Source organism: Flavobacterium sp. UBA7663, from assembly GCF_002483315.1.
Lineage (GTDB): Bacteria > Bacteroidota > Bacteroidia > Flavobacteriales > Flavobacteriaceae > Flavobacterium.
In genome coordinates, this window is sequence record NZ_DLHR01000028.1 from 173015 (window position 1) to 230685 (window position 57671).

Below are 57671 nucleotides of genomic sequence, written 5' to 3' on the forward strand. Positions count from 1 at the left end.
ATTGATTAAAACACTAACTTTTCCCGTTTCAAAAACACCTTTTTCAGTAGCTAAAGTACTTTCGATTTTATCTTTTTTGTTTTTAGTTTTAACGATTAGTTCTTTGTTTTTTAGGAATTCATCAGCGATTTTTACTGCCGAATCTAAATAACCACCTCCATTATCTCTAACATCAATAATAATATGACTGGCTCCCTCGTTTTTCAATTGGGTTAAACCCGATAAAAATTCGTCATAGGTTTTTTCTGCAAAGCGATTTATTTTGATGTAACCTGTAGTTTTATCCACCATTTGAGCTACATCAACACTCTTAATTGGAATAATGTCGCGGGTAACGTTAACTGCAAATTTTTTCTTTTCGGATTTTCGATAAACGGTTAATTTTACATTAGACCCTTGCTCGCCTTTTAAGATGGAAAACAATGTATCGGTTTCTAATTTTTTGTTATACAACTGCAATTTATCGGCGAAAAGAATTCTGTCGCCTGCCTTTAAACCTGCTTTTTCAGAAGGTCCATTTGGAATAGGTTTTATGATAGCTACCGAATCGTTATACATGTAGAAATTTACACCAATTCCAACGAAATCACCACGCATGCTTTGCTCTACGGCTTCCAATTCACTTTTAGGAATATAAACCGAATGTGGGTCCAATTTCTCAAGAATTCCGTTAACTGTTAAATCCACGATAGAATCAGTATTTAAACTGTCAACATATTCTTTTTCGATGAAATCGATAAGTTTATTGAGTTTGTTTTTATTGGCATTCTTGCTTAAAAAAGCATTTTCGGTAGAAGGATTGAGTTTACTTCCCAATAACAAACCCACCGCAACAGCTACTGCGATTACTATTGGAAAATATACCTTATTCATTTTCATTTTAGCTCAAATCTTCAATTAATTCAACCTCAACACCTGCTTTTCTTAAGAAATCTACACCTGAAGTATCTTTATATTCTTGATGATACACTACTCTTTTGATGCCTGATTGATGAATTAGTTTGCTACAATCTTTGCAAGGTGAAAGCGTAATATATAAAGTTGCATCTTCGCAAGATTGTGTAGAACGCGCTACTTTTAAAATCGCATTAGCCTCTGCATGAAGCACATACCATTTCGTTAGATTATCTTCGTCTTCGCAACAATTTTCAAATCCCGATGGTGTTCCGTTGTAACCATCTGAAATAATCATTTTATTTTTAACAATAATTGCTCCTACTTTTTTTCGTTGGCAATAAGACAAATTACCCCATTCTTTGGCAATTCGCAAATAAGCTTTATCGTATTTTTCCTTTTTTTCTTTCTTCATTATCGGTTCCAAATTTCGCTTTCAATAATCATTGGCAAAACTACGCCAATTATAAATGCTGACATAACTAAAGCCCAATCTCTTTTTGAAAAACGGAAAAAAGTTTGCACCACATACGAAATAATTAAAACTACTAACACTACAATAATTTGTGCCGCTTCAATTCCTAATGCGAATTCTAACAACGGCAGCAATTTATCAGAAGCATTTCCTGGCAAAATCGTTTTGAAGTAATTAGAAAACCCAAGTCCGTGAATGATTCCGAAAAACAAAGTAACGATAGCCACAAAAGTGATACTTTCATTTTTAGAGGATTTTCCAGCGGTAAAGAGATGAAAAATAGCGGTTATTAAAATGGTAATTGGAATTAAAAATTCAACCAAACTGGCTTTAATTTGAACCACTCCATAAACCGACAATAGCAAAGCTAAGGTGTGTCCAATTGTAAAAAGCGACACTAAAACAAAAACGTTTTTCCAATCTTTAAAGGCATACGGAATTACCAAAGCCATTAAAAATAAAACGTGGTCGTATGCATTAATATCTAACACATGTTTAAGACCAATATTAAAATACATCCAAAATTCTGACATAACTACAATTTATTTGGGGATTTTCAAACTTACGATTTATTTTTAAATCAAAACAAATTCTATATCACAAAACCTTGTGAAATTGTTTCAAAAAAATAGATTTTTTGTGTAATTTTGCATAAAATTAAAACAATCAACATGTCAATTTCAGATTTATTCGATAGCGGTTTTAGAAATAGAAACAAAGGTCATTTTTCAGCCATTGTAAGAGTGGCGTTATCTGATGGAACTATTACTCCTGAAGAAAAAAAATTCTTAGATAAATTAGCTATTAAATTAGAAATTTCTCAAGCAGAATATGAGGAAATTTTAGAAAATCCATTAAAATACCCAGTTAATCCACCGTTAATGCATGCGCACCGTTTAGAGCGTTTATATGATTTAGCAAGAATGGTATATGCTGATGATGTTTTAGGAGAAAAACAACAAGATTTATTAACACGTTTTGCTTTAGCTTTAGGCTTTACAGCAGGAAACGTAGGTTATATCGTAGATAAAGCTTTAAAATTAGTAGATATGAATGTGGATTTAGACACGTTCACTTACGAAATGCAACACATGAATAGATAATTCAAACTGTTTTAAAATATAAAAGCACAAATTCTAATGAGTTTGTGCTTTTTTTATTTTGTTATACTAAGAATCTACTTCGCTTTCGCCATAAATTCCTCTGCTTTTTCTACCATGTTTTTGCTTCCGCAGAAGAACGGAACGCGTTGGTGTAATTCGGTTGGTTGAATTTCCATAATTCTACCAAAACCATCCGAAGCTTTTCCTCCTGCTTGTTCAGCAATAAAAGCCATTGGATTACATTCGTACAACAAACGTAATTTACCATTTGGTGTTTTTGAAGTAGTTGGATATAAGTAAATTCCGCCTTTAATCATGTTTCTATGGAAATCGGAAACTAAACTTCCTATATATCTTGATGTATAAGGTCTGTCGCCTTCTTCTAACTGGCAATATTTAATGTAATCTTTCACTCCTTGTGGAAAATGAACGTAATTTCCTTCGTTAATCGAATAAATTTTTCCGTCCTCCGAATATTTCATATTTGGGTGCGACAAATAGAATGTTCCGATTGCTGGATTTAATGTAAATCCGTTTACGCCATCGCCTGTTGTGTACACCAACATAGTTGAAGTTCCATAAATTACATAACCTGCCGCTACTTGATTTACGCCTGGCTGTAAGAAATCTTCAATAGTTACTGGAGTTCCAACCGGTGTAATTCTTCTGAAAACTGAAAAAATCGTTCCCACTGAAACATTTACATCAATATTAGAAGAACCATCTAACGGATCCATCAAAACGACATATTTGTTATTGTGTGAATTATCCGAACCAGCCACAGTGATGAAATCATCATTTTCTTCCGAACCAATTCCGCATACAATTTCACGATTAATTAAAGTTTGAATAAAAACTTCATTGGCGTAAACGTCTAATTTTTGTTGGTCTTCTCCTTGAATGTTTTGTTCTCCGGCAGCACCAACAATATCCACTAATCCGGCTTTGTTTACCTTATAGTTTACTACTTTGGCTGCCAAACGAATTGAGTTAATAATACGAGATAATTCTCCTGTTGAGTACTGAAACGAATTTTGATGTTCAATAATGAATTCGCCTAACGTTCTATTTCTTTCTTCCATTTCGAAAACGATGTAGTTGTGTTTAAGGCACAAATATCGGTAAATTTGTGAAATCAGAGAATTAATTTGAAAAGATGTTTAAGTTAATTTTACTTTTGTAAAAAATTACGAAAAATGATTATCAGAAAAGCCACAAAAAACGACATGCCATCCGTTTTAGAATTGATTCAAGAATTAGCTACTTTTGAAAAAGAACCTGATGCTGTTGTCGTTACTGTTGCTGATTTAATTCGCGATGGTTTTTCAGAAAATCCGCTTTTTCAGTGTTTTGTTGCCGAAGTTGATGGCGACCCGAGCCAAAGCGAACAGGCGAAGCAAATTATCGGAATGGCTTTATACTATTATCGTTATTCGACTTGGAAAGGAAAAACCATCCATTTAGAAGATTTAATTGTAAAAGAAAACAAACGCGGAACAGGTGCTGGCTTTGCGCTTTACAAAGAAATCATCAAACAAGGAAAAGCAGAAAATGTCCGCAGAATCGAATGGAATGTTTTAGACTGGAACACACCAGCTATTGATTTCTATGAAAAATCAGGCGCTAAAGTTTTAGGCGATTGGCGTGTGGTACACATGGACGACAAAGGAATAGAACGATTTTTGATTGAAGATTAACGATTTAAGATTTTTGAAGTAAATACTAATTGACACATTGGCTAATTGCCATATTGACTAATTGAACTCATGAAAATATTCAAATTTGGAGGCGCATCGGTTAAAGATGCCGAAGGCGTAAAAAACGTATTACATGTTTTAAACACAGTAGGACACGAAGATGTTTTATTGGTAATTTCCGCTATGGGAAAAACCACAAATGCATTAGAAGTGGTAATCAAAAATTACTTTGATAAATCGAAGGAATTACACGCATCGCTTCAAGAAGTTCGAAAGTACCACAACCAAATTTTATTAGACTTATTTGAAGACGAAGATCACGATGTGTTTTTTGATGTAAACGCTCATTTTGATGATTTAGAATATTTTATTCGCAGTAACAAATCGCCAAATTATAGTTTTGTTTACGATCAAGTGGTGAGTATTGGAGAATTAGTTTCCACTACGATTGTAAGTCATTATTTCAATTATAGTGGCTTAAAAAACAATTGGATTGATGTTCGCCCATTAATTAAAACCGACAACAATTACCGCGATGCGCAAGTAGATTGGGAAACCACTCAAAAGTTAATTTCAAAAGGTGTTAAAAAGAAAACCCTAAATATCACACAAGGATTTTTAGGTTCGGATGAGAATAATTTTACGACTACTTTAGGTCGTGAAGGTTCGGATTACACGGCTGCGATTTTTGCGTATTGTTTAGGTGCCGAAAGCGTTACCATTTGGAAAGACGTTCCTGGAGTTTTAAATGCCGATCCAAGATATTTTGAAAATGCGGTTTTGTTGAACCAAATTTCATACAGAGAAGCTATTGAGTTAGCTTTTTATGGAGCTTCGGTAATTCATCCAAAAACGTTACAACCTTTACAGAAAAAGGAAATTCCGTTGTTTGTAAAATCGTTTATCAATCCAACATTACCAGGAACTAGTGTTTCAAAAGGAGCTGATTTAGAACCACACACGCCTTGTTTTATTGTGAAGAAAAACCAATTATTGTTATCGTTATCGTCTATTGATTTCGATTTCATTATGGAAAATCACATTAGTGAAATCTTTGCTTTGTTTGCGAAATTCAAAGTAAAAGTGAATTTAATTCAAAACACGGCAATTAGTTTTTCAGTTTGTATCGAAGACAAGTACAACAACTTTGAAGAGTTACGAAAAGTATTAGCAAAGAAATTCAAAGTTTCCTATAACGAAAATGTATCACTTTACACCATCAGACATTTTGATGAAAATGCTTCAAAAGTAGTAGAAACAAACAAAACAATATTGTTGCGTCAGATTTCGAGAGAAACGATGCAGGTGATTACTAAGGAGTAGTTTTAAAATAAATTACCGCTGATTCGCAGATTATTATTTAAAAAAATCAGCGAATCAGCGGTTCAAACAAAATCATTCCTTTTTTCCAACAATAAATACTACTTTTGAAGATTCGGAGTTATAGTATTTATGCAAAAAATTGTTTTTTTAGCGGGATTTCTGTTGTGTTTTTTGAGCGGTTTTGCTCAAGAGACATTACAATCCTATCCGACTAAAAAAATTGCGTTTTCTAAAGACACGATTTCAATAGAAAAATTCAGTTTAAACAATTCCTTTTTCGAAATTAAAGACAAAAACGGAAAAATCATTGATACGAGCTTTTACAAAGTAAATTTCCAAAAAGGAACTTTGGTTTTCACCAAAGAAATCAATACTTCTGATTCTTTAGTAGTTCGCTATTCTAAATTTCCAGAGTTTTTAACCAAAACGTATTCTATTTATGATGACGATAAAGTGGTTTCAAACGAAGCTGGAAAATTAGTCGTTTTCAAAAAAGACAAAAACACCAAATTCAAGCCTTTCGACGGATTGAATACTTCGGGAAGTATTACACGTGGCGTAACCGTTGGAAACAATCAAAACACGGTGGTGAATTCGAATTTAGATTTGCAAATCACAGGAAAAATTTCGGATAAAGTCAGTTTGCGTGCTTCCATTCAAGACAGCAATATTCCGTTGCAGGAAGGTGGTTATTCGCAAAAATTGGATGAGTTTGATCAAATTTTCATCGAATTATTTTCGGATAAATGGAACATTCGTGCGGGTGATTTATTTTTGGAAAACAGAAAATCAGCTTTCCTTAATTTCAATAAAAAAGTACAAGGATTATCTACTCGTTTTACCTTTGGAACACCTGATAAAAAAACCGAAGTAGTTGCTTCTGGCGCTTTGGTACGTGGACAATATGCGCGAAGTAGTTTTGTTGGTCAAGAAGGAAATCAAGGACCGTATAAATTGCGTGGAAATAATAACGAATTATACGTTTTAGTAATTTCTGGTTCGGAACGGGTTTATGTGAACGGAATTTTGAAAACGCGTGGAGAAAACAACGATTATATCATCGATTACAATGCTGGAGAAATCATTTTTACTTCTTTATTTCCGATTACTTCCGAAATGCGAATCAATGTAGAATATCAATACACCGATAGAAATTTTACCCGATTTATAACATATGGCGGAATTTCGCACGAGCGAGAAAATTGGCAAATTGGTGGTTATGTCTATTCAGAAAGTGATGTAAAAAATCAGCCGTTGCAACAAAATTTATCTTCGGAACAAATTGATATTTTACAAAACGCTGGTGATGATATTTCGCAAATGAATAGTCCTTCAGCGTATTTGGATTCTTATTCCGAAAATAAAATTTTGTACAAAAAAGTGATTATTGGAGCTGATGAAGTGTTTGAATATTCGAATAATCCAACAGACGAATTGTACAATGTGCGATTTTCTTTGGTAGGAAATTTTCAAGGAAATTATGTTTTGGTCAACAATCAAGCCATTGGAAAAATTTATGAATATGTAACGCCAATCGGAGGAATTCCGCAAGGAAATTATGAACCAATTGTCCGTTTGATTGCGCCTACAAAAATTCAAATGGCAACGATTTTAGGAAAATACAATCCGAGTGAGAAAACACTTTTAGATTTTGAAGTAGCATTAAGTAACAGCGACCAAAATTTATATTCGAATTTAGACGACAATAACAATAAAGGTTTTGCTGGGAAATTCAACGGAAAACAACGCCTTTTTGATGGAAAAACTAAGATTGATGCGTTTGCGAATTATCAGTTGGTGCAAGAAAATTTCAAAACGATTGAACGTTTGTACAATATTGAATTTAACAGAGATTGGAATATTACTTCGACTTTATTAGGTAATCAAAGTTTTTTGACTTCGGGATTGGATTTTAATTTCAATAACAAAGGAAAAGCGATATATCAGTTTGAAAATTTAGCTTTTGGCGATGCTTTTTCGGGAAATAAACATACTTTTTCAGGAAGATATGCTACCAAAAATTGGATGATTTGGAGTAATTCAAGCATAATGAAAAGCGATTCCGAACTTTCAAATTCGTCTTTTTCTCGAAGCGAAAATCGATCGTCGTATAAATTGGGTAAAAATTGGGTTGGTGCCACAGTGAATTTAGAAGACAATTCGGAAAAACTGAAAGCAACCAATACATTTTCGGCGTTAAGCCAACGTTTTTTAGAATATGGCGCTTTTGTAGGAAGAGGTGATTCAACAAAGGTTTTTGTGGAATTGGGATTTTTACAACGCCAAAATGATAGTTTGCAAAACAACCGAATTGAACGTGTAAATCATTCGAATTCGTATTACTTAAAATCTCAATTAATTAAAACCGAAAAAAGCAATTTGAGCGTGTTTTTGAATTATCGTACTTTGAAATATGAAGATTCAAACTTAAAAGACGAACCATCGTTGAATTCACGAATTTTGTATTCCGATAGATTTTTTGGACAATTGATTCAAACTACAACCGCCTATGAAACCAGTTCGGGAACGATAGCACAACAAGAATTTACCTATTTACAAGTAGAACCTGGACAAGGTGTTTACATGTGGAACGATTATAATGGTAATGGAATTCAGGAATTGCAAGAATTTGAAATTGCTCCGTATTCTGATTTAGCAATTTATGTTCGAGTGTTTTTACCAAATCAGGTTTTTGTACGAACGCATCAAAATAAATTCTCACAGGCGTTGAATTTTAATTTTAACCAATGGCAAAATGAAAGTGGTTTTAAGAAATTTGCTTCGCACTTTTACAATCAAACTTCGTTTTTAATAGAACGTAAAATTAGAAGAGATGGTTCTAATTTCGATTTGAATCCGTTTTCAAAAAATGATGATGAGTTGATTGGTTTGAATACGAATTTTAGAAATAGTTTGTTTTTTAATCGCGGAAAACAATATCATTCCACCACTTATTCTTTCTTAATTAATGAAAGTCAAAATTTACTTTCTGTAGGGAGTATTTCGGCTAAAAATCAATCACATCAATTGCAATATCAGCATTTGGTAAAGAAAAGTTGGTTGTTTAATTTTTCAGGAAGCACTACTAAAACTGAATCTACTTCTGAGAATTATCCAAATCGAAATTTTGAGATTGAAAGTTATCAATTAGAACCGAAAATTGGCTATTTGTTTTCCAAAAACGCGAGTTGGGATATTTTTTATGAATTTCAACAAAAAGAAAATCAAATTGGCGCTTTTGAAACGTTAAAACAAACACGTTTAGGAACATCGTTTACCTTCAACAGCGAAAAAGGATTTAGCATGAATGGCGAGTTTTCAATGTACAAGAATACATATGAAGGAAACGCCTTATCAGCAGTAGGCTTTCAAATGTTAGAAGGTTTACAGCCTGGCAAAAATCAAACATGGAGACTGCTTTTACAGAAAAATTTGACCCAATATTTAGATATTAATATTAATTATCAAGGTAGAAATAGCGAAACCAGTAAAACGATTCACACAGGAAACATCCAATTAAGAGCGTTTTTTTAGTTAATATTTAGATTAATTCTACATTTCTACTTAATTTTACAAGCTTATTTCAATTTTTTACAATGAAGAATCTTCTAATAAAATTATTTTTTATTTTATTTATAAACTTTGGTTTTAGTCAGTTAAGTAGTAAACACTGGTTACCGCCTTTGCATTGTAGAGATGCTTCTTCTGTGGCTGACCACTATTTATACTTGTCCACTCAGGAAACAACTCCTTTTCAAGTTACAGTTACAGATGGCGCTGGAAACCCTTTTGGAGCAAGCCCATATACTATTTCAGCTACTACTCCCTTAACAATAGATATTGGATTTGGACAAAACACAAAAATGTTTGTTGGACAAGAAAATGTAAACATTGTTTTAAGTGATAGCGGAATTATTTTGGAAGGACCCAAGGATTTTTATGTAAGTTTTAGAGTTAGGTCGCAAAACCACGCCGAAATGTTAGTTTCAAAAGGAAGACCAGGAATAGGAACAAGTTTTAGATTAGGACACATCATAAACGAAAGCTTTGATCCACGAAAATCATTTGTTACAAGTGTGATGGCAACAGAAGACAATACCAACATAACTTTGTCTGATTATGACCCAAATGTTATTTTTACCACAAGTACGGGTTTTATAAATGCCGCTTCTCAAAGTTTCTTATTAAATGCCGGACAAAGTATTATTTTTACAGGTTATAGCGATACTTTTGAAAATTTAGATGGTGCTATTGGAGCTTTAATAAGTTCTGACAAACCTGTAGCAGTTAATAGCGGTAATGCTTTAGGTGGAATTGAATCAAGTAGAGCTGATTTTGCTCTTGATCAAATTGTTTCGTCCTCGCAAATAGGAAATGAATATATATTTATTGAAGGAAACGGGCTTGCTTCTATGGAATTACCCTTAATTGTAGCTAATGAGGATAATACCGAAATATTTGTCAATGGTTCTGCAACTCCAAATGCTACTATAAATGCTGGTGATTATTATTTAGTTGATAATTCCTTTTACCAAGGCACAACAAATAGAAATATTTATGTTAGAACTTCAAAAAACGTATACGCTTATCAATTACTAGGTGGCGGAAATGATACAGCCACAGCAGGATTAAATTTTATTCCACCCTTGAGTTGTTTCTTTCAAAATTCGGTAAACATTCCTGACGTGAATGTGATTGGATCAACTTCTTATAATGCCGACTTAATGGTCTTAACTTACGCTTCGGCAACAATTACTATAAATGGCGCAACTATTTCAAATACAGAAGCACAAACTGTACAAGGAAACACTGATTGGGTAACATACAGAATATCTGGGGTTAGTGGAAATGTTAATATTGAATCAACTGGACCTTTAGCTGTTGGGGTTTTTGGATATTTCAACAATGTGGCTGGTTTTGCAGGATATTATTCAGGTTTTGGAAGCAACCCAGAAGATACAGATGTTGCAGTTTGCTCTAATGAAACTGTTAATCTTTTTGAATCTATAACAGGTAACCCTGGCGAAAATGGTACTTGGACCGTTCCAACCGGTGGTGCGCCATTAAATAATGATGTTTTTGACCCAACAATCAATATTCCGGGTGAGTATATTTATCAATTTACAAAAGACTGCAACTCATCACCTACAACAATTCCTGTAAAAGTTAATGTTACCATTCAACAAGCGCCAAATGCGGGAACAAGTTTAAATTATTCAACATGCGTAAACGCTAATTCATTTGACTTATTTACTCTATTAGGCACTACCACAACCACTGGAGGAACTTGGTCTTCTGCTCTTTCTTCTGGAACGAGCGTTTTTAATCCAGCTTTAGATTCATCAGGTGTTTATACATACACAATACCTCAAAGTGGTGCATGTCCAGAGGTTTCTGCAAGTGTTACAATAACAAATAATCCAATTCCAACCGCACCAGTGATTTCTGATTTTAGCTTGTGTGATAACAACCTTGACGGGGATGACACAAATGGATTTGTTACTTTTGATTTAACTCAAAAAAATACTGAAATTACAACTCTTATCCCTGGATACAATATTACTTATCATGCCGATTTAACAGAAGCAATAGCCGGAAGTAACAGCATAACTTCGACATATGCAACGAATAGAATTATTTATGTAAGATTAACAAATACAACTAACGGATGTTACTTTACTGCTACATTTAATCTAGTTGTTAATCCCAAACCTATTATAAATGCTATTGTTACTTTAAAACAGTGTGATACCGATACAGACGCAAACACAACATTCAATTTAACACAAGCTAATGTTTTAATTTCTACAGATAGCAATTTAACCTTTTCATACCACAATAGTTTAGCGGGAGCTAATAATAACAACGACATCGTTGCTAATGAAATTGCGTTCAATGCAGCTAACGGAAGTACGGTTTGGGCAAGAATAACAAATTCAAATGGTTGTTTTAGAACTTCAAGAGTTAATTTAGTTGTTTCAGCTACAACAGTTCCTCAAACCTATAGATATACAATTGATGATGTTTGCGACGATTATTTAAGTGCAACAGATCCTGATGGAGATGGAATAGGATATTTTAATTTAACCGAAATTGAACCTGCTTTAACAAACCAATTTCCTGCAGGTCAATCGTATACTTTTACTTATTATTTAAATCAAAATGATGCCGAAACGGAGCAAAATGCAATAATTGATATTACAAATTTTAGAAATACAGTTGCTAGCAATCAACTTATTTGGGTTCGAATTGAAAGTAATTTATTCGAATGTGCTGGATTAGGTCCATTTTTAGAATTAATTGTTAACCCATTACCCGATACTAATTTAGGTGATGATTTTGTTATTTGTATTGATCCAGTAACTGGAATTGGCTCTCAAACTATAAATGCAACACCAATTACACCTGGAAATTATAGTTACGCTTGGACTCCAGCTAACCCAAGTGGAAACATACCAACTTACAACATTACCACGCCTGGAACTTACGAAGTAACCGTAACTAATTTAGACACCACATGTAGTTTTACAGATTCTGTTGAAGCTACTTTTTCTTCTGAACCAGCAAGTGTTACTGCCGAACTATTAACGCCAGCTTTTTCCACTGGTTTAGCTACAATTCAAGCATTAGCAATTGGAGGATTTGGTATTTATGAATATAGCTTAAATGCTCTGGATTGGCAACCAAGTCCTGTTTTTAGTAATTTACCAAATGGATCTTACACCATTTATGTAAGAGATATTCAAGGTTGTGGCTTACTATTAACTAACACGATTCAAACCATTACTTATCCTAACTATTTTACTCCAAACGGAGATGGTTATAATGACAGATGGAATATTAATTTACCAGAAGATTATCATGGCTTAATTTCAATTTATGATCGTTATGGTAAATTGATGAAACAAATGAGTCCAGACAGCTTAGGTTGGGACGGAACATTCAACGGAGAATTATTGCCTTCTACTGACTACTGGTTTAAAGTTGAATATGACGAGGACAACATAAGAAAAGAATTCAAATCGCATTTTAGTTTAAAAAGATAATTGCAAATGGGAACTATAGAAACCATAATTAATGGAAATATTGCTACTTTACTATTTTTTCATCCATCAAGCAATTCATTTCCGAGTACATTATTACAACAATTAACTAATGAAATTAATGCTTTAAGTAAAAATGATTCCGTTTCTATAATTGTTTTAAAAAGTGCAGGAACAGGTGCCTTTTGTGCAGGAGCCTCATTTGACGAATTACTTTCTGTAAGCAATTATGAAGAAGGGAGTCGCTTCTTTTCTGGATTTGCTAATGTAATCAATGCTATGAGAAAATGTCCTAAATTAATCATTGGAAGAATTCATGGTAAAGCCGTTGGAGGTGGAGTTGGATTAGCTTCTGCCTGTGATTATTCATTTGCAACGATAAAAAGTGAAGTCAAACTTTCTGAAATTGCTATTGGAATTGGACCTTTTGTAATAGAACCAGCTGTTTCAAGAAAAATTGGGAAAATGGCCATGTCAGAAATGACTCTTAACCCAACCGCTTGGAAAAGTTCAAAATGGGCATTTGAAAAAGGATTATTTTCTGAAGTATTCGAAACCATTGAAGATTTAGACATAAGACTTGAAGAATATACTAAAGAACTTTCATCTTACAATCCTGATGCCTTATTAGAAATGAAGAAAGTGCTTTGGGAAGGAACAAGTCATTGGGAAAGTTTACTTTATGAAAGAGCTGCAATTTCCGGAAGGCTAGTATTATCAGATTTTACTAAAAACGCATTAGAAAAATTTAAAAAATGAGAAGTTTAATCATTTTCCTTCAACAAGTTAATGTTGAGCAAAAATTAAAAAACGCTCCAGATAGTCAATATCAAATTGGAGTACTAATTGGTTCATTCGTACCTTTTATTGTATTAATTGGAATTGCCTACGCACTTTATTACAGAGCAAAAAAGAAAGAAAAAATTTAAATTAAGTAAGATGTCAAACATAAGAATTACCAAACAGTTTAGCTTTGAAACAGGCCATGCCCTTTATGGTTATGATGGAAAGTGTAAAAATGTACATGGGCATAGCTATAAACTATCCGTTACTGTAATTGGAAAACCCATAAAAGACACTTCAAATGTAAAATATGGAATGGTGATTGACTTTGGTGATTTAAAAAAAATCGTGAAGGAACAAATTGTAGACGTCTTTGACCATGCTACTGTTTTTAATAAAAACACCCCTCATGTTGAATTAGCACACGAATTAAAATCAAGAGGCCATGATGTGATTTTAGTTGATTACCAACCCACAAGTGAAAATATGGTAATTGATTTTTCTAATAAAATTAAAAATCTTTTACCTAACAATATAAAACTGCATTCCCTTAGATTACAAGAAACTGAAACTTCTTTTGCTGAATGGTTTGCTTCTGATAATGAATAAGGAAAATCTATGAAAATCTATTTCGCATCCGATCAACACTTTGGGGCTCCAACTCCCGAATTAAGTTTTCCTAGAGAACAAAAATTTATTCAATGGCTTGATATTGTTAAGCAAGATGCCGATGCAATCTTTTTATTAGGTGATTTGTTCGACTTTTGGTTCGAATACAAAACCGTTGTTCCAAAAGGCTTTGTAAGAGTTTTAGGGAAATTGGCTGAAATTAAAGATTCAGGTATTCCAATCTATTTTTTTGTAGGAAATCATGATTTATGGATGAATGATTATTTCCAAAAAGAGCTAAATATTCCCGTTTATCATGATAATCAAGAATTTACTTTTAACAATAAAACGTTTTTAATTGGTCATGGGGATGGAAAAGGCCCTGGCGACATGGGTTACAAACGAATGAAAAAAGTCTTTACCAATCCGTTTTCAAAATGGTTGTTTCGTTGGTTACACCCTGATATTGGTGTGAAATTAGCCCAATATCTATCTGTTAAAAACAAACTGATTTCAGGCGCAGAAGATGTAAAATACTTAGGTGAAGAAAACGAATGGTTAGTTCAATATTGCAAAAGAAAAATAGAAAGCAAACACTATGACTTTTTTGTTTTTGGTCACCGTCATTTACCATTGGAAATTGATTTGACTGAAAATTCGAAATACGTAAACTTAGGCGATTGGATTGGCTATTTTACCTATGGCGTTTTTGATGGCGAAAAAATGGAATTGAAAGAATTCAAAAATTAATTTTCCGTATTTTTCTCCAATGCTTCAACTTCTTTTTCTAAATCTAATTTTCTAAAAGAAGGCGAAATCAAAGCGGTTACAATGACGGTTCCAATAGTCATACAACCACCAAAAACCACAGCCCGAACAACTCCAAATAATTTAGCTGTTACACCACTTTCAAAAGCACCTAATTCATTTGAAGAACCTACAAAAATTGAATTCACAGAAGAAACTCTACCGCGCATATTATCAGGCGTGTGTAATTGTAAGATCGTATTTCTAATGACAACCGATACACCATCAGCAACGCCACTTAAAAACAAAGCCAATACCGAAATCCAAAATATTTCGGATAATCCAAACACAATAATACATACTCCAAATATGAAAATGGCGGATAACAGCTTCACTCCTGCATTTTTATTCAGCGAAAAATAAGCCGCAATCAACATCGTTAAGATTGAACCGACGGCTGGAGCTGCCCGCAAAACACCAAAGCCTTCTGAACCTACTTTTAAAATATCTTGCGCAAAAATGGGCAACAAAGCTACTGCTCCACCAAATAAAACAGCAAACATATCCAATGAAATGGCACCTAAAATGGTCTTATTGGTAAATACGAATTTCACACCTTCTTTTAAACTTTGAAAAATTGGTTCCCCTATTTTTGGATTCAAAATTGGCTTTTTCGAAATTTGGGTCAACCAAAGCAACGCAAATAATGTACAGGCAAATACCAAACACATCGACCAATGCACACCAATTATTCCAATAGAAATTCCAGCTAATGCAGGCCCAAACATTGCGCCCATTTGCCAAGTAGAACTGCTCCAAGTTGCAGCGTTTGGATAATTTTTCTTAGGAACAATTAATGATAACAATGAAAAAACAGTTGGTCCAATAAACGCACGAACAATTCCGCCAAGGAAAACTAGGGCATAAATAATCCACAAAATGGTTGATTTTGAAAGCGCAGAAACAACACTTGGAATTGTAACTAAAAATAACCCTAAACTAATTACCGAAAAACCAACAAGACATTTTATCAAAAGACTTTTCTTTTCGTTTTGATCTACAATATGACCCGCAAATAAAGCCATAGAAACCGCTGGAATAATTTCCATTAAACCAATAATTCCTAACGAAAGTGGGTTTTTAGTTAAACTATATACTTCCCATTCTATAATTACAAATTGCATTGACCAAGCAAATACCATTGCAAATCGCATTCCTAAAAAAAAACGAAATTCTTTGAAACGAAGTGCTGCGTAAGGATCTTTTTTAGCCATTTGAAGAATTGATATCGCGTAATTGCAGTTGCAAAGTTACAGTATCTTTCCATTCATTTTCTTCCAATGAAAAAATAGCATCAAATTTATTTTTATGAGAAACTACATCTAATTTATTTCCCAATCCAAAACCAATAGCTCCAAAACTTTCCGAATTACCTTGCTTTACAAATGCTTTCAAATGTTCGTTATCAGTACCTAAATTTTTCGCATAACCAGAATCCGTTAGATTTTTCGCTAAAAATAATGGTGTCATATTTTCAGGTCCGAAAGGTTCAAATTGCTTCAATAAACGCATCAACTTCGGATTAATTTCAGATAATTCGATTTCGGCATCATAAGAAATCTCTGGAGTCAACAAATCGGGATGAATGGTTTCTTGCACGATTTTTTCGAAGGCATTTTTGAAGTTTTCATAATTTTCTTCCAAAAGCGTCATTCCAGCAGCATACATGTGACCACCGAATTGCTCCAGATGTTCCGCACAAGCTTCCAACGCATTATAGACGTCAAAATCTTTCACAGAACGGGCTGAAGCTGCTAATTTCTCTCCACTTTTTGTAAAAACAATGGTTGGGCGATAATAATTTTCAACCAATCGAGAAGCCACAATTCCGATAACCCCTTTGTGCCAATTTTCTTGATATACAACCGTTGAAAATCGGTTTTGTTCGTTATTTTCTTCAATTTGGAGTAAAGCTTCTTTGGTAATTTGTTTGTCTAATTCTTTTCTATCGGAATTATGTTGCTCGATTTCGGAGGCAAATTGTTCCGCTTGATCTAAATCGTATTCGGTTAATAAAGCAACCGCTTCGTTTCCGTGTTTGATTCTTCCAGCTGCATTGATTCTTGGTGCCACAATAAAAACGACATCAGTAATTGTCAAGACTTTCTTCTTTACATTTTGAATCAAAGCTTTTATTCCTGGTCGCGGATTGGAATTAATCACTTCCAATCCAAATTTTGCTAAAACCCGATTTTCACCCGTAATCGGAACGATATCAGCAGCAATGGCTGTCGCTACCAAATCTAAATACAGTACTAAATCATCAATAGTTTGGTTTCTATTTTCGGCTAAAGCCTGTATCAATTTAAACCCAACACCGCAACCACATAATTCATCATATGGATACGAGCAATCTTCGCGTTTTGGATCTAAAACTGCAACCGCATCGGGCAAAATATCGCCTGGTCGATGGTGGTCGCAAATGATAAAATCGATGTTTTTTGCTTTGGCATAATTGACATGCTCAATCGATTTGATACCACAATCCAACGCAATAATTAAGGAAATATCGTTGTCTTCGGCATAATCAATTCCCATGTAAGAAATGCCGTAACCTTCTGCATATCTATCGGGAATATAGGTCGCAACATTCGGATAAAAACTTCGTAAATAACTCGAAACTAAGGAAACAGCGGTTGTTCCATCGACATCGTAATCACCGAAAATTAAGATATTTTCGTTGTTAGCAATCGCTTTTTCAATTCGCGCCACCGCTTTGTCCATATCTTTCATGAGATACGGATTGTGTAAATCGGCTAAAGTGGGACGAAAAAAGGTTTTGGCTTGTTCGAAGGTTTCAACACCTCGCTGAACTAATAATTTTGCGATGATTTCATCGACTTGAAGGATGCTCTGAATGGCTTGTACTTTTTCTGAATTTGGCTTAGATTTTGGATTCCAACGCATAGTTTAATTACGAATTAAAAATTATGAATTATTTATTTTGGCTTATATAATTGAATGACAAAGGTATAAATATTTTTTGTTTTTTCAGTTGTCATTTCCACGTAAGGAGAAATCTCACTACAACTTATGATAAAATATTTTCACCTCAACTTTTGCAAATTGACGAAACATTTCCATCACACCACAATATTTTTCTACGGATAAATTCACGGCTTTTTCTAGCTTTTTCTCGTCTAAATTGTCTCCGTAAAAATGGTAATCGACTTTTACTGTGTGATAGGTTTTTGGATGTTCTTCGGTTAATTCACCTGAAGTTTCAATTTTGAAATCAGCTACTTCTAACTTCATTTTTTCGATTAAAGAAGCTACGTCTAAACCTGTGCAACCCGCTAAAGCTGATAACATCAACGCTTTTGGACGCAAGCCTTTTCCTTCGCCTCCATTTTCAGGACCAGCATCAATTGAAACAATATCTCCACTTGGATTAGTGGACTCAAATTGCATGTTACCTTTCCAGGTGGTGGTTACGTTGTGTGTTTCCATTGTTTTTTTGCTAAGAACAAACTAATTTAATTAATTACTATTTGCGATTCTCTTTAACAGTGATGCTGTTTTTTCATCTAAACTAGCATTAAAATGTAATCTCGTTGGATTTTTATTCGTAATCATTTTATAAAAAACACAAGCATTTAAAAAAGAACCTATTTTTGAAGGATGAAATTCATCATCATATAATTGAATCTCAGGATAATTATTACAAATATTAAAATGAATATTTGGATGATTAGAAATTATCATCTTTTGTTTTAAATTTATCTGATTTAATGCTTCATTCAAAATTCTGAGATGTTCTTTTTCATTTAAAACTTCTTCCGAACAAAACTTTTCATCCGAATTTAAATTATTAATTGGAAACTTTACATAATCAAAATCAGATTTAGGCAAACAAATACTCTTTATTGGATAATGTTGAACTTTTGGAATCCATGTATTAAAAAATATATACTTACAATTCTTATTACGATTTAGCACCTTTATTTCTACTATATCTGACTGAACTAGTTCATCAACCAACTCCTTAGAAAATAACATATCTGGTGCTTCTTGAATGATAATCAAATCCCAACTTCGAGAAGAAATTATTTTTTCAGTTTCAGTTATCTCAAAATCTTTTTTACGAATCGTGTAAATATTATCCCCATCTCTTCTGTAAATTATATTATTAAGATGACTATTTAATGTCATTCCAGGATAAGCTGCTTGTTCAATTAAATAATGTGTTGATTTCTCATTCAACATTTGTTGTACCATTTTTGGCATATCATGATAGTAAGTCAAGCTATTTCCAATAAACAATATATTTACTTTCTCAACCTGTTCGACAGGTTTTGATTTACAACTATAAAAAATAATAAATAGTATTGCTAAAATTTCTTTCATATTAACTTACTTCAAACTCTTCCCTCCCACAACCACAACAATCTCACCTTTAGCCGGCTTTACTTCAAAGTGCTTTAACACTTCTTCTGCGGTTCCTCTTACGGTTTCTTCGTGTAATTTGGATAATTCTCGAGAAACAGAAACAGGTCTGTCGGCGCCGAAATATTGTACAAATTCAGCTAAGGTTTTATTTAATTTGTGTGGCGATACATAGAAAATCATCGTGCGATATTCCTCTTGTAAAGCTAAAAATCGGGTTTGTCTTCCTTTTTTATCAGGTAAAAATCCTTCGAATACGAATTTATCATTGGGCAGACCGCTATTCACCAAAGCCGGTACAAAAGCAGTTGCTCCTGGTAAACATTCCACATCAATTCCATTTTCCACACAAGCGCGTGTAAGCAAAAATCCTGGATCGGAAATCGCTGGAGTTCCTGCATCGCTAATTAACGCAATGGTTACGCCTGCTTGTAATCGCTTCACCAAATTTTCAACGGTTTTGTGTTCGTTGTGCATGTGGTGGCTGTGCATGTGCGTAGCAATTTCGAAGTGTTTTAACAATTTTCCGCTGGTACGTGTATCTTCTGCTAAAATTAAATCGACTTCTTTCAGTACTCTAATGGCACGAAAAGTCATGTCTTCTAAATTGCCAATTGGCGTTGGAACAATATATAATTTACTCATTTAAAACTATTTATAAACACAGATTTCATGAATTAGCACAAATTTTAAAAACATATAAGTCATATAAGTTGTTTGAAGTGAGTTGCAGAAAATGAAAAGTTCATAAAAGATTGTACGAACTAAAACGCTCTGTGTATCTCTCTAAAAAGAATCTACTTCAAAAAAACTCGATGAATCTCTGTGTTATTAACTAAACTTTTTCTCGATAATTTCCATAAAACGCGCTTCAAATTCTTCGTTGCCTTCCCAATTGTTATAATCAGGTTTTACGAAATCCAAAACAAAAGATTTTGCTTCTTCAAAACTATCAAACGTATTCAATTGCGAAATTACGCGGTTGAAATCATCCGAACTTCCGCCAAATAATTTCTTCTCAAATCCGATTCTATCGTTCAAACCAAAAGAAATCGTCTTGTTTAATCTGTCATTTAATGAGCTTATTTTTGGCTCTTGACTTACTTTTTCGAAAGTTGCTTTTACTTCTTCTTCTAATACTTTTGGAGTTTCGGCAACAGGTTCTGGTTGGATTTCTTCCTTAACTTCTTCAACTGGAATTATGTCTTCAAAAATAGTTTCTGATACTTTTTTCACCTCAACAGGAACATCTTCTACTTTTACAAAATCTAATTCTTTGTAATCGTGTACTAATAAGTCTTCAAACGAAATTTGTTTCGCTGGTTCTTCTGCTTTTGGTTCCGAAACTTCGGAATCAGCAACTGGTTCTTCTTCGATTATTTCTTCCTCAATTGGCTCTTCTTCCATTGAAGTCATCAAAACTTCTTCCTCTTCTTCATCATCTTCCACAATTAATTCTGCGATTACGACTTTTTCTTCCGTAATTGTCTCTGCAATAGTTTCTTCTACTTCTGGAGTCACTTCTACTGGAACTTCCGCTACAGTTTCAACAACTTTATCCTGAATTGGTGCATTGAAAACTTCTGTTGGTTTTCCTTCTAATTTTTCAGCTAAACCTTCTTCAGAAATTTCGTTTTTTACCAATTCGAAATTCTCTTCATAAAAACGCAAAATGGTCAATTGATCGTACAAATTTTTAGCTTCTTGCTGTAATTGAACCGTTTCTGAATGGTTTTTTAACTTTAAAATTCGGTGCGCAATACTGATTAATTCAGCGGATATTCTTTTCTTCATAACTTTAGGCTGTAGCGTTTACTATATCGATTGTTTTTTACTATTTTTGTTTTGCTTACAAATGTAGCAGAAAATAATTTTTAACGTACGAAAGATACAAAATGTTTCTCGAAAATACCGTAAATCAACAAGAACAATTTGGCTGGATTGAAGTAATTTGTGGCTCTATGTTTTCGGGTAAAACCGAAGAATTGATTCGCCGACTAAAGCGCGCTCAGTTTGCTAAACAAAAAGTAGAAATCTTCAAACCGGCTGTCGACACAAGATATCACGACGAAATGGTGGTTTCGCACGATGCCAATGAAATTCGTTCTACGCCTGTGCCAATTGCTCAAAATATTCGAATTTTAGCACAAGGTTGCGATGTGGTTGGTATTGACGAAGCGCAATTTTTCGACGAAGAAATTGTTGCCGTTTGTAATGATTTAGCCAATTCAGGAATTCGAGTTATCGTTGCCGGATTGGATATGGATTTTAAAGGAAATCCTTTCGGACCGATGCCTGCACTTATGGCTACTGCCGAATATGTAACTAAAGTTCACGCTGTTTGTACTCGCACTGGAAATTTAGCGCATTATAGTTTTAGAAAATCGGATGATAAAAGACTGGTTATGCTTGGCGAAACCGAAGAATATGAACCGTTAAGTCGTGCCGCATATTTTAAAGCCATGCGAGAAAACATGGAAGTAAAAGATGTTGAAATTGTAAACAAGCAAAAAGAAGATAATCAATAATTTGAATCTTAATATCACCCATATTATTTCGTTTTGTAAAGGCGTTTTTCACGGAAATTCGACTGAGTTTACTGCAAGTCATATTTCGATAGACAGCCGTTCGTTGCAAAATGGAAGCAATACTTTGTTTTTTGCCATCAAAGGTCAAAATCACGATGCACATTTGTATTTGGAAGAGTTGATTGCAAAAGGCGTTCGTTATTTTGTAGTCGAATATATTCCGGAACATTTATACGAAAAAGCGAATTTCATTATCGTTGAAAATTCGTTGAAAGCGTTACAACAAACTTCGATTGGGTATCGAAAACAATTCAATTTCCCATTTATTGGAATTACCGGAAGCAACGGAAAAACCATCGTAAAAGAATGGTTGAATTTCTTATTGAGTCCGAATCATTTGATTGTTCGAAATCCAAAAAGTTACAATTCACAAGTAGGAGTTCCTTTATCAATTTTAGCTATTGAAGGCAACTATGATTTAGGCATTTTTGAAGCCGGAATTTCGTTGCCCAATGAAATGTCAAACCTAGAACACATCATTCAACCGAAATATGGGATTTTAACAAATATCGGTTCGATTCATGATGAAGGTTTTTCGAATCGCGAAGCCAAAATCAAAGAGAAAATTAAACTTTTCGAAAATTGTTCCGATATTTTCTTGGAAAAAAATGCTGAAATTGAAGTTTTACTTCCAGAAAACAGTCAAAAACATACTTGGAGTTTTTCAGATGAAAGCGCGAATCTTTTCGTTTCTAAGAAAAATGAAAATGGTAAAACCGAATTAACTTTTAAAAACGCAGCCAGTACTTTTAGTGTAAATATTCCGTTTTCCGATGAAAATTCGATTGAAAATGTAATTACTTGCGTGAATTTCATGTTGTTTTTAGGCGAAGAAATTACGTTTATCCAAAATCGAGTTACTGAATTATATCCAGTAGAATTAAGACTTCAAGCTAAAAAAGGTTTCAACAATTGTTTGGTCATCGATGACAGTTATTCAGTAGATTATCAATCGTTGAAAATTGCGTTGGATTTCTTAGAACAACAAAAATTACACGATAAAAAAACGATTATTTTATCCGATATTTTCACGAGTGGAATTGCTGTTGAAACGCTTTACAATCAAGTAAAACAACTGCTTTCGAAAAATAAAATCGAGCGCATTATTACCATTGGCGAAACCATTGGAAAACAATTGAACGATTTACCAAATGTGATTTCATTTGCCACTACGCAAGAATTTTTACTGCAATTCAACACGCAATCGTTTCAAAACGAAACTATTTTAGTAAAAGGTGCGCGTGGATTTAACTTCCATGAAATTGTAGTTTTGTTGGAAGAGAAAAATCACGAAACCATTTTAGAAATCAATCTCGATGCGATTAGTCACAACCTAAATTTCTATAAATCCAAACTAAAACCAGAAACCAAAATTATGATCATGGTGAAAGCATTTGGCTACGGAAATGGCGGTTACGAAATTGCAAAATTGCTCGAACATCATAAAGTCGATTACTTAGGCGTAGCTTTTGCCGATGAAGGTATCGAATTGCGAAAAGCTGGAATTACGACTCCAATTATGGTTTTAAATCCAGAAAACAGCAGTTTTAGAGCCATGATTGCTTATAATTTAGAGCCTGAAATTTATTCGATTACAGGTTTACAAGCGTTTTTGAAAATTGCACAACACCAAAATATTTCACATTATCCGATTCATATTAAATTAGACACGGGAATGCATCGTTTAGGATTTGAACCGCATTTGATTTCCGAATTGTGTTCCTTACTAAAAAACAATAATTTCGTTAAAGTGAAAAGCGTTTTTTCGCATTTATCAGCAAGTGATGATTTGGAGTTTGATGATTTCACAAGATTACAATTTCAACGTTTTGATGCGATGTATTCCGAATTAGAGAAAGTATTACCTACGAAACCGATTCGTCATATTTTAAACACGTCTGGAATTTTCAATTATGCTGAAAAACAGATGGAAATGGTGCGATTAGGTATTGGTTTGTATGGCATTGGGAATTCAGAACAAGAATTGAAAGTGTTAGAAAATGTGAGTACTTTAAAAACTATAATTTCCCAAATTAGAGAAGTAGCTCCCGAAGAAAGCATTGGTTACAGTCGAAGATTTCGAGTGGCTCAAAAAATGAAAGTCGCAACGATTCCGATTGGTTATGCCGATGGAATAAGAAGAGCTTGGGGCAATGAAAAAGGTTTTGTTACCATCAACAATCAAAAAGCTACGATTTTAGGATCGATTTGTATGGATATGATGATGGTGGATGTTACCCATATTTCATGTAAAACCGGTGACGAAGTTATTGTTTTTGGGAAAAATCCGAAAGTAACAGAAATGGCAAGTGTTATTGGCACGATACCTTATGAAATTCTGACTGGAATTTCTCAACGTGTTAAAAGAATTTTTTACAAAAATTAACATTGTGTTAAAATTTTTGTATTTTCGTTAGTATAAAAACAAAAACTAACTCTTAAAATTAAAACTATGGGAATGATTTCAGAATTTAAAGATTTTATTGCAAAAGGTAACGCAATGGACTTGGCTGTTGGAGTAATTATTGGAGCTTCATTTGGAGCAATTGTAAACTCTTTGGTTTCAGATGTAATAACTCCAGCTTTATTAAACCCAGCTTTAAAAGCAGCTCAAGTTGAAAATTTAGCTGACTTAAAAACTGATGGAGGAATTTTATACGGTAAATTTTTAGCAGCTGTTATTAGTTTCTTAGTAATTGCTTTTGTTATTTTTATCATGGTAAAAGGAATCAACAGCATGAAGAAAAAAGAAGAAGCAGCTCCAGCGGCACCAGCAGGACCATCTCAAGAGGAATTGCTTACACAAATTAGAGATTTATTGAAAAAATAGTCGATACCGCTACATTATATATTCTAACTAAACCCCGATTCGTCGGGGTATTTTTTTACATTCCCGTTACAAATTAAAACTTTTGTTATAATTTCATCAATACTTGCTAAGTCATTTGAATATTCTATATTTTTGCATCATTAAATAACACACACAATGAGAGTAGCCGTAGTTGGCGCTACCGGAATGGTAGGCGAAATAATGCTTCAAGTATTAGCAGAACGTAATTTTCCTGTAACCGAGTTAATCCCAGTTGCTTCTGAAAAATCAGTTGGGAAAGAAATCGAATGGAAAGGGAACACCTATAAAGTGGTTGGTTTACAAACCGCTGTAGATATGAAACCGGAGATTGCTTTGTTTTCGGCAGGTGGAGAAACCTCTTTAGAATGGGCTCCAAAATTTGCTGCTGCAGGAACAACCGTAATCGATAATTCTTCCGCTTGGCGTATGGATGCTAATAAGAAATTAGTAGTTCCAGAAATCAATGCAAACGTTTTAACTAAGGAAGACAAAATTATTGCGAATCCAAACTGTTCAACGATTCAAATGGTAATGGCTTTAGCGCCTTTACATGCCAAATATGACATCAAACGTATTGTAGTTTCTACTTATCAATCTATTACTGGAACTGGTGTAAAAGCCGTGCGTCAGTTAGAAAACGAATATGCAGGCATTCAAGATGAAATGGCCTATAAATATCCAATTCACAGAAATGCCATTCCTCAATGTGATAGTTTTGAAGAAAACGGTTACACCAAAGAAGAAATGAAATTGGTTCGCGAAACGCAAAAAATCTTAAACGATAACACTATTGCGGTTACTGCAACTGCGATTCGTATCCCAGTTGTTGGCGGACACAGTGAAGCTGTAAACATTCAGTTCGAAAACGATTTTGATGTAAACGAAGTACGTCAAATTTTGCAAAATACGCCTGGTGTAACGGTTCAAGATAATTTAGACACTTATTCATATCCAATGCCTATTTACGCACAAGGAAAAGACGATGTTTTCGTAGGTAGAATCCGAAGAGATGAAAGCCAACCAAACACCATCAACATGTGGATTGTTGCTGATAACTTAAGAAAAGGAGCGGCTACGAATACGATTCAAATTGCGGAATATTTGGTAGCTAATAAATTAGTATAATTTTCTATTTGTCATTTCGACCAACGGGAGAAATCTCATAAAGTGAGCAACTAATGTGATTTCTCCTATGTCGAAATGACAAAAAAAATAGAATTGTAAAACATAACCACGAACTAGCGAATTAAATCTCACAAAACTTAAAAATTCGTTAATTCGTGGTTTCTTTTTTTCATTTCTTTTAAAAAAACTATCTTTGTGATTGTGAAAAAGAAATTACTCCATATAAACATTGGTTTGATGCTCGCAGTTTTATTTGCTGTGTGCTATCAATCAGTGCATACTTTTTCGCACGAACACCATCTTAAAACAGAATGTTGTGATGATTCGCAACATTTGACTTTAAAAACTTCTGAAAAAACAGTTACCGAAAGTGAAGATTGTCCAATTTGTGATTTCAAATTTGTGGCTTTTCTTTCACCAGAAGTTTTACACTTTGACTTTATTCCTTCGTTTTACGAAATTCCGTACCAATTCAATAGTAAGGAAACTTGCATTACTTTTGATGGAAATTCGTTCTATCTTCGTGGTCCGCCCGTTTTTATTGCTTAAATAATTTCGCTTTGTTTTCTAAACAAGGCTTCTGTTGTTGTATATCAAAAGATGTACAACACTTTGCTGTATTATTTATCAAATAAAAACAAGTTAAAAAATGAAATATCTTTTCAATATACTACTGCTATTATCTTCTATAGCGGGCTTTTCTCAATTTAAAATTAGCGGTTACGTTACCGATGCTAACAATCAAAAATTATCCGGCGTTGTTGTTCATATCGAAGAAAATAATTCTGAAACCACAACCGATGAAAACGGTTTCTATCAATTTTTATCGTTTCCGAAAGGAACTAACAAAATCATTTTTCATTTATCAGGCTACGAAACCAAAACAGAAATCGTAACTAGTAATGGAGCCGAAATCAAGTTGAACGTAATTCTGACGGAAAAAGAACTACATTTAGATGAAGTTATTGTTTCCACTTTATACAACAAAATGCAATCGCAAAATGTAATGAAAGTAGAACACGCTTCGGTAAACACTTTAAAAGAAAACGGTGCTACTTCGCTTGTTGATGGAATTGCAACGATTCCAGGAGTTTCTCAAATTTCAACAGGAAATTCTATTGGAAAACCTGTTATTCGTGGTTTGAGTGGCAATCGAGTTTTGGTGTATTCGCAAGGTGTTCGGATGGAAAATCAGCAATTTGGTGAAGAACACGGCTTAGGTTTAAACGCATCTGGAATTGAAAGTGTAGAAGTAATCAAAGGACCAGCCTCGTTATTGTATGGTTCTGATGCTTTAGGAGGTGTTATCTATTTTAATCCCGAAAAATATGCGCCTTTTCAGGAAAAATCAGCCGATTTCGAACAACAATATTTCACTAATACGCAAGGAACTTCCACTACTTTCGGATTTAAAGCTTCTCCATCGAATTTTAAGTTTTTGGTTAGAGGAAATTACACGTCGCATGCCGATTATGAAGTTCCAAATGGCAATAGAATTATCAATACGCGTTTCATCGAGAAAGATTTTAAATCGGGAATTGGCTATTCCACCTCAAAATTTTCAACCGATTTTAGATATAATTACAACAACTTAAATTTGGGTTTACCCGAAGAAGATTTAGAAAATTCTGGATTCCGAAATCCACTTTATCCAAAACAAGAAGTCGATAATCATGTGTTGAGTTTGAACCAAAAAGTGTACTTTAAGAATTCTAAAATTGAAGGTGATTTCGGCTACTCGTTAAACGACCGAAAAGAATTAGAAGCACCAGATGAAATTGCGTTATCTATGAAATTGAAAACTGCGAGTTACAATGTAAAATACTTTTTCCCAAAAATGAATCGATGGGAAAGTATCATTGGATTGCAAGGAATGGACCAAACCAATACTAATTTTGGCGAAGAATTATTGATTCCTGATGCGAATGTAAAAGATTTTGGAGCTTTTGCAACTACAAATTACAGTTGGAATTCCAATGTTTTACAAGCGGGAATTCGTTATGATAACCGAAAAATCAACACCTCAACTCACGGAATTGAAGGTGAAGAAGGTTATTTTGAAGCTATCCATAAACACTTTAATAGTTTCAATGCGTCCTTAGGTTACAAAACCGATTTATCAAGTTACATTTCAACCAGAATTAATATTGCTTCTGGATTTAGAGCGCCTAATTTATCCGAATTAACTTCAAACGGTGTTCACGAAGGAAGTAATCGTTATGAAATTGGGAACAATGATTTAGAAAACGAACAAAATTTTCAAGTCGATTTAAATTTGGAATACAAATCTGAACACTTTGAATGGTTCGTAAACGGATTTTACAATCTCATAAACAATTACATTTACATTACACCAACTGGTGCTGAAATTGACGGAAATGATGTTTACAACTATGTACAAAACAATGCGTATTTATTTGGTGGAGAAGCTGGAATTCACTTTCATCCTCATCCTTATGATTGGTTGCATTTTACCAGTAGTTTTGAAAGCGTAACAGGTAAACAGGGTGACAATTATTTACCATTAATTCCAGCCAATCAATGGAAAAACAACATTAGAGCAGAATTTGAATACCGCAATTGGTTGAAAAAAGGATTTACTTCGTTATTTTTAAATTATACTTTTGCGCAAAATAATTTAGGTAAATTTGAAACCAAAACCCATGATTATTTATTAGTCAATTTTGCAATTGGTAGTACTATCAAAATGGCTAAAACGCAATTCCGCTGGAATGTAAACGCAAACAATCTTTTGGACAAAAACTATGTTAATCATTTATCGCGTTTAAAAGCTGACGGAATCAACAATATGGGGCGAAATATAATCATGAGTTTAAATTTTGATTTATAATTAACAAATCATTCCAATTCATTTGAATATCTTTGTTTTAATCAACAAATACTATATGAAAAAAACAATAACAATATCGGCTATTGTTTGTACACTTTTTATGAACGCACAAACAAAAATCAATTATCCTGAAACAAAAAAAATCGACCATGTTGACACGTATTTTGGCGAAAAAATTAACGATCCTTATCGTTGGTTAGAAGACGACAGAAGCGCAGAAACGGAAGCTTGGGTAAAAGCTCAAAACGTGGTGACGTATGGTTATTTAGAGCAAATTCCATACAGAAATCAGCTAAAAACTAGAATGGAACAATTGTGGAATTACGAGAAAATTTCGGCTCCATTCAAAGAAGGTGATTTTACCTATTACTACAAAAATAACGGACTTCAAAATCAATCGGTTTTGTACCGAAAAGATAAAGCGGGTAAAGAAGAAATCTTTTTAGATCCAAATACATTTTCAAAAGATGGGACTACTTCGTTAGGCGGATTAAATTTCAGCAAAGACGGAAGTTTAGTTGCTTATTCTATTTCAGAAGGTGGAAGCGATTGGAGAAAAGTAATTGTAATGGAAGCTAAAACTAAGAAAATCATCGGTGATACAATTGTAGATGTGAAATTCAGTGGAGTTTCTTGGTACAAAAACGAAGGTTTCTATTATTCAAGCTACGACAAACCTATTGGTAGCGAATTATCTGCAAAAACAGACCAACACAAATTGTATTATCATAAATTAAACACTTCGCAAAAAAATGATAAATTGGTTTTTGGTGGCGATATAAAAAGAAGATATGTTGGTGGTGGCGTTTCGGAAGATGAGAAATATCTATTTATTTCGGCTGCGAATTCAACTTCTGGAAACGAGTTATATTATTTAGATTTATCAAAACCTGATGCTAAAATCGTAACGTTAATTGATGATTACGAAAATGATAATGATGTTTTAGACAACAAAGGTTCTAAAATTTATTTGGTAACGAATTACAAAGCACCAAACAAGCGTGTGGTAACTTTTGATTTATCAAATCCAACCAAAGAAAACTGGAAAGATTGCATCGCTGAAACCGAAAATGTATTGTCGCCAAACACAGGTAGCGGTTATATTTTCGCAAGTTATATGAAAGATGCTGTTTCATTCATCAAACAATATGATTACAACGGAAAACTAGTTCGTGATATTCAATTGCCAGGTGTTGGAACTGCCGGTGGTTTTGGTGGAAAAGAAAAAGAAACCACTTTGTATTTTTCGTTTACCAATTACGTAACACCAGGAACCATCTACACTTTTGACCCAAAAACAGGAAAATCGGCTATATATCAAAAACCAAAAGTTGATTTTAATTCGGCAGATTACGAGTCAAAACAAGTATTTTATACTTCAAAAGATGGCACAAAAGTTCCAATGATTATAACGTATAAAAAAGGAACTAAATTAAACGGACAAAATCCAACTGTTTTATATGGTTACGGCGGATTTAATGTAAGTTTAACTCCTGCTTTTAGTATTGCTAATGCGGTTTGGTTAGAAAATGGAGGAGTTTACGCTGTTGCAAATTTACGCGGTGGTGGAGAATACGGTAAAAAATGGCACGATGCAGGAACGCAATTGAAAAAGCAAAACGTTTTTGATGATTTCATTGCCGCTGCTGAATATTTAATTAAAGAAAAGTACACTTCTTCAGATTATTTAGCGATAAAAGGTGGTTCAAATGGTGGATTATTAGTAGGTGCAGTTATGACACAACGTCCAGATTTAGTAAAAGTGGCATTACCAGCAGTTGGTGTTTTAGATATGTTACGTTACCATACGTTTACCGCTGGAGCTGGTTGGGCTTACGATTATGGAACATCGGAACAAAGCAAGGAAATGTTTGAATACATTAAAGGATATTCACCAGTTCATAATGTAAAAGTTGGTAGAAAATATCCAGCAACGATGGTAACTACAGGCGATCATGACGATCGAGTAGTTCCTGCGCATAGCTTTAAATTTGCTGCAGAATTACAGGATAAGCAAGCAGGAGACAATCCAGTTTTAATTCGAATTGATGTAAATGCGGGTCACGGAGCAGGAAAATCGGTTGCGGCTACCATTCAAGAAAATGTGGATATGCAAGTCTTTACACTTTACAATATGGGTGTTAAAGAATTAAAATAGAAAAGTTAAAAAACTGATAAAAGAGCCTTCGGGCTCTTTTTTTATGCAATAAAACTTAAAAAGATGGGTTTTCTATTTATGAGAATTCTAGTTTTTATATTAGTCATCATTATTTCGATTGGATTACCAAGTTGTAATTCAACAATAAAAAGTGTGTATCGTGATGATTTTAGAAGTGCTTCAAAAGATGAAATTGAAAAAATTCAAAAAGAGGTAAATGCAAAAAACAGTAACAAAAGTATTTTATTTCTAACGCAAATTTACAAAGGCGAAAAAATTATCATCTCGCAAAATGGAAAAAGAATTTACTCAGAATATCCCATCACTAATTTAAACAACAGAATAGCCTCGTATTTGAGTTTTAGCAACCAACAAGATTTGGTAATTAAAGATGAAAGCTCTAAAAAAGAAATCTTAATTCCAACCAAAAAGTCAAGCAAACACAAATACATCTATCTAATGAAAAAAGTAACTAAAGGGAAATTTCAGTTTATCATAACCTATAGTAATACGCTTAGACCTATTTAATATTTCTGGCTAATTGCCACATCACCATAAAATTGCATCAATACAAAAGCGCCAATTAAGCTAGAAGCAACGCCTTCAAAAAATAATACCCCGCAATATTGAATAATATTTATTTTACCAACAAAAAAGAATGTATCCGATAATGTTGTTAAATAACTTTCTCCTCCTTTTATATAGATAAATGCAATTAACCCAACTATTCCCAGAAAAACGCCTAATGCACCTGTTATAAATCCTGAAAATAGATTTTCAAAATAGTCCATCTTACCTTTTGTGTAATTATACTTGATGGTTTTGTGAATTCCATATAAGACTATAAAAGCATTTAATGAACGTAAATAATTCTTACTTGCCAATCCTAAAAAATCCATTAGTAGGAAAAACAACCCGATTCCTAAAAAGATTAGAAATGCATTTTGTAATACTGTTTTATTTTTCATGACTTTCAAAGTTTAGATTAATAAATTTACGGTTTTTAATCTAAACTATTGAAAATCAATACATAAAAATAAGTTAAATTAAAAACGGTTATCCCCATCTAACATTCTTCCTAAGCCTCCAAGTAAGCTTCCTTCTTCTCTTCCGCTTCCACCTGCTTTAGGTGCAGATGCAATAATTCTATCTGCTAAACGGGTAAATGGTAATGATTGAATGTAAACAATTCCAGGTCCGCGAAGTGTTGCAAAGAAAACACCTTCTCCTCCAAAAATAGTGTTTTTAATGCCGCCAACAAATTCAATATCGTAATCTACGTCTTTTGTAAACCCAACCAAACAACCGGTATCAACACGAAGTAATTCACCAGATTGTAATTCTTTTCTAGCTAAAGTTCCGCCAGAATGTACGAAAGCCATTCCGTCACCTTCAATCTTTTGCATAATGAAACCCTCGCCACCAAACAATCCTGTTCCAAGTTTTTTAGTAAATTCAATTCCTACAGAAACGCCTTTTGCTGCGCATAAAAAAGAGTCTTTTTGGCAAACAAATTTTCCGCCAAATTGTTGCAAATCAATCGGAACAATTTTTCCAGGATAAGGAGAAGCGAATGAAACTTTTCGTTTTCCCATGTCTTGATTTTGGTAAGCGGTCATGAATAAACTTTCTCCAGTTAAAACTCGTTTTCCTGCTGAAAGTAATTTACCGAAAATACCAGACTGTTGTTCTTGGCTTCCGTCTCCAAAAATAGTTTCCATTTTGATGCCGTTTTCCATCATCATAAAACTTCCGGCTTCGGCAACAACCACTTCTTGAGGATCTAATTCAATTTCCACATATTGCATTTCTTCACCATAAATATGGTAATCTATTTCGTGTGCTCTCATAATTTTAGTTTTATCAATTAGTCGAACCGATGATTAAAATGTTACTATAAAAACAAAAAACCGAAAACAATTTTGCTTTCGGTTTTAACTTATAATTAGAAATTTCTTATTTCATCAACTCGGATAATTTTAAGGTTTTTCCGCACATATCGGCTGTAATTTTAAAGATTACATCCCCTTTTTTACCTTCATTTCCCCAGCGAACTTCTTTACCAACATTACAACCAATACTTGTTTTAGAACCTTTATTCAAAGACACAAAACCAGTTCCGGTGTGAATGGAAATTTTGTCTTTAGAATCATTTATAAGCGAGAAGCTTTCTCCAACAACTATTTCTGTTTTTACACTTGAAGAAGTTTCAGTATTGGTTATAGTACCAAAAGATGTTAACACGACAAAACTTGATAACAGGATAATTTTTTTCATAATTTTATAGTTTTAGTTTACTAAAAATAGTACTTTTTAATGAACTTTTATGAAAAAGTTAATGAAAAGCCTTTTTTGGTTTACGAAAGAGTAATTTTAGTAATCTAACTTTACATAGCCAATTTCTCTGCTTATTTTTCCTTTTCTGCGATTGATGTAAGAAGAAGAATTTGAAGCTTTGTATTTTCTTGGATTTGGTAAAATAGCTGCAATTCCAGCTGCTTCATATCGTGTTAAACTGGCAGCATCTTTTCGAAACCAATGTTTTGAAGCTGCTTCAGCTCCATAAACACCATCACCCATTTCGATACTATTCAAATAGACTTCCATGATGCGTTTTTTACCCCAAATTAGTTCAATTAAAACAGTGTAATATGCTTCTAATCCTTTACGAACATAACTTCTACCTTGCCAAAGGAAAACATTTTTTGCAGTTTGTTGCGAAATGGTGCTTCCGCCTTTAAGTCTTTTACCTTTAGAATTGTTTTTGTATGCTTTTTGCATAGCTTCAAAATCAAAACCCCAATGTTCCAAAAAACGTCCGTCTTCACTGGCAATTACAGCTTTTTGAAGATTTAATGAAATTTCATCTATTGGCACCCAATCATGACTACAAGTCATTTCTTTATTTTCTTTTTTATGTTCCATAGCACGAATTCCCATTAAAGGTGTAAACGGAACTGGAACAAACTTGAACAACAAAACAACTGAAAAACTAATAATGTTAAACCATAAAAAAAGTAACCAAAAGAAACGAAATATCTTTTGACCTGTAGTTCTTTTTTTTGCAGGTTTTTTTGCTGAAGTCTTTTTACTTGGAGTAGTTTTTTTTGCCATATATAAAAGCTTTGCTTTTTTAGTTTCAGGTTTAAAGTTTCAAGTTAAAGCATGAAACAATTTATATCAAATCTGCTAATTCTTGTCCGACTAAACTGCCTATTGCAACGCCCATTCCGCCCATTCTAACACCACAATACACGTTATTTGACAGTTGTTCTACAATAGGTTTTTTATGTGTCCCCACACCCATTGTACCGCTCCATCGGTGTTCGATTTCGAACTCTTCATGTGGCAAAATTACTGTTTTTAACAACTCTTCCAAACGATTTTGAATCAATTCGGTAGTATCGTGTGAAGTTGTGGTTTCGCCTACAAAATCTAAATTTCTTCCTCCACCAAAAAGAATTCTATCGTTGATATTTCTGAAATAAAAATAGCCTTTATCTAAATGAAAAGTGCCTTTAATATCTAAATTCGGAATTGGTTTTGTAATCAAAACTTGCGCTCTAGCTGGTTGTACTTGATTATTGGTTAATTGCGATGCAAAACCGTTTGTGGTAAACAACAATTTATTGGTTTTAAACGTAATTCCGTTTGTAACAACCTCAACAGTATCGCTTAATTCTTGAAAACTTGTTACAGTTTGACTGTTTAAAACAAGAATGTCGTTTTGATGTGCTTTTTTTAGTAAAGCTTGCATCATATTTCCAGTATCAATTTGCGCTTCAAACGGATTAAAAATCAAATTTTCAAATATCCCTCCAAAATTAAAACGATCTACTTCTTTTGAGAAAACATCGGTTTTAAAAAGTGGTTTTATAATATCGTTAATGAATGGAATTTTTTGAATACACTCGTTATAAAACGACTCGTCTTCTTTTAGAAATAATTCGTAACCACCATAAGGTTTCAAATCAATTACAGCATCTCCGAGATTTTTTCGGAGCAATTGTAAACCCTCATATCGTTTTTGAATCAGTTGAATAACTTCTTCTTCTGTATGCGTTTTTAAATCGTCTATGATTTCAGAAATACTACCAAAACATGCAAAACCTGCATTTTTTGTACTCGCTCCTTGAGGTAAAATGCCTTTTTCGAGAACTAAAATTTTGGCAGCCGGAAATCGTTCTCGCAACGCTAATGCGGTATGCAAACCAACTATTCCACTACCTACGACAGTAAAATCTACGTTTGAAAACCAGTTTTTTATTTCCCAATAACTGAGTTGCATTATTCCTCTGTATTTTCAGGATTTTTCTTTGCTTTAATTGCTTTCATAATCAATGGAAAAGTAGTTACTGCAATTAAAATTAGGATGATTTTTTCGATGTGCTTCTTTAAATCAATACCAAATTCTTCGTTAAAGAATCCGTACAAATAATGTCCAGCAAAAACCAAAAGAAACGACCATAAAAGCGAACTCAACACGTTGTAAAACATGAATTTACTTTTTTGCATGTGCACAATTCCGGCAATAATGGGCACGAATGTTCTAACTATTGGTAAAAAACGAGCAAAAATGATGGCTTTCCCACCGTGTTTTTCAAAAAATGCTTGTGATTCGTATAAATACTTCTTTTTGAAAAAGAAACTATCTTCTTTATTATATAAAAACTGACCACTTTTGGCACCAAACCAATAGCCAAAAATATTTCCTAAAGTTGCCGCAGTAGCAATCAATAATGCCAAAATGGTAACATTTGATAAATCGCTCGGAATCATGAAAAATGTTTCAACTAATTCACGACTATAAATTCCTGACAAAAACAAAAGACTGTCACCAGGAAGAAAAAACCCAGCAAATAAACCCGTTTCAGCAAAAACAATGAATAAAACCATGTAAATTCCAATAGGCACACCACCTACTTCCATTGTGATATAGAATTCGGGATTAAAAAGTTTGGTCCAATGAAAATCGTTCATAGCTATGCCAATTTATTTACAGATTTTGCTACAATCATAGAAACCGCTGCATCACCTGTAACGTTTACAGTAGTTCTACACATATCCAAAGGTCGGTCGATGGCAAAAATCAAGGCCAAACCTGCTTCAGGAATTCCAGCTTGTGCCAATACGATAACCAACATTACCATTCCAGCACCAGGAACAGCAGCACTTCCAATAGAAGCTAAAGTTGCTGTAACAATAATTCCTAATTGAGTAGCTAAAGATAAATCCATACCAAAAGATTGTGCAATAAAAACAGCCGCAACGGCTTGATACAAACTGGTTCCATCCATATTAATGGTAGCACCAATAGGCAAAACAAAACTTGCTACTTCATCATCAACGCCTAAATTATCAACTGTTCTTTCCATTGTAACTGGTAAAGTAGCTGCACTTGAACTAGTAGAAAAAGCTAATAATTGTGCTGGTGAAATTCCGTCAATAAAGAATCTTGGACTTTTTTTGGCAAATACTTTAACTAAAACTAAGTAAATACACATTACTAAGATTAGACCTATAATAACTGTTAAACCATACATTCCAAGTGCTTTGAATAAATCTAAACTTGGTGATTCGGCAACAATTGCGGCTAATAAGGCGAAAACTCCAAACGGTGAAAACAGCATAATTAAGTCAATCATTTTTAAGATAATTTCATTGAAACTATCAAAAAAGTCTTTAACGGGTTTTGATTTATCTTCAGGAAGTAAAATCATTGCAATTCCGAAAATAACCGCAAAGAAAATCACTTGCAACATATTTCCGTTATCAGCAGAAGCTTTAATAATATTATCAGGAACAATATCAATTAATGATTGTAATGGTCCAACTTCACTTTGTTTGTTTGCTGCTTCAATTTTTGAATTGGCATCAGCTGTATAACTTGCAACTAATTCTGTTCGTGTTTGTTCCGAAATATAACTTCCCGGCTTGATGATGTTTACGATTACCAAACCAATTGAAACTGCTAAAACCGTTGTTAAAATATATAAACCAATGGTTCTTCCACCCATTTTAGATAATTTCGAAATATCTTTTAAGTCGGAAATTCCTTTAATTAATGAAGCTAAAATCAAGGGAACAGCAATCAATTTCAATAAATTAATAAAAATGGTTCCGAATGGTTTTACCCAATCAACAATAACGTCTTTTCCCCAAGTAAATTGAATCAATATAAAAGCGAATAAAACTCCAAAAACCATTCCAAGTAATATTTGCCAGTGTAGTGCTAATTTTTTCATTATCAAGTTTGCTTTTAAGATTGTGAAAATAGGTATATTTTTTGAAAAAATTGCTACATTTAGCTTCGTTTTAAAAATAACAGATATGAAAAATTACATTTTTCTCATTTTCAGCATGATAAGCATGAGTACATTAGCACAGCAAAACCTAACTCCAGAAACCTTATGGCAATTAGGAAGAGTAACACCTTTAGGGATCTCAAAAGATGGAAAACTTTTAGTTTATAAAGTAGGAACTCCTTCTGTGGAAGAAAATAAAATCAATTCTAAATATTACACTATTCCGGTTCAAGGTGGAAATGCTACTTTGGTGGAAGATTATAAATCATTGTTGGCAGATAAAAATGTTTCTCCTGATGGAAAAAACCTTTTATTTTCGAAAGAAATAAAAGTAGAAAAGTTATTAGGGAAAGATATTTATCCAGAATTATCAAAAACTACCGCTCAAGTTTATACTGGTTTAGATTATCGTCATTGGGACACTTGGAACGATGGAACACACAACCACGTTTTTTATTCGGAAAACAAAAAAGATGCCGTTGGAATTGATATTATGCCGAACGAACCTTTTGATGCGCCTCAAAAACCTTTTGGTGGTGATGAAGACTACATTTGGTCTCCAGATGGAACAAAAATCATCTACGTTTGTAAAAAGAAAGCCGGAACAGCTTATGCAACCAGCACCAACACCGATTTATATGAATATGATTTAGCAACAAAAATCACAAAAAACCTTACCGAGGGTAATTTGGGTTACGATACACATCCAACTTTTTCTCAACAAGGCGATTTGTCTTGGTTGCAAATGAAACGCGATGGTTTTGAAGCAGACAAAAACGATATTATTGTTCGTCATAAAGGTTTAGATATTAATTTGACAGCAGGTTGGGACGGAACCGTAGATAGTTTCACTTGGAGTAAAGATGGGAAAAAAGTATATTTCATAGCTCCAATCAAAGGAACAAAACAACTTTTTGAAGTAAACTTTCCTGGTTTAACAAAAATTGCAGTTCGAGTAACTCAATTAACCGATGGCGATTTTGATGTAAATGCAATTGTTGGTTTTTCAGGAACTTCGGTTTTAGTAACTAGAAACGATATGAATCATGCTCCAGAAGTTTATTCGTATGATTTAGCTAAAAAAACTTGGAAACAAATTACCAAAGTTAATGAAGAAGCTTACGCTAAAATCAGTTCTTGTAAAACAGAAAAACGTTGGGTTACAACTACTGATGGTAAAAAAATGTTGGTTTGGGTAATTTTACCTCCAAATTTCGATAAAACTAAAAAATATCCAGCGCTTTTATACTGTCAAGGCGGACCACAAAGTGCGTTAACACAATCGTATTCTTTCCGTTGGAATTTCCAATTAATGGCTTCTCAAGGTTATGTAATTGTGGCACCAAATCGTAGAGGAATGCCAGGACACGGAACCGCTTGGAACGAACAAATTTCAGGTGATTGGGGCGGACAAGTTATGGATGATTATTTAGCTGCAATTGATGATGTTGCGAAAGAGTCGTATGTAGATAAAACTCGTTTAGGTGCTGTGGGTGCGAGTTATGGCGGATATTCTGTGTTTCAATTAGCTGGAATTCACAAAAATCGTTTCAAAACCTTCATTTCGCACTGTGGTATTTTCAATACAGAAAGTATGTACGGAACTACAGAAGAAGTATTCTTTACGAATTGGGATTCAGGTGGCGCTTATTGGGAAAAAGACAATGCTACAGCACAAAAAACCTATAACGAATTCAATCCAATTAAGTTGATCAACAACTGGAACACGCCAATATTAATTATCCAAGGCGGAAAAGATTACCGTGTGCCAATTGGACAAGGACAAGAAGCCTTCCAAGCAGCACAATTAAAAGGAATTAAAAGTAAATTCTTGTTGTTCCCTGATGAAAATCATTGGGTATTAAAACCACAAAATGCATTAGTTTGGCAAAAAGAATTTTTTGGTTGGTTGAAAGAAACGCTTTAAAAGTTCAAGGACAAGAGCAAGTTCAATTTTCAAATTGTTCTTGTTCTTGAATTTGATTTTTGACCTTGAAAATGATGCAATTCCAAGACATAGAATTCACCATAAAAACCTTTCATAAGCATAGCTTAACGAAAGAGGCAGCGCTATGGCTTTTAAAAGTATATGAATTAGAACACCCAAATTTTGCTGGTTTTGAATTTAGAGAAGCTGCAAAACCCGATTTTATTTTAATGACTGCCGAAGGTGAAATTGGAGGCACACAAATTATACGAATTCCAGAAAATACATTTGAATTTCCGTTGGTTTTGATGTTGAATTTATTGGCTCATGAAATGATGCACGTAAAACAAAAAGCGCCTGAAGTTGCTATGCAAGACAAAAACGAGCGCGAATGGCAAGCCTATTACGAAATGTTGTTCCACAAAGAATTTCCTTTGATTCCGAAAGCGTCTACTTATCATCAAAAGTTTTTTGCTGAAAAAGCGATGGTGTATTACGATCGCTCAGAAAAAGAAGCCAATCCGTTGCGATTGAAATATGAAAATCAGAAAATAGAGATTGAGAAATTAATTAAAAGTTTAGGATAAAAATCTGAATTCAAATTTAAGAAGATTCAACTAAAAAAATGAAAATCGAAAATGAAAAAATACATAATAATCTATTACATAATAGTTAATCTAATCTGTTTAATTCCTAGTATTATAAGTGTGTTTTTAGAATTTGATTTTAAATTTAACACCTTGTTTTTCTTTACTTTCAGTTTATTAAATGTTATAGCCATTTCATCTGTTTATCTTAATCGAATACCAATACCTTCTTTGTATTTTCTTTCATTAACAAATTTAATTCAAGCTTTTACATTTGTGTTTTTAGGGCTTTCGTATAAGTTTTTACTTGGACCAGATATTTCTTTCTTTATAATTGACGATGGTGATTTATCAACAAGATTTACCGCAATATTTTATAACATCATATTCGATTTAGACTCATTTAATATTGATGACAATTTTATGTTTGGATTTGATTTTGTGCACTTTTGGCTATTCTTGTTTTTCAATAAATTAATTATTGAAGAAAAAAAACTTAAAACTAATCTTTAGAAATTAAAAGTAACAAACATAAAAAAAGCGATTTCAAATTGAAATCGCTTTTTTAGTTTTTATTCTTGAGGGTCTTTCATTACAAAAGATTCCATGAATTTTGTAGTGTAATTTCCAGCCACATAATCTGGTTCGTCCATTAATTGTCTGTGGAATGGAATGGTAGTTTTGATTCCTTCGATTACGAACTCATCTAAAGCACGCTTCATTTTATTGATAGCCTCTTCTCTCGATTGAGCCGTCGTAATCAACTTAGCAATCATAGAATCATAATTTGGCGGAATTGTATATCCAGCGTAAACGTGTGTATCTAAACGTACTCCATGTCCTCCTGGCGCGTGTAAAACTGTAATTTTACCTGGAGAAGGGCGGAAGTCGTTATAAGGGTCTTCAGCGTTAATACGACATTCTATTGAGTGTAATTGTGGATAGTAGTTTTTCCCTGAAATTGGAATTCCAGCCGCTACCATAATTTGCTCACGAATTAAATCGTAATCAATTACTTGTTCTGTAATAGGATGTTCTACCTGGATACGTGTATTCATTTCCATGAAGTAGAAGTTTCTGTGTTTGTCAACTAAGAATTCTACTGTTCCAGCTCCTTCGTACTTAATGAATTCTGCTGCTTTAACCGCTGCATTACCCATTGCTTCACGTAATTCGTCTGTCATAAAAGGTGAAGGAGTTTCCTCAGTCAATTTTTGGTGACGACGTTGCACTGAACAATCTCTTTCTGATAAGTGACAAGCTTTTCCGTAAGAATCACCTACTACTTGAATTTCAATATGGCGAGGTTCTTCGATTAATTTTTCTAAGTACATGCCATCATTACCAAAAGCAGCAGCCGACTCTTGACGAGCACCTTCCCATGCTTTTAATAAATCTTCTTTTTTCCAAACAGCACGCATTCCTTTTCCACCACCACCAGCAGTTGCTTTAAGCATTACTGGGTAGCCAAATTCATCCGCTAATTTTTCCGCTTGTTCGTACGAATCTAAAATCCCTACCGAACCTGGCACACATGGCACACCTGCTTCAATCATAGTTGATTTTGCTGATGCTTTGTCTCCCATACGGTCAATCATTTCTGGAGAAGCTCCGATGAATTTGATTCCGTGCTCTTGACAAATTTTAGAAAATTTAGAATTTTCAGATAAGAATCCGTATCCTGGATGGATAGCATCTGCATTTGTAATTTCTGCAGCAGCTATAATGTTTGACATTTTTAAGTAGGATAAATTACTTGGAGGTGGCCCAATACAAACCGCTTCATCAGCAAATTTTACGTGCAAACTATCTGCGTCTGCTGTAGAATAAACTGCAACCGTTTTGATGCCCATTTCTCTACAAGTTCTAATTACACGAAGTGCAATTTCCCCTCTATTGGCAATTAATATTTTTTTAAACATGTTTTTTTAATTAGATAATTAGACAATGTGTCAATTAGACAATTATGAAGAAAGAAAACTTCTAACTTCCAACTTCTAACTTCTAACTTTATTAAGATGGATCAACTAAGAATAAAGGTTGATCAAATTCAACTGGAGAAGAATCATCTACTAAAATTTTCACGATTTTTCCTGAAACTTCTGATTCGATTTCGTTGAATAATTTCATTGCTTCAATCACACAAAGAACATCTCCTTTTCCGATAGTTGAACCTACTTCAACAAACATTGGTTTGTCTGGAGCTGGTTTTCTATAGAAAGTACCAATAATTGGTGATTTTACTGTAATGTATTTTGCGCTATCATCAGCTGCTGGAGCTGCTGGAGCATCAGTAACCACTGGAGCTGCTACTGCTTGAGGAGCTGCCATTTGAGGCGCTGCTTGCATTGGCATTTGTTGTACATAAGTAGTAGTACTTTCTGTTCCTTCAGTAGTTGTTTTTATGGTGATTTTAAAATCGTCCATTTCTAATTTAACTTCTGTAGCGCCCGATTTGGCTACAAATTTGATTAGGTTTTGAATCTCTCTAATATCCATAATATTTGATTTAGTTTAGTTTGTTTTTATTTAGTGTAAGCCCATTTTAAATAGATAGCACCCCATGTGAATCCGCCACCAAAAGCTGCAAAGATAATGTTATCTCCTTTTTTCAATTGGTTTTCGAAATCTGATAATAATAAAGGTAGGGTTGCCGAAGTGGTATTTCCGTATTTTTGAATGTTAATTAGAACTTTAGATTCGTCTAACTCCATACGATTTGCAGTAGCATCGATAATTCTTCTGTTTGCTTGATGCGCTACTAACCAATTGATATCGTCGTGAGATAAATTGTTTCGTTGCATGATTTTCTCACTCACATCAGCCATTCCAGAAACTGCGTATTTGAAAACCGTTTTTCCGTCTTGGAAAACAAAATGTTGTTTGTTTTTAACGGTTTCTTCTGAAGGAGGTAAAATAGAACCACCCGCTTCAATTTTTAAGAATTCTCTCCCGATTCCATCACTTTTTAGAATTTCATCTTGAAGACCTAATCCTTCTGTATTTGGTTCAAACAATACGGCTCCTGCTCCATCACCAAAGATGATACAAGTAGCTCTGTCTGTATAATCAATAATTGATGACATTTTATCGGCACCAATTAATAGTACTTTTTTATATTTTCCAGATGCAATATAAGCTGATGCTGCAGACATTCCGTAAAGGAAACTCGAACAAGCGGCTTGTAAATCAAATGCAAAAGCATTTGTTGCTCCAATTTGTGTAGCTACATAAACTCCAGTTGAAGCTACTGGCATATCTGGTGTTGCCGTTGCCATAATCACTAAATCGATATCTTTAGGATCTAAATTGGCTTTCTCTAATAAGTTTTGAGCGGCTTTAATTGCCATGAAAGAAGTACCTTGGCCTTCTTCTTTTAACAATCTTCTTTCTTTAATTCCGGTACGAGTGGTAATCCATTCGTCATTAGTATCTACTAATGTTTCCAATACTTGATTCGACAGAACAAAGTCGGGAACATAAGAACCTACTGCCGTAATTGCTGCTGTTATTTTATTCATCTTCGATTAATTTTTCCTTCTGAATTTTTAAGGTTCAAAAAGTGGTGGAAATTACAAAAAAAATTTCAAACGAATCCTATTCGTTTTTATTAATTATAAACGAAATAGGTACTTAACAAAAAAACTCTCACAATGTGAGAGTTTTCTCTATTTTTTCTCTGATGCAATTAAGCTACTGCTTCATTTTTATCAATTACAACTTGACCTCTGTAGTACATTTTACCTTCATGCCAGTAAGCTCTGTGGTATAAGTGTGCTTCACCAGTTATTGGACATGTTGCGATTTGAGCAACTGTCGCTTTGTAATGTGTTCTTCTTTTATCTCTTCTTGTAGACGACTGTCTTCTCTTAGGATGTGCCATTGTTCTATTTTATTTATCCGTTAATAGTTTTTTTAAATTCTCCCATCTAGGGTCAATATCATTATTTTGTTGTTCTTCTTTTTTGTTTTCTTTTGGAGAAAGCGATTCCAGTTTTTCAATTACATCCGTTAAAGAACCGTCTTTAACACCTGGATGTACTCTTCGTAACGGCACTGATAATATGATTGACTCATAAATATACTGTGCTACATTTACTTGAAATTCACCATGAGGCAAAATGAGCAACTCCTCATTATCATCATTAAAGGCATCTCCAAACTTTACTAAAAGTTTTAATTTTCCTTTAATTGGCAAATCAAACTCTTCTCCAGACACATCGCAAGGTACATTTACTGTTCCTTTGTGCTTAAAATCGAGTTCAAGCATGGTGCTTTTCTTCTCTAAAACAATCTCTACTTTGACCGAAACGTTATTATATTCGTCATAACCAAAGCTCTTAAAGAACGTATTATCTATTTGATAATCAAACTGATGCTTCCCTATTTTTAATCCCACGAATGGTATTAAATATTCTTTTAAATCATTCATAACAACAGTTTTACCTTTTTAAAAGGTGTGCAAAGATATAAAATATTTATAAATTCAAACCAGTTGTGAACATTTTTTTGTTTATAACTGTTTTTCTTTTGTTTTTAAAGGGTTTTTAATCAGCTCTTGATAGTCATTTCTTTTGTTAAAAATATCAATTGCTAAATAAACCGCCTCTTTAAATGACTCGTGATTAGCCACTCCTTTACCTGCAATTTCATATGCAGTTCCGTGATCGGGAGAAGTTCTAATTTTATTTAACCCTGCTGTGTAATTTACTCCGTTACCAAACGACAACGTTTTGAAAGGAATCAATCCTTGATCATGATAGGTTGCAATAACCGCATCGTATTTTTCATATTGTGCCGAACCAAAAAATCCATCCGCTGAAAAAGGTCCGAAAACCATATTCCCGGCTTCAAATAATTTCTTTAATGCTGGTTTTATAATTTTTTCTTCTTCTTGACCAATCACACCATTATCGCCCGAATGTGGATTCAATCCTAAAACAGCTACTTTTGGTTTTTCAATTTCAAAATCTTGCTTCAACGTTTGAATGATGGTTTTAATTTTACTCAAAATTAATTTTTCATTCAAATGTTTCGCTACTTCATTCACTGGAACGTGATCGGTTAATAACCCAACACGTAAATCATCGTGAACCATCAACATTAAAGCATCGCCTTCTAACTCTTTATCCAAATAATCGGTATGCCCCGGGAATTTGAACTCTTCTGATTGAATATTATACTTATTAATAGGTGCTGTTACCAAAACATCAACCAATCCTTCTTTCAGTGCTTTAGTAGCTGCTACAAAAGATTTTATAGCATAACTTCCTACTACATCATCATTTTTTCCGAATTCTAAATTTACACCTTCTCGCCAAACATTCAATACATTGATTTTTCCAACAACTAATTGCTCTAGTTTATCAATTCCATGAATAGCGACATCTAACTTTAATTCTTTCTTTAAAAAAGAAACGATTTTTACATTCGCAAAAATTACAGGCGTACACAATTCTAACATTCGAGTATCTTCAAATGTTTTTAAAATAACCTCGCTTCCAATACCATTTAAATCTCCAATCGAAATTCCAACAATTATATTTTCTGCTTTTTTAACCATGACAAATGTTATTTATTGCTTACTTTTGATGTGCAAATTTAGTAAAATTAAATCAGTTATGTTTACCGGAATTATAGAAACCCTAGGAATTATAAAAGAAATCGAAAAAGATCAGGAAAATCTGCACTTAACGGTAGAATCTGAAATTACACATGAATTAAAAATTGACCAAAGCGTAGCTCATAATGGCATTTGTTTAACCGTTGTAAAAATTGAAAATAAAAATTACACGGTAACCGCTATTAAAGAAACAATTGATAAAACATCTATTGGAATTTGGAGCGTGGGTGATGTTGTAAATTTAGAACGCGCTATGAAACTTGGCGATAGACTTGACGGACACATTGTTCAAGGACATGTTGACCAAACTGGAACTTGTACCAACATTAAGGAAGCAAATGGAAGTTGGGTTTTTACGTTTGAATACGATGCGTCTTTAAACAACATTACTATTGAAAAAGGTTCTATTACGGTGAACGGAACAAGTTTAACCGTAGTCAATTCTGGATTAAACACTTTTAGTGTTGCAATAATACCTTACACTTACGAACATACAAATTTTAATACTTTTAAAATTGGCACAAAAGTAAACTTAGAATTCGATGTAATTGGAAAATATGTAAGTCGATTGAATGAATTAAGAAAATAAAAAAGGCTCTTACAAAGAGCCTTTTTTTATAGATATATATTTCTTAGATAAATAATAACCCGAAACTAATGCTAGAAAGAATAGTATTACTAATCCTCCATCAATAGGCAAACCTGGTGGCGGTGGTGGCGTTGGCGGCGGTGGTGTTGGATCTGCTGCAAAAACACCTTGAATACTAAAAAGTACTACTAAAATAGTTATAATCTTATTCATAATTGTTCTCATTGGGCGCAAAAGTATAATTTATATCATTCTCTTACTAATAAAAGAAATTATTTAATAATAAGTTAATATTCTGTAACACAAACTCATTATAAAATACGAAAATATAAATATTTTTATACTTTACAAGTTATTTTGAGAAAAAAACTTAAAAAAAACTTAAAATTTGTTATTTGTAAGTATTCTCTTCCTTAATCTAAAACAATAAAAGTGGTCCCACCTGGGCTCGAACCAGGGACCACCTGATTATGAGTCAGGTGCTCTAACCAACTGAGCTATAGGACCAGTATTGAAGTTGCAATATTAAGACTAATTTTTATGGCACGCAAATCTTTTTTAAAACTTTATTTTATTTCTTGACAAAGCTCTACTAACACACCATTGGTTCCTTTTGGATGTAAAAACACAACCAATTTATTATCAGCACCTTTCTTAGGAATCTCATTCAAAACCACAAAACCTTCTTTTTTTAATCGAATAACTTCTTCATTAATGTCATTTACGTCAAAAGCGATGTGATGGATTCCTTCTCCTTTTTTTTCTAAAAATTTAGCTATTGGGCTTTCTGGATTAGTTGCCTCTAACAATTCTATTTTATTTGGCCCATTCATAAAAAAAGAAGTTTTAACTCCTTCACTAGCCACTTCTTCTTCCTTATATGGTGGTTGTCCAAATAATTTTTCAAACAAAGCATTAGACACTTCTAAACTCTTTACCGCAATACCTATATGTTCAATTTTTCTCATTTAATTTCATGATTTTAAGTACGAACAAAGTTAACAAAAAACAACGAATGATTTTTTAAAGACTTTTATATATAAACTTAAAAGAATACGCCTTGATGAAATTTTATGTATTTTTGCATCATGGAAACAAATAGACAAAAAAAAATAGGAGCACTTTTACAAAACGACTTGGTTTCGATTTTGCAAGGTGAAATCCGTAAAAATAACATCAATAACTTAATAATTTCGGTTTCAAAAGTAAATGTAACTTCTGATTTATCGATTGCAAAAGTACATTTAAGTATATTTCCTACAGATAAAGCGCCAGAGATTTTAGCTGCGGTTAAAAGTAATGCTCCGCTAATTAAACATGATTTGGCACAACGTGTAAAAAATCAATTGCGAAAAGTTCCGAATTTGATTTTCTATATCGATGACAGTTTAGATTACATCGAGAAAATTGACAAAGCCTTAACTGGTGATGAAAATCCTATTGAGAATCCAGATTTATTAGAAAAAAGAAAGAAATCGTAATTTGAACCTTTCCTTTTACATAGCCAAGCGATATGCTGTAAGTTTCAGTAAAAACAAAGCAATTAACATCATCACTGGAATTGCTTCTGTTGGAATTATAGCTAGCACAATGGCGCTTTTTGTTTTCTTATCAGTTTTTAGTGGTTTGAAAGAATTTAGTTTAAATTTTGCTAATGCTTCAGACCCAGATTTAAGAATTGAAACTAGTGCAGGTAAAACTTTTTTGGTTAATCCAAAACAAGAAGAATTACTTAAAAAAAGCAATCATATTTCTTCTTACAGCAAAATCATTGAAGAGCGTGTTTACTTTATGTATAACAACAAAGAATTGGTGGCGCATATAAAAGGAGTTGACAATCAATTTATACAAGTAACTGATTTTAACAATCATTTATATGCTGGAGAATGGTTTGAAAATAATTCTGAAAACGTAGTTGTTGGGGCTGATATTAGTAGAAAATTAGGCTTAGGATTATTTGATTACAATAATGGCTTGGAAGCTTATGCTCCAAAACCAGGAAAAGGAAATATTGAAAATCCGAATGAAGCTTTTAATAAAGTTTTATTATTTCCATCTGGAATTTATTCTATAAATGAGGAATTAGACGGTAAATATGTTTTTTGCTCTATTGATTTAGCTCAAAACTTTTTAGGCTTGAAAAACAAAGAAATTACCAATCTAGAAATCAAATTGAAGCCAACCGCCAACGAAAGTCAAGTCAGAGAAGAACTAACTTCTATTTTTGGCAAGGCTATCAAAATTAAAAACAGAGCACAACTTAATGACTCGCTTTACAAAATGCTACAATCTGAAAACTTATTCATTTATTTATTCAGCACATTAGTAGTAATCCTTACCTTATTTTGCCTTGCAGGAGCTATTGTAATGATTATTATTGACAAAAGAGACAACCTTAAGACTTTATACAATATTGGAGTTACACAAACATCAATTCGTACTATATTTTTTACGCAAGGAATTATTATTACCTTATTTGGGTTAATTATTGGTTTAGGATTAGCAATAGGAATAATTCTACTTCAACAACATTTTTCATTTATTATGATAACACCTACTATGCCTTATCCTGTTCTTTTTGAGTGGCAAAACTTGGTAATTGTAATTATGACTATTGTAATACTCGGATTAATTTCTTCCTGGATAGCTTCTGGAACGGTAAATAAAAAACTACTACACTAATTTATTCACTAAAATATTTCTTTACTGCTTAGGCAAAGGCGCGCCAACTGCCACATCACAACGATGCCCTTCTTGTCCGTGTGGTGGGTTCATGCCAGGAAGCGTAGTTGTACCTTCTATAGTTGTTGAACCGCTACCAGAATTAATTTTCATTACTGGTTTCTCCTCTGTTTTTTGATTAACTACTTGAGTTGTTGTTTGAGGCTGTTTCTTTTCTGCTGGTTTTGAATTTAAAGGTGCTCCAACAGGAATTTCACAACGATGGCCTGGTTGACCATGAGGAGGGTTCATTCCAGAAGCCGTTTGAGTTTGTGCTTGAGTTGTTTGTTGAGTTTGTTGTTGTTGAACTTGACCTTGATTACCAACACGTTGTTTTAACCAAGCTTCACCAGAAAAAGGTTGGGTTTGTTGTTGTGTTTCTTCAACTGATTTAACCTCTTCATCCTTTTTACAAGAAACAAATAACACTGAACCTATTATAATTGCTAAAATTAATTGCTTTTTCATCTTTTTCTTTTTTATAGTTCTCAAAGATAAAACTTTATCTTTTGTTTTGAAAAAGTTTGCTGATAATTTGTTTGATGGAACAAAAAAAACCTCTCAGTAATGAGAGGTTTAGTACCCTTAAAGGTTGATTTGTCGAACCATTTTGTAGAAGATTTAAAGAAGCTTTCCCTTGCTTACAGAATGTTGACTAAAGACAAACAGTATTAAAACCTTATAACACTCCATATTTTTTTAATTGCAACCTCAACTATTTACAATCTAGTTGAGGTTTGTTATACTTATATCAAATATTTTATGTCCGATGGAACTTTTATGAAATTCCCACATATTTATATTTAAATAACATATCCTTTGCTCGGCATTTAATCGATGCCCTAATGGATATGATGCGTTAAATAAGAACTTAAAATGCAACAAAATGAATACTTAACAGTAAAAGAAATTAGCCTAAAATATAATATTAGTGCTAGAAATGTTAGAAGAATAATAAGCAAATTAACTGATGAGTGTAGTGAAGCTACGCTATACAAAAATAGGAATCACGAATGGCAAGTACACCATTTGTTAGTCCCAAAGTTCAAACCTCAGCGAATTAGAAAGAATAAATATTATGCTCTTAGCGTTGACCCGTGTGCGAATTACACAAAATCAGATATTGCTGTAGTGATGAGATTCGTTTACGAACAAATGAATGATGATTCTTTAGAGCTTAATTATGTTATAGAACAAAAGAAGAGTAATAACCAGAACCATTTACATTGCTTCGTAAAATGTTCAAATAAGAAAAAATTACTTGATTTTTTTAAACTAGGATTTAGTAGAATTAGTTACCATGAAAGCATGATTTTTAACCTAGAAGGTTGGAAAGAATATATAACAAAAGACGGAAATCAGATAACAACATTAAAAAATGAAGAAAATGGAAAAATTAACAACTACAGAAGATAAAATAAAAATAAAACAAACTCAAATTTCCGTTGAACATGACCCTATGAAAAAACAGGTAATGCAAAAACAGTTAAGAAAACTTCAGTTAAGTTTGGAGATTGAACAAATCCGTAAGCGAATAGAACAACTTGGGTAGTCCCCCCTATAGAAATATTTTTTTAAATTTTGGTTTCGTTACCCGCCTCATTATTACCTTTTTTAGGCGAATAAGAATAGGGGCTATGGATATGCCTTCAAAAAAATTATATTTTTTTTGAGTTATTTATTGTTCCCATTTGTACCTTCATTAGCAACATTTTGCATACCTTGATTTAAAAAAAACAAGGTTTATTGTTTCAAAAAATCGGATTCCATCTATGGAGTTCGTGAATTGTTTCAAAAAAAAAGGTCGGAAAATATCCGACCTTTTTTATGTTATTTTGAAGTTATAAGACGTTGGATTTTTTGTGCCGTTCCTAGACTACATCCGCCTAGTTTTGCAGCTCTTCTTAATGATTGTCCGTCCTTTAATTCACGAACGACTGATTTATATTTTGTCAGAATCTCATCATTACTCATTCTAGAGCCGTAAAGACGACCTTTATACATCCCTTTAGCTTTTGCAAGTTCGATTCCCTGACGTTGGCGTTCTAGCATATTATAGCGTTCCATTTCGGCTACATTTCCCAAAACTGAAACTATCATTTTGAAGGTCGGATTTGGTTTTCCGTTAATAAGTGAAAACATTCCGATATTTTCCACAAAAAGCCTGATTGATTTTTGATTGAAGTATTCGACCATAGTTAATATATCTATGATGTTACGACCTAATCTGTCTATTGATGAAATGTGGATTTCGTTAACGATACCAGCTTCGATGTCGGATAAAAGCCTCTTAGCTTCTTTACGTTCGACAAATTGGATTGAACCTGACGTTTTATCGATATAGATTTTCGAAAATTCTTTAGCGTTCACTTCTTGACGACCAGTGTTTTGCTCTTCGGTTGAAACTCTGATGTATTTTACTTTTGCCATGGCTTATATTTTAATTACATGACAAATATAGTGTATATTTTTAGACTAGCAAAAATATACACCTAAAAACCAGGATATTAGCTAAAAATAATGTGCTATTTTCAAGCATAGTTTATTTTTATACAATCTTACCTTAATCTAATTTTTTGAGATAATTTACCAATTATAGATTTTGCGTTTGCAATGAATTTTTCATTGCGTGTCATTTTCTTACATTGGGATACTTCGAGGGTGAAATTACCTGCAGAAAGTTGAAGTTTGATTAAGACCAATTCGTTTGTTAACCAAGCGATTAGATATTCGTCTTCACCGATATTACCTAATTCCTTAAGTTCCGACCCATAAAATGAAATGAGTTTTTCTTTAATAGCTTCAATTTCTTTTACAAAAATTCCAACACGGTTCGGAGTATCCATCTTTTGTAATATAATCGATTTTGGATTATCGATTGGGTAAGAAGCCATGTTAAAATAATTTAAAACAAATGATGGAATGTAATGAGCATTCCTACCATTGATTTCCAAAGTAGGCTCTGTGGTTGGAATCCAAAATAGATAATCAATCAAATGCTGACCGTTTTCAATTTCTGCTGAATTTTTCTCAATAAACTCCACATATTCTTTTGGAGTAACTACACGAACATTTAATTCCAGAAGCTCGTAGGCAAGAGTCGCCTTTGCTTTAGTGTTTTTATCATTCACAATGAAAATATCACAACTTGTAGCATAGGCAATATGTTCGTAGTCTGTTTCAATGTTATCTAAATGATGACCTTCCTCAATCTTGTCAGGGTAAAACCCGTGAAAGTCCAGTTGTCTAACCAGAGCAATTATTTTGTTAAAAAGACTCTTTTTATCCTCTCCAATAAGCATACTCTCAAAAAGTTCCATAAAGTCCTTTTTCTGTAATTTTTGAGCATTTTCGTTTAATGTTTCAATAGGATTGAATCTTTTATCTTTGATTCTACCACTAACTTTTATATCCTGTTGAAATCCATCACGCCATTCGGAATAGCTATCATCTTCGTACAAGGTGCTGGACATCGTCATGAGGTTCTGCATCATGTCTTTCATGGAAATCGTTTCTTCCGTTCCCATAAGATGCTTCACTAGTTCTGAGCTTCTCGTATTTGTAATTTGCTTATTAACTTCTTCATCATCCGTTTGCTTCGCAGTTAAATTTGGTAATTGAATTTTAAACAAAGAATCTAACATCGATGAGAATGGCTCTAATGCTTCCATCATTCTATCAACATTAAAGTCAAAATTTTCGTGCTCATCATATGCTTCGACATGTTGTCTCATTGATTCCTTTGAATCCAGAAATTGGAATTCCAAAACGTGCTTGATTATATAGACAATGAATAGCGACTTGGAATATTTTTGAATTTTCTCGAGATGCCCTTCAATTCCTTCCATGCCTACTTTCTTGTAGCTACGATATAAGTCCTTAAGATGTGCGGGAGAATAAGGCAAGATATATTTTGATTCATCAGCCAATACCTCAGTAAGTCTTTTATAAACCTCATCATTATGTTCCAGTCTGCTAAACACATTCCAATCTAAATATACTCGAATCATTGTTTCTGTTTTTAAGCAAATTTAAAACATAACAATTTGGTTATAAGGATGATTTTGATTTAATTATACACAACTTCTTCACTATCAAGAAATTTTACTCACATTATCACTTTCTTATAATTGCTTTTTTGTTGGCACATCAATCCCTTTAAAAAAATCTTCCAAAGTAATGTTTAGAAGTTTACAGATTTTTACTAAAGTTTTAAGTTCAAAGTTAACTCCTGACTCGAGTCTCCAATAAGCAGACCGACTCATTCCAAGCTCAAACGCTATGTGTTCGTAGTTAGAATAACCCTTTTCTTTTCGAAGTTCTTTTAAGCGTGAAGCAATAGCTTCATACTCTGGTTCTTTAGTATTTTCGGCTGAATTTTTCATTTTTCAAATCTCTTAATTCTGCCTTTTTTGTGGTACTCTAAATTAAAGTACACTATATAATAGAATTTTTTATATTTTTGTATAAATAATTTAATAATTTCACTTAAAAAGAACTTATTGATAATGTTTGCTTTGTGATAATTTAAGTATGACCGAGAAATTGCGACCTTATTTGGTTCATGTAATAAAACCTCTTATAATTGGCGGGTTAATTTATATCTGTTTTAGAAGTAAAACACTCCGTTTCTTTGATTGGATTGACAAGATAGGGTTTTCACATTCTGTAAATAAAATTAGGGCTTTAGTGTATCCATGTAAAGAGGTTTTACCTAAATGGTTTATAAATTCTTTACCTGATGGATTGTGGGTTTATTCATTTACGTCATTTTTCTTAATAATATGGAAAGACCAAATAAATGAAGCGAAATATTGGCTTTTAATCCCTTTACTATTTGGTTGTTTGATAGAGGTTGCACAGGCAATGAAGATATTTGAAGGCACCTATGACCCAATAGACCTATTTTTTGGAGTTTTCGCCTTTATAATTAGTGTTAATATTAATAAATTTAAAAATGAAAAAAAAATCAAAATTGATTAGTTCTGTATTGATAACTGGAGTATTTCTACTTGTAGCTTTTGGTAGTGGTAAAGACGATAAAAAAGTGGCTTGGGTAAGTAACTCAAAAGAGCTTTTTTGTGGCAGAAAATTTTGGAAATCTACAACAAGTCCACTTGGCACAACCACGAAATCAGCCACTATATTAAATTGCGATGGCACCTACATCTCAACAGAAGATGAGGACATGTCTGCATTAAATGAAGAATCGGGCAATACACTTGGACAATCAAAAACAAACAACGGTGCTTTTTCTGGAACTTGGAAAATAGTCACAACCTTTCCTGAGGCTATAAAAAGAGATGGTTCTACCCAAAAACAAAAACCGACATACATAAAATTTAATTCTAATGATGGTAAGATTGGTTACGCTGAAATATATTGCTATAAATATGAAGTATATTATTATTTAGCACTTACTGTAATGGACGCTTCTGGAAACGAATTTTATGATGAAGAAGCATTTAAGGGCGGTATGTTTAGTGGTCAAGTTTTGGCTACAGATTTAGAAAATAAAGTAGAATAAATTTGTCGTGGTTTTCTATTTAATATAAAAAGTCGCAATTGCGACTTTTTTATTGAATTATAAGGCGAATAAGGTTGTTTTGGTTGAATTATAATTTGTAATTTAACAAAAAGGTTGTAGTGTGTTAAAATTAATAGTATATTTGCATTATGATTATTTGAAAGCCAAAAAATGGCAACAAGCCTACTTTTTTTTAATCAAACCCAAAACCGCATGGGGACAGTATAACTGTTTAGACGATAATAATTTTTTTCCACTTTGTTTTTCTAAAAGTGGTTTCAGCAAACACAAAATTTATTGTTAGGCTTTTTTAAGTCCAGACAAAGTATTCTTTTCATTAACGAATCGAGTATAAAAACATTATTTGTCCAAATTAAATTATGAGTATAATTTGGGTGTGTCCAGTTGCGACCAAAAAATAACGATACAAATTCCACCGTCAAAATAAAAAACAGGAAAATGACGACTGAGAAACAAAGTGTTAAGTATTACCGAATGTAAAAAAAAATTAAATAAAAATGGGGTGCATTTTAATGATGAGGAAATTGAACTGATTCGTAATGTACTGTATGAATTGGCTGAGGTATGCCACAAAACAATTAATAATAAAACTATAAAAACAAAATAAAATGGCGAAAAGTTTAACAAAAATAGGACAAGAAGAATTTGAAAAAAATAAAGAAAATTTTTTAAAAAGAATAAAACAAAAAATTGTAGAGGACGAAAGTCCACTTGATGATACGGTTAAGGTGAAAGTTCATTTCAGTATGGATAAAGATTTTAAGCAGTATTTCAAATTTAATATAATAACACCACGAATGAATTTTACAAGCGATTATTATCCGAATGACTTCGACTTCAGAAAAGGTGAAATCAATAATGTAGATGAAATAGAAGTTTGGGGAGAAGCGTCTGAGATACTTATTTATTTCGGAAATGAATTATAAAAAGTGTACCATGAATAAAAATGTTTTACTCTATGTAAGAGTTTCTACCGATGAACAAAGTGAAGGTTTTAGCCTTAACTATCAAGAAGAATCATTGAAGAGATTTTGTGGTGGAATGGGTTTTAATATTGTCAAGGTATACAGAGAAGACCATTCGGCAAAAGACTTTAGCAGACCTCAATGGAAAGAGTTGAGGTCTTTCGCTAAAGCTAATAGGAAAATAGTTGATAAGGTACTCTTTGCAAAATGGGACAGATTCTCTAGGAATATTGAACAGGCACTGACCGAGATGAGGTTGTTTGATTCAATGGGTATTGAATTAAATGCCTCTGAACAATACCTTGACATGTCGAACTGCGATAACAAAATGGTGCTTTCGATTTATTTAACTGCTGGCGAAGTTGAAAGAGATAAAATATCCAGTCGAACCAAGAGTGGAACATATCAAGCCAAAAGAGAAGGATATTATGCAAATCGTGCTCCATTTGGATATGATAGCTTTAGAGATGGTTACAAGTCATCAAGAGGAATGTCGAAAGGTAAACGCTCGATTTTAAAACCAAATGAAAATGCTCATTTCGTTACCAAAGCTTTCAAAATGGTGGCGATGAACATAGAATCTGTAGAAACTACAAGAAGAAAGCTCCAAAATGAAGGAATGAAATTGGAAAAAAGTTCATTCAACAGACTGTTAAAAAATATTGTATATGCTGGAAAAATTGAAGTGCCTGAATACAAAAAGGAGCCTGCAATGATTGTGGATGGCAAACACGAACCATTAATTGATTTGGAAACGTATAATAAAGTTCAGGAAGTGTACAGAGGAAAAAAGTTTAAGGGTTCAAATCAATCATGCAGAAACAAACATTTCCCGTTAAGAGATTTTCTTATTTGTGAAATTTGTGGCAAACAAATTACTGGAAGTCTTTCAACTGGAAGAAGTAAAAAATATGCCTATTATCATTGCCGAGAAAAATGCAAAACTCGTGTATCGACTGAACAAGCCAATATCAACGTAGCAAGTTTATTTACAGATTTGCAAATCAATGACAACATAAAGGAACTCTTCATGGATATTTTAAAAGATTCGGAATCACAAATAAATGGTGACAGAAAAGGTCAATTAAAAATTAAAATAGAGCGCAAAAAAGTTTTATTGGAACAACTTGACAAAGCTGACGATATGAGATTGGCTAATGAATTACCATCAGACAGATATAAAAGTATCATTGATAGATACAATACTGAGCTTATTAATATCAACATGGAAATCGAAGCTTTACAATGTGGTGAGGATTCAATAAAAGAATACATAAGTTCAGGCATTGAGTTATTGGTAAATTTGGATTCGTTGTTTGCTGAAAGTGACTATGAGGGCAAAAGAATCATGATGGGTTCATTATTTAATGGAAAACTATTATTCGGAAATAGTGGATGTCGAACCACTACCGTTAATGAAGTAATTAATGTTTTAATCAGAAATAATAGGGAATTGAGGGAAATAAAAAACGGACAAACTGTAAATAAATACAATTTGTCCGTTAAAGTACAGATAACAAGTGAAAAATCGAACGAAATATATGAAGAATTATTAATAATTGAAAACTTAAGGTTGGAAAATAAATCAAAATGATGGCATTTATTTTGATGTAATGATAATTACAATTTAATCTATGAAAACAGATAAAGAAATATCAGAAAAGTATATTCAATCAGCTGAGAGATATTTAAGTAAAAATGACATATCATCAATTGAATGGGCTGTTGTACACTACAAACGTGCTGTTCTTTTTGATCATACTAATTTTGAACTTAAAAAACGATATGCTGAAGTATTTCATCAAGTTAGTACTATTAATAAAATCACAGAAAATGAGGATATTGAAAAAACACTATTGATTAAACGATTCATAGAATGTATTTTATTTAATAAATCAGAAATCAGATCTCTTTTTAGTGACGATTTTAATTGTGAATACAATTATTATGGTTTCACATTAGATGCTTTAATCAAGAATCTCAAAAATGAAATTACCCAAAAAAATAAAAAATATAAGTTAGGTTATTTCTTTATCGCCAATAGATTTAACCCGTGTTTGATTATTGATGATACTATTTTGAGATTTGGAATAAAAAATAAAAAAATAAATTTTATAAGTTCTCAAAACATTGATGGAGCAGATATTAGTAGTTTGCTAATTTGGGTAAATAATTAATTTGAAGATTGACAAAATTCTAACCCCAAAAATAAATTCTTAAAATACATTGTAGTAGTATATAACTTCTTGAAAAGCAGATTGTTTTTCTGTTTAATCGTTTTAGATGAGTTCTTATAGAAAGATTTCTTCTTTCTATATGATTTGTTCCAAATGGTCTTGTACTATGAACAGCATCTTTTAATAGTAACTTATAATGTACCAACTTATCTGTGTAAATAGTTTTTGGATTAGACAACAATAATGTATTGGTAACATATTGCAATGTTCTTTTAGTCCTCCTTCCAATGCTAAAGCTTACAACTTGTTTTGTTTGTTTTTCTAATGCATATACAATCCAAACAGGTTTTTCTTTATTTCCTATAAAAGTCCTCATTTCATCTACCTCATACGTTTTATATTTAAAAATGGGTTGATTAGGTATTTTTTTAGCAATTAAAATTATTCTTTTTAATAAGGTGGTGGTCGAAATTTTTAATATTCTTGCTGTACTTCGTATTCCTAATCCTTCTTTTGTAAATTTTACAATTCTTTTG

The 57671-nt window shown here is 33.1% G+C and carries 60 protein-coding genes and 1 tRNA gene (2 of these 61 running past the window's edge); 30 read left to right on the top strand and 31 right to left on the bottom strand.

Features of this window, described 5'->3' with window-relative positions:
* The 3 genes in view from B2741_RS12570 to B2741_RS12580 are tightly spaced (at most 1 nt apart) and all read right to left on the bottom strand, a layout consistent with a single transcriptional unit that may run on beyond the window.
* Positions 1–879, bottom strand: partial view of a S41 family peptidase gene (locus tag B2741_RS12570; protein WP_291139504.1) — the 5' portion only. The gene continues 690 nt to the left of window position 1, outside the view; the window shows 879 of its 1569 coding nt (coding positions 1–879); its start codon is at positions 877–879; its stop codon lies beyond the left edge, outside the window.
* Between the two features lies 1 nt (position 880).
* A complete protein-coding gene (locus tag B2741_RS12575; protein ID WP_133610124.1) occupies positions 881–1309 on the bottom strand; it encodes a deoxycytidylate deaminase in 429 nt (142 codons plus the stop codon).
* Positions 1309–1902, bottom strand: coding sequence for a HupE/UreJ family protein (locus tag B2741_RS12580; RefSeq protein ID WP_291139507.1), 594 nt, complete (start codon positions 1900–1902; stop codon positions 1309–1311). Before B2741_RS12580 ends, B2741_RS12575 begins: the two co-directional genes overlap by 1 nt.
* A 138-nt stretch (positions 1903–2040) precedes the next feature.
* Between B2741_RS12580 and B2741_RS12585 the strand changes: the two genes are divergently transcribed.
* Complete coding sequence (locus B2741_RS12585; protein WP_291139510.1) at positions 2041–2472, top strand: TerB family tellurite resistance protein; 432 nt, start codon at positions 2041–2043, stop codon at positions 2470–2472.
* Between the two features lie 74 nt (positions 2473–2546).
* Here B2741_RS12585 and fbp read toward each other — a convergent pair whose 3' ends face one another.
* A complete protein-coding gene (fbp, locus tag B2741_RS12590; RefSeq protein ID WP_262319154.1) occupies positions 2547–3554 on the bottom strand; it encodes a class 1 fructose-bisphosphatase in 1008 nt (335 codons plus the stop codon).
* Between the two features lie 114 nt (positions 3555–3668).
* Between fbp and B2741_RS12595 the strand changes: the two genes are divergently transcribed.
* From B2741_RS12595 to B2741_RS12630, 8 genes are all read left to right on the top strand, one after another.
* Positions 3669–4169 carry a GNAT family N-acetyltransferase gene (locus B2741_RS12595; RefSeq protein WP_291139514.1) on the top strand — a complete coding sequence of 167 codons (501 nt, stop codon included), beginning with the start codon at positions 3669–3671 and terminating at the stop codon, positions 4167–4169.
* A 69-nt stretch (positions 4170–4238) separates the two neighbouring features.
* On the top strand, positions 4239–5492 hold the full coding sequence (locus B2741_RS12600) for an aspartate kinase (protein WP_291139517.1): 1254 nt from the start codon (positions 4239–4241) through the stop codon (positions 5490–5492).
* A gap of 129 nt (positions 5493–5621) precedes the next feature.
* Positions 5622–9026 carry a hypothetical protein gene (locus B2741_RS12605; protein ID WP_291139520.1) on the top strand — a complete coding sequence of 1135 codons (3405 nt, stop codon included), beginning with the start codon at positions 5622–5624 and terminating at the stop codon, positions 9024–9026.
* A gap of 62 nt (positions 9027–9088) precedes the next feature.
* Positions 9089–12538: a T9SS type B sorting domain-containing protein gene (locus tag B2741_RS12610; RefSeq protein WP_291139522.1), complete on the top strand. Its 3450-nt coding sequence runs from the start codon at positions 9089–9091 to the stop codon at positions 12536–12538.
* 6 nt (positions 12539–12544) lie between these two features.
* Complete coding sequence (locus B2741_RS12615; protein WP_291139525.1) at positions 12545–13294, top strand: enoyl-CoA hydratase/isomerase family protein; 750 nt, start codon at positions 12545–12547, stop codon at positions 13292–13294.
* Positions 13291–13464: a hypothetical protein gene (locus tag B2741_RS12620; protein WP_291139528.1), complete on the top strand. Its 174-nt coding sequence runs from the start codon at positions 13291–13293 to the stop codon at positions 13462–13464. The genes B2741_RS12615 and B2741_RS12620 overlap by 4 nt, the downstream gene beginning before the upstream one ends.
* A gap of 10 nt (positions 13465–13474) precedes the next feature.
* Entirely contained in the window at positions 13475–13927 is a 453-nt protein-coding gene (locus tag B2741_RS12625; RefSeq protein WP_291139531.1) for a 6-pyruvoyl trahydropterin synthase family protein, read from the top strand.
* A gap of 9 nt (positions 13928–13936) precedes the next feature.
* Positions 13937–14677, top strand: coding sequence for a UDP-2,3-diacylglucosamine diphosphatase (locus B2741_RS12630; RefSeq protein WP_291139534.1), 741 nt, complete (start codon positions 13937–13939; stop codon positions 14675–14677).
* On the opposite strand, the gene B2741_RS12635 is transcribed toward B2741_RS12630, so the two are convergent.
* The 6 genes from B2741_RS12635 to B2741_RS12660 all read right to left on the bottom strand — a co-directional run bounded on the left by B2741_RS12635 (position 14674) and on the right by B2741_RS12660 (position 20914).
* Positions 14674–15948 (bottom strand): MFS transporter, encoded by a 1275-nt coding sequence (locus B2741_RS12635; RefSeq protein ID WP_291139537.1) that lies wholly within the window; start codon positions 15946–15948, stop codon positions 14674–14676. The two genes, B2741_RS12630 and B2741_RS12635, sit on opposite strands and share 4 nt — an antisense overlap.
* Positions 15941–17641 (bottom strand): single-stranded-DNA-specific exonuclease RecJ, encoded by a 1701-nt coding sequence (gene recJ, locus B2741_RS12640; RefSeq protein WP_291139540.1) that lies wholly within the window; start codon positions 17639–17641, stop codon positions 15941–15943. The genes B2741_RS12635 and recJ overlap by 8 nt, the downstream gene beginning before the upstream one ends.
* A 117-nt stretch (positions 17642–17758) precedes the next feature.
* Positions 17759–18184 (bottom strand): OsmC family protein, encoded by a 426-nt coding sequence (locus tag B2741_RS12645; protein ID WP_291139543.1) that lies wholly within the window; start codon positions 18182–18184, stop codon positions 17759–17761.
* Positions 18185–18214: 30 nt separating this feature from the next.
* Positions 18215–19081, bottom strand: a complete 867-nt coding sequence (locus B2741_RS12650; RefSeq protein WP_291139546.1) for a DUF4886 domain-containing protein — start codon at positions 19079–19081, stop codon at positions 18215–18217.
* Between the two features lie 6 nt (positions 19082–19087).
* On the bottom strand, positions 19088–19765 hold the full coding sequence (gene rsmI, locus B2741_RS12655) for a 16S rRNA (cytidine(1402)-2'-O)-methyltransferase (protein ID WP_291139549.1): 678 nt from the start codon (positions 19763–19765) through the stop codon (positions 19088–19090).
* Between the two features lie 186 nt (positions 19766–19951).
* Positions 19952–20914: a hypothetical protein gene (locus tag B2741_RS12660; RefSeq protein WP_291139552.1), complete on the bottom strand. Its 963-nt coding sequence runs from the start codon at positions 20912–20914 to the stop codon at positions 19952–19954.
* Positions 20915–21015: 101 nt separating this feature from the next.
* Between B2741_RS12660 and B2741_RS12665 the strand changes: the two genes are divergently transcribed.
* The 8 genes from B2741_RS12665 (at position 21016) to B2741_RS12700 (ending at position 31221) form a co-directional block, all read left to right on the top strand.
* Complete coding sequence (locus B2741_RS12665) at positions 21016–21648, top strand: thymidine kinase (protein WP_291139555.1); 633 nt, start codon at positions 21016–21018, stop codon at positions 21646–21648.
* Between the two features lies 1 nt (position 21649).
* Positions 21650–24094: a bifunctional UDP-N-acetylmuramoyl-tripeptide:D-alanyl-D-alanine ligase/alanine racemase gene (locus B2741_RS12670; RefSeq protein ID WP_291139558.1), complete on the top strand. Its 2445-nt coding sequence runs from the start codon at positions 21650–21652 to the stop codon at positions 24092–24094.
* Between the two features lie 66 nt (positions 24095–24160).
* Positions 24161–24538: a large conductance mechanosensitive channel protein MscL gene (mscL, locus tag B2741_RS12675; protein WP_291139561.1), complete on the top strand. Its 378-nt coding sequence runs from the start codon at positions 24161–24163 to the stop codon at positions 24536–24538.
* A gap of 156 nt (positions 24539–24694) precedes the next feature.
* Positions 24695–25684, top strand: coding sequence for an aspartate-semialdehyde dehydrogenase (locus tag B2741_RS12680; RefSeq protein ID WP_291139564.1), 990 nt, complete (start codon positions 24695–24697; stop codon positions 25682–25684).
* Positions 25685–25921: 237 nt separating this feature from the next.
* Positions 25922–26233 (top strand): hypothetical protein, encoded by a 312-nt coding sequence (locus B2741_RS12685; RefSeq protein WP_291139567.1) that lies wholly within the window; start codon positions 25922–25924, stop codon positions 26231–26233.
* Between the two features lie 100 nt (positions 26234–26333).
* The gene (locus B2741_RS12690; protein WP_291139570.1) at positions 26334–28535 is read left to right on the top strand and encodes a TonB-dependent receptor; all 2202 of its coding nucleotides are present in this window, start codon (positions 26334–26336) and stop codon (positions 28533–28535) included.
* 55 nt (positions 28536–28590) lie between these two features.
* Positions 28591–30693 carry a prolyl oligopeptidase family serine peptidase gene (locus B2741_RS12695; protein WP_291139572.1) on the top strand — a complete coding sequence of 701 codons (2103 nt, stop codon included), beginning with the start codon at positions 28591–28593 and terminating at the stop codon, positions 30691–30693.
* Between the two features lie 63 nt (positions 30694–30756).
* Positions 30757–31221 (top strand): hypothetical protein, encoded by a 465-nt coding sequence (locus B2741_RS12700; RefSeq protein WP_291139575.1) that lies wholly within the window; start codon positions 30757–30759, stop codon positions 31219–31221.
* On the opposite strand, the gene B2741_RS12705 is transcribed toward B2741_RS12700, so the two are convergent.
* The 7 genes from B2741_RS12705 to B2741_RS12735 form a co-directional block, all read right to left on the bottom strand.
* A complete protein-coding gene (locus tag B2741_RS12705) occupies positions 31218–31661 on the bottom strand; it encodes a hypothetical protein (RefSeq protein WP_291139578.1) in 444 nt (147 codons plus the stop codon). The two genes, B2741_RS12700 and B2741_RS12705, sit on opposite strands and share 4 nt — an antisense overlap.
* Before the next feature lie 78 nt (positions 31662–31739).
* Positions 31740–32543, bottom strand: a complete 804-nt coding sequence (locus tag B2741_RS12710; RefSeq protein ID WP_291139581.1) for a TIGR00266 family protein — start codon at positions 32541–32543, stop codon at positions 31740–31742.
* A gap of 106 nt (positions 32544–32649) precedes the next feature.
* Positions 32650–32970: a hypothetical protein gene (locus B2741_RS12715; RefSeq protein ID WP_291139584.1), complete on the bottom strand. Its 321-nt coding sequence runs from the start codon at positions 32968–32970 to the stop codon at positions 32650–32652.
* Between the two features lie 96 nt (positions 32971–33066).
* Positions 33067–33807, bottom strand: coding sequence for a monofunctional biosynthetic peptidoglycan transglycosylase (mtgA, locus tag B2741_RS12720; RefSeq protein WP_291139587.1), 741 nt, complete (start codon positions 33805–33807; stop codon positions 33067–33069).
* 61 nt (positions 33808–33868) lie between these two features.
* Entirely contained in the window at positions 33869–34981 is a 1113-nt protein-coding gene (locus B2741_RS12725) for an NAD(P)/FAD-dependent oxidoreductase (protein WP_291139590.1), read from the bottom strand.
* A complete protein-coding gene (locus tag B2741_RS12730; protein ID WP_291139594.1) occupies positions 34981–35673 on the bottom strand; it encodes a DedA family protein in 693 nt (230 codons plus the stop codon). The genes B2741_RS12725 and B2741_RS12730 overlap by 1 nt, the downstream gene beginning before the upstream one ends.
* A 2-nt stretch (positions 35674–35675) precedes the next feature.
* A complete protein-coding gene (locus tag B2741_RS12735; RefSeq protein ID WP_291139596.1) occupies positions 35676–36938 on the bottom strand; it encodes a dicarboxylate/amino acid:cation symporter in 1263 nt (420 codons plus the stop codon).
* Between the two features lie 85 nt (positions 36939–37023).
* Between B2741_RS12735 and B2741_RS12740 the strand changes: the two genes are divergently transcribed.
* The 3 genes from B2741_RS12740 (at position 37024) to B2741_RS12750 (ending at position 40025) form a co-directional block, all read left to right on the top strand.
* Positions 37024–38925, top strand: a complete 1902-nt coding sequence (locus tag B2741_RS12740; protein WP_291139599.1) for a S9 family peptidase — start codon at positions 37024–37026, stop codon at positions 38923–38925.
* Positions 38926–38996: 71 nt separating this feature from the next.
* Positions 38997–39512, top strand: coding sequence for a hypothetical protein (locus B2741_RS12745; RefSeq protein WP_349680411.1), 516 nt, complete (start codon positions 38997–38999; stop codon positions 39510–39512).
* A 51-nt stretch (positions 39513–39563) separates the two neighbouring features.
* Positions 39564–40025: a hypothetical protein gene (locus B2741_RS12750; protein ID WP_291139602.1), complete on the top strand. Its 462-nt coding sequence runs from the start codon at positions 39564–39566 to the stop codon at positions 40023–40025.
* A 59-nt stretch (positions 40026–40084) separates the two neighbouring features.
* On the opposite strand, the gene accC is transcribed toward B2741_RS12750, so the two are convergent.
* The 6 genes from accC to pdxA all read right to left on the bottom strand — a co-directional run bounded on the left by accC (position 40085) and on the right by pdxA (position 45075).
* Positions 40085–41434 (bottom strand): acetyl-CoA carboxylase biotin carboxylase subunit, encoded by a 1350-nt coding sequence (gene accC / locus B2741_RS12755; protein ID WP_291139605.1) that lies wholly within the window; start codon positions 41432–41434, stop codon positions 40085–40087.
* Positions 41435–41525: 91 nt separating this feature from the next.
* A complete protein-coding gene (gene accB, locus B2741_RS12760) occupies positions 41526–42011 on the bottom strand; it encodes an acetyl-CoA carboxylase biotin carboxyl carrier protein (RefSeq protein WP_291139608.1) in 486 nt (161 codons plus the stop codon).
* 26 nt (positions 42012–42037) lie between these two features.
* Positions 42038–43033: a beta-ketoacyl-ACP synthase III gene (locus B2741_RS12765; RefSeq protein ID WP_133609362.1), complete on the bottom strand. Its 996-nt coding sequence runs from the start codon at positions 43031–43033 to the stop codon at positions 42038–42040.
* 167 nt (positions 43034–43200) lie between these two features.
* A complete protein-coding gene (gene rpmF / locus B2741_RS12770) occupies positions 43201–43395 on the bottom strand; it encodes a 50S ribosomal protein L32 (RefSeq protein WP_008255033.1) in 195 nt (64 codons plus the stop codon).
* A gap of 9 nt (positions 43396–43404) precedes the next feature.
* Entirely contained in the window at positions 43405–43944 is a 540-nt protein-coding gene (locus B2741_RS12775) for a YceD family protein (protein WP_291139612.1), read from the bottom strand.
* Positions 43945–44025: 81 nt separating this feature from the next.
* Positions 44026–45075, bottom strand: a complete 1050-nt coding sequence (gene pdxA / locus B2741_RS12780) for a 4-hydroxythreonine-4-phosphate dehydrogenase PdxA (protein WP_291139615.1) — start codon at positions 45073–45075, stop codon at positions 44026–44028.
* 58 nt (positions 45076–45133) lie between these two features.
* Between pdxA and B2741_RS12785 the strand changes: the two genes are divergently transcribed.
* On the top strand, positions 45134–45724 hold the full coding sequence (locus B2741_RS12785; protein ID WP_291139618.1) for a riboflavin synthase: 591 nt from the start codon (positions 45134–45136) through the stop codon (positions 45722–45724).
* A gap of 9 nt (positions 45725–45733) precedes the next feature.
* Here B2741_RS12785 and B2741_RS12790 read toward each other — a convergent pair whose 3' ends face one another.
* The 3 genes from B2741_RS12790 to mce form a co-directional block, all read right to left on the bottom strand.
* Positions 45734–45937: a hypothetical protein gene (locus tag B2741_RS12790; protein ID WP_291139621.1), complete on the bottom strand. Its 204-nt coding sequence runs from the start codon at positions 45935–45937 to the stop codon at positions 45734–45736.
* A gap of 220 nt (positions 45938–46157) precedes the next feature.
* A tRNA-Ile gene (locus tag B2741_RS12795) sits at positions 46158–46231 on the bottom strand.
* 59 nt (positions 46232–46290) lie between these two features.
* The gene (gene mce, locus B2741_RS12800) at positions 46291–46692 is read right to left on the bottom strand and encodes a methylmalonyl-CoA epimerase (protein WP_291139624.1); all 402 of its coding nucleotides are present in this window, start codon (positions 46690–46692) and stop codon (positions 46291–46293) included.
* 120 nt (positions 46693–46812) lie between these two features.
* Between mce and rbfA the strand changes: the two genes are divergently transcribed.
* Positions 46813–47205 (top strand): 30S ribosome-binding factor RbfA, encoded by a 393-nt coding sequence (gene rbfA / locus B2741_RS12805; RefSeq protein ID WP_291139627.1) that lies wholly within the window; start codon positions 46813–46815, stop codon positions 47203–47205.
* A gap of 1 nt (position 47206) precedes the next feature.
* Positions 47207–48406, top strand: coding sequence for an ABC transporter permease (locus B2741_RS12810; protein WP_291139630.1), 1200 nt, complete (start codon positions 47207–47209; stop codon positions 48404–48406).
* 21 nt (positions 48407–48427) lie between these two features.
* Here the strand turns inward: B2741_RS12810 and B2741_RS12815 are convergent, their stop codons facing one another.
* Positions 48428–48913 (bottom strand): hypothetical protein, encoded by a 486-nt coding sequence (locus B2741_RS12815; RefSeq protein WP_291139633.1) that lies wholly within the window; start codon positions 48911–48913, stop codon positions 48428–48430.
* 408 nt (positions 48914–49321) lie between these two features.
* Here B2741_RS12815 and B2741_RS12820 point away from each other — a divergent pair, with 408 nt between their 5' ends.
* Entirely contained in the window at positions 49322–49861 is a 540-nt protein-coding gene (locus B2741_RS12820; RefSeq protein WP_291139636.1) for a hypothetical protein, read from the top strand.
* Complete coding sequence (locus B2741_RS12825; protein WP_291139639.1) at positions 49833–49997, top strand: hypothetical protein; 165 nt, start codon at positions 49833–49835, stop codon at positions 49995–49997. The genes B2741_RS12820 and B2741_RS12825 overlap by 29 nt, the downstream gene beginning before the upstream one ends.
* 278 nt (positions 49998–50275) lie before the next feature.
* Here the strand turns inward: B2741_RS12825 and B2741_RS12830 are convergent, their stop codons facing one another.
* From B2741_RS12830 to B2741_RS12840, 3 genes are all read right to left on the bottom strand, one after another.
* Positions 50276–50875 carry a recombinase family protein gene (locus tag B2741_RS12830; protein WP_291139642.1) on the bottom strand — a complete coding sequence of 200 codons (600 nt, stop codon included), beginning with the start codon at positions 50873–50875 and terminating at the stop codon, positions 50276–50278.
* Positions 50876–51003: 128 nt separating this feature from the next.
* Positions 51004–52455 (bottom strand): hypothetical protein, encoded by a 1452-nt coding sequence (locus B2741_RS12835; protein WP_291139645.1) that lies wholly within the window; start codon positions 52453–52455, stop codon positions 51004–51006.
* Between the two features lie 114 nt (positions 52456–52569).
* Positions 52570–52830 (bottom strand): helix-turn-helix domain-containing protein, encoded by a 261-nt coding sequence (locus B2741_RS12840; protein WP_291139648.1) that lies wholly within the window; start codon positions 52828–52830, stop codon positions 52570–52572.
* Between the two features lie 148 nt (positions 52831–52978).
* Between B2741_RS12840 and B2741_RS12845 the strand changes: the two genes are divergently transcribed.
* The 5 genes from B2741_RS12845 (at position 52979) to B2741_RS12865 (ending at position 57135) form a co-directional block, all read left to right on the top strand.
* Complete coding sequence (locus B2741_RS12845) at positions 52979–53428, top strand: hypothetical protein (RefSeq protein WP_291139651.1); 450 nt, start codon at positions 52979–52981, stop codon at positions 53426–53428.
* Positions 53403–53972: a hypothetical protein gene (locus B2741_RS12850; RefSeq protein ID WP_291139654.1), complete on the top strand. Its 570-nt coding sequence runs from the start codon at positions 53403–53405 to the stop codon at positions 53970–53972. The genes B2741_RS12845 and B2741_RS12850 overlap by 26 nt, the downstream gene beginning before the upstream one ends.
* Before the next feature lie 629 nt (positions 53973–54601).
* Entirely contained in the window at positions 54602–54919 is a 318-nt protein-coding gene (locus B2741_RS12855; RefSeq protein WP_291139657.1) for a hypothetical protein, read from the top strand.
* A gap of 10 nt (positions 54920–54929) precedes the next feature.
* Positions 54930–56552 (top strand): recombinase family protein, encoded by a 1623-nt coding sequence (locus B2741_RS12860; protein WP_291139660.1) that lies wholly within the window; start codon positions 54930–54932, stop codon positions 56550–56552.
* Between the two features lie 40 nt (positions 56553–56592).
* On the top strand, positions 56593–57135 hold the full coding sequence (locus tag B2741_RS12865; protein ID WP_291139663.1) for a hypothetical protein: 543 nt from the start codon (positions 56593–56595) through the stop codon (positions 57133–57135).
* A 19-nt stretch (positions 57136–57154) separates the two neighbouring features.
* Here B2741_RS12865 and B2741_RS12870 read toward each other — a convergent pair whose 3' ends face one another.
* Positions 57155–57671, bottom strand: the 3' portion of a protein-coding gene (locus B2741_RS12870; protein WP_291139666.1) for an IS1 family transposase. It continues 182 nt past the right edge of the window; only the last 517 of its 699 coding nucleotides appear in the window; its start codon lies off the right edge, out of view — the gene reads right to left on this strand; it ends in the stop codon at positions 57155–57157.

Excerpts from the sequence above, each read along its gene's own strand:
- B2741_RS12595 (WP_291139514.1), top strand. The coding sequence starts at position 3,669 with ATGATTATCAGAAAAGCCACAAAAAACGACATGCCATCCGTTTTAGAA.
- rsmI (WP_291139549.1), bottom strand. The coding sequence starts at position 19,765 with ATGAGTAAATTATATATTGTTCCAACGCCAATTGGCAATTTAGAAGAC.
- rbfA (WP_291139627.1), top strand. The coding sequence starts at position 46,813 with ATGGAAACAAATAGACAAAAAAAAATAGGAGCACTTTTACAAAACGAC.
- B2741_RS12615 (WP_291139525.1), top strand. The coding sequence starts at position 12,545 with ATGGGAACTATAGAAACCATAATTAATGGAAATATTGCTACTTTACTA.
- pdxA (WP_291139615.1), bottom strand. The coding sequence starts at position 45,075 with ATGGTTAAAAAAGCAGAAAATATAATTGTTGGAATTTCGATTGGAGAT.
- B2741_RS12625 (WP_291139531.1), top strand. The coding sequence starts at position 13,475 with ATGTCAAACATAAGAATTACCAAACAGTTTAGCTTTGAAACAGGCCAT.
- B2741_RS12575 (WP_133610124.1), bottom strand. The coding sequence starts at position 1,309 with ATGAAGAAAGAAAAAAAGGAAAAATACGATAAAGCTTATTTGCGAATT.
- B2741_RS12725 (WP_291139590.1), bottom strand. The coding sequence starts at position 34,981 with ATGCAACTCAGTTATTGGGAAATAAAAAACTGGTTTTCAAACGTAGAT.
- B2741_RS12745 (WP_349680411.1), top strand. The coding sequence starts at position 38,997 with ATGATGCAATTCCAAGACATAGAATTCACCATAAAAACCTTTCATAAG.
- accB (WP_291139608.1), bottom strand. The coding sequence starts at position 42,011 with ATGGATATTAGAGAGATTCAAAACCTAATCAAATTTGTAGCCAAATCG.
- B2741_RS12610 (WP_291139522.1), top strand. The coding sequence starts at position 9,089 with ATGAAGAATCTTCTAATAAAATTATTTTTTATTTTATTTATAAACTTT.
- B2741_RS12690 (WP_291139570.1), top strand. The coding sequence starts at position 26,334 with ATGAAATATCTTTTCAATATACTACTGCTATTATCTTCTATAGCGGGC.
- accC (WP_291139605.1), bottom strand. The coding sequence starts at position 41,434 with ATGTTTAAAAAAATATTAATTGCCAATAGAGGGGAAATTGCACTTCGT.
- mscL (WP_291139561.1), top strand. The coding sequence starts at position 24,161 with ATGGGAATGATTTCAGAATTTAAAGATTTTATTGCAAAAGGTAACGCA.
- rpmF (WP_008255033.1), bottom strand. The coding sequence starts at position 43,395 with ATGGCACATCCTAAGAGAAGACAGTCGTCTACAAGAAGAGATAAAAGA.
- B2741_RS12660 (WP_291139552.1), bottom strand. The coding sequence starts at position 20,914 with ATGAAGAAAAGAATATCCGCTGAATTAATCAGTATTGCGCACCGAATT.
- B2741_RS12820 (WP_291139636.1), top strand. The coding sequence starts at position 49,322 with ATGCAACAAAATGAATACTTAACAGTAAAAGAAATTAGCCTAAAATAT.
- B2741_RS12785 (WP_291139618.1), top strand. The coding sequence starts at position 45,134 with ATGTTTACCGGAATTATAGAAACCCTAGGAATTATAAAAGAAATCGAA.
- B2741_RS12765 (WP_133609362.1), bottom strand. The coding sequence starts at position 43,033 with ATGAATAAAATAACAGCAGCAATTACGGCAGTAGGTTCTTATGTTCCC.
- B2741_RS12750 (WP_291139602.1), top strand. The coding sequence starts at position 39,564 with ATGAAAAAATACATAATAATCTATTACATAATAGTTAATCTAATCTGT.
- B2741_RS12775 (WP_291139612.1), bottom strand. The coding sequence starts at position 43,944 with ATGAATGATTTAAAAGAATATTTAATACCATTCGTGGGATTAAAAATA.
- B2741_RS12710 (WP_291139581.1), bottom strand. The coding sequence starts at position 32,543 with ATGAGAGCACACGAAATAGATTACCATATTTATGGTGAAGAAATGCAA.
- B2741_RS12680 (WP_291139564.1), top strand. The coding sequence starts at position 24,695 with ATGAGAGTAGCCGTAGTTGGCGCTACCGGAATGGTAGGCGAAATAATG.
- B2741_RS12855 (WP_291139657.1), top strand. The coding sequence starts at position 54,602 with ATGGCGAAAAGTTTAACAAAAATAGGACAAGAAGAATTTGAAAAAAAT.
- mce (WP_291139624.1), bottom strand. The coding sequence starts at position 46,692 with ATGAGAAAAATTGAACATATAGGTATTGCGGTAAAGAGTTTAGAAGTG.
- B2741_RS12620 (WP_291139528.1), top strand. The coding sequence starts at position 13,291 with ATGAGAAGTTTAATCATTTTCCTTCAACAAGTTAATGTTGAGCAAAAA.
- B2741_RS12830 (WP_291139642.1), bottom strand. The coding sequence starts at position 50,875 with ATGGCAAAAGTAAAATACATCAGAGTTTCAACCGAAGAGCAAAACACT.
- mtgA (WP_291139587.1), bottom strand. The coding sequence starts at position 33,807 with ATGGCAAAAAAAACTACTCCAAGTAAAAAGACTTCAGCAAAAAAACCT.
- B2741_RS12865 (WP_291139663.1), top strand. The coding sequence starts at position 56,593 with ATGAAAACAGATAAAGAAATATCAGAAAAGTATATTCAATCAGCTGAG.
- B2741_RS12635 (WP_291139537.1), bottom strand. The coding sequence starts at position 15,948 with ATGGCTAAAAAAGATCCTTACGCAGCACTTCGTTTCAAAGAATTTCGT.
- B2741_RS12735 (WP_291139596.1), bottom strand. The coding sequence starts at position 36,938 with ATGAAAAAATTAGCACTACACTGGCAAATATTACTTGGAATGGTTTTT.
- B2741_RS12730 (WP_291139594.1), bottom strand. The coding sequence starts at position 35,673 with ATGAACGATTTTCATTGGACCAAACTTTTTAATCCCGAATTCTATATC.
- fbp (WP_262319154.1), bottom strand. The coding sequence starts at position 3,554 with ATGGAAGAAAGAAATAGAACGTTAGGCGAATTCATTATTGAACATCAA.
- B2741_RS12695 (WP_291139572.1), top strand. The coding sequence starts at position 28,591 with ATGAAAAAAACAATAACAATATCGGCTATTGTTTGTACACTTTTTATG.
- B2741_RS12835 (WP_291139645.1), bottom strand. The coding sequence starts at position 52,455 with ATGATTCGAGTATATTTAGATTGGAATGTGTTTAGCAGACTGGAACAT.
- B2741_RS12605 (WP_291139520.1), top strand. The coding sequence starts at position 5,622 with ATGCAAAAAATTGTTTTTTTAGCGGGATTTCTGTTGTGTTTTTTGAGC.
- B2741_RS12685 (WP_291139567.1), top strand. The coding sequence starts at position 25,922 with ATGCTCGCAGTTTTATTTGCTGTGTGCTATCAATCAGTGCATACTTTT.
- recJ (WP_291139540.1), bottom strand. The coding sequence starts at position 17,641 with ATGCGTTGGAATCCAAAATCTAAGCCAAATTCAGAAAAAGTACAAGCC.
- B2741_RS12630 (WP_291139534.1), top strand. The coding sequence starts at position 13,937 with ATGAAAATCTATTTCGCATCCGATCAACACTTTGGGGCTCCAACTCCC.
- B2741_RS12815 (WP_291139633.1), bottom strand. The coding sequence starts at position 48,913 with ATGAAAAAGCAATTAATTTTAGCAATTATAATAGGTTCAGTGTTATTT.
- B2741_RS12790 (WP_291139621.1), bottom strand. The coding sequence starts at position 45,937 with ATGAATAAGATTATAACTATTTTAGTAGTACTTTTTAGTATTCAAGGT.
- B2741_RS12845 (WP_291139651.1), top strand. The coding sequence starts at position 52,979 with ATGACCGAGAAATTGCGACCTTATTTGGTTCATGTAATAAAACCTCTT.
- B2741_RS12860 (WP_291139660.1), top strand. The coding sequence starts at position 54,930 with ATGAATAAAAATGTTTTACTCTATGTAAGAGTTTCTACCGATGAACAA.
- B2741_RS12650 (WP_291139546.1), bottom strand. The coding sequence starts at position 19,081 with ATGAAAGAAATTTTAGCAATACTATTTATTATTTTTTATAGTTGTAAA.
- B2741_RS12825 (WP_291139639.1), top strand. The coding sequence starts at position 49,833 with ATGGAAAAATTAACAACTACAGAAGATAAAATAAAAATAAAACAAACT.
- B2741_RS12665 (WP_291139555.1), top strand. The coding sequence starts at position 21,016 with ATGTTTCTCGAAAATACCGTAAATCAACAAGAACAATTTGGCTGGATT.
- B2741_RS12580 (WP_291139507.1), bottom strand. The coding sequence starts at position 1,902 with ATGTCAGAATTTTGGATGTATTTTAATATTGGTCTTAAACATGTGTTA.
- B2741_RS12705 (WP_291139578.1), bottom strand. The coding sequence starts at position 31,661 with ATGAAAAATAAAACAGTATTACAAAATGCATTTCTAATCTTTTTAGGA.
- B2741_RS12585 (WP_291139510.1), top strand. The coding sequence starts at position 2,041 with ATGTCAATTTCAGATTTATTCGATAGCGGTTTTAGAAATAGAAACAAA.
- B2741_RS12850 (WP_291139654.1), top strand. The coding sequence starts at position 53,403 with ATGAAAAAAAAATCAAAATTGATTAGTTCTGTATTGATAACTGGAGTA.
- B2741_RS12740 (WP_291139599.1), top strand. The coding sequence starts at position 37,024 with ATGAAAAATTACATTTTTCTCATTTTCAGCATGATAAGCATGAGTACA.
- B2741_RS12600 (WP_291139517.1), top strand. The coding sequence starts at position 4,239 with ATGAAAATATTCAAATTTGGAGGCGCATCGGTTAAAGATGCCGAAGGC.
- B2741_RS12840 (WP_291139648.1), bottom strand. The coding sequence starts at position 52,830 with ATGAAAAATTCAGCCGAAAATACTAAAGAACCAGAGTATGAAGCTATT.
- B2741_RS12715 (WP_291139584.1), bottom strand. The coding sequence starts at position 32,970 with ATGAAAAAAATTATCCTGTTATCAAGTTTTGTCGTGTTAACATCTTTT.
- B2741_RS12700 (WP_291139575.1), top strand. The coding sequence starts at position 30,757 with ATGGGTTTTCTATTTATGAGAATTCTAGTTTTTATATTAGTCATCATT.
- B2741_RS12645 (WP_291139543.1), bottom strand. The coding sequence starts at position 18,184 with ATGGAAACACACAACGTAACCACCACCTGGAAAGGTAACATGCAATTT.